The 51,343-nt window shown below is 59.2% G+C and carries 44 protein-coding genes and 1 tRNA gene; 28 read left to right on the top strand and 17 right to left on the bottom strand.

The features are described from left to right. On the top strand, positions 1-633 hold a 633-nt coding region (locus HMPREF9237_RS00220), incomplete at its 5' end, for a Na+/H+ antiporter NhaC family protein (protein ID WP_016441693.1). Positions 634-764: 131 nt separating this feature from the next. On the opposite strand, the gene HMPREF9237_RS00215 is transcribed toward HMPREF9237_RS00220, so the two are convergent. Further along, positions 765-838 (bottom strand) — tRNA-Met (locus HMPREF9237_RS00215). A 186-nt stretch (positions 839-1,024) separates the two neighbouring features. On the opposite strand from HMPREF9237_RS00215, the gene HMPREF9237_RS00210 reads away from it, so the two are divergent. From HMPREF9237_RS00210 to HMPREF9237_RS00200, 3 genes are all read left to right on the top strand, one after another. Continuing rightward, a complete protein-coding gene (locus HMPREF9237_RS00210) occupies positions 1,025-1,909 on the top strand; it encodes a LysR family transcriptional regulator (RefSeq protein WP_016441692.1) in 885 nt (294 codons plus the stop codon). A 538-nt stretch (positions 1,910-2,447) separates the two neighbouring features. Beyond that, positions 2,448-5,435: an Ig-like domain-containing protein gene (locus tag HMPREF9237_RS00205; protein ID WP_016441691.1), complete on the top strand. Its 2,988-nt coding sequence runs from the start codon at positions 2,448-2,450 to the stop codon at positions 5,433-5,435. Between the two features lie 211 nt (positions 5,436-5,646). Beyond that, complete coding sequence (locus tag HMPREF9237_RS00200) at positions 5,647-6,363, top strand: YczE/YyaS/YitT family protein (protein ID WP_016441690.1); 717 nt, start codon at positions 5,647-5,649, stop codon at positions 6,361-6,363. Between the two features lie 83 nt (positions 6,364-6,446). Here HMPREF9237_RS00200 and HMPREF9237_RS00195 read toward each other — a convergent pair whose 3' ends face one another. Beyond that, positions 6,447-7,496: a glycosyltransferase family 1 protein gene (locus HMPREF9237_RS00195; RefSeq protein ID WP_016441689.1), complete on the bottom strand. Its 1,050-nt coding sequence runs from the start codon at positions 7,494-7,496 to the stop codon at positions 6,447-6,449. Then, positions 7,493-10,096 (bottom strand): sodium-translocating pyrophosphatase, encoded by a 2,604-nt coding sequence (locus HMPREF9237_RS00190; RefSeq protein WP_016441688.1) that lies wholly within the window; start codon positions 10,094-10,096, stop codon positions 7,493-7,495. The genes HMPREF9237_RS00195 and HMPREF9237_RS00190 overlap by 4 nt, the downstream gene beginning before the upstream one ends. A 437-nt stretch (positions 10,097-10,533) precedes the next feature. Between HMPREF9237_RS00190 and HMPREF9237_RS09650 the strand changes: the two genes are divergently transcribed. After that, positions 10,534-10,902 (top strand): hypothetical protein, encoded by a 369-nt coding sequence (locus HMPREF9237_RS09650; RefSeq protein WP_231366633.1) that lies wholly within the window; start codon positions 10,534-10,536, stop codon positions 10,900-10,902. Positions 10,903-11,100: 198 nt separating this feature from the next. Here the strand turns inward: HMPREF9237_RS09650 and HMPREF9237_RS00180 are convergent, their stop codons facing one another. Both HMPREF9237_RS00180 and HMPREF9237_RS00175 read right to left on the bottom strand, forming a co-directional pair. Next, positions 11,101-11,298, bottom strand: coding sequence for a YbdD/YjiX family protein (locus HMPREF9237_RS00180; RefSeq protein WP_016441686.1), 198 nt, complete (start codon positions 11,296-11,298; stop codon positions 11,101-11,103). A 12-nt stretch (positions 11,299-11,310) separates the two neighbouring features. Further along, the gene (locus HMPREF9237_RS00175) at positions 11,311-13,809 is read right to left on the bottom strand and encodes a carbon starvation CstA family protein (RefSeq protein ID WP_016441685.1); all 2,499 of its coding nucleotides are present in this window, start codon (positions 13,807-13,809) and stop codon (positions 11,311-11,313) included. Positions 13,810-14,350: 541 nt separating this feature from the next. Here HMPREF9237_RS00175 and nrdD point away from each other — a divergent pair. The 5 genes from nrdD to tal all read left to right on the top strand — a co-directional run bounded on the left by nrdD (position 14,351) and on the right by tal (position 20,096). Beyond that, on the top strand, positions 14,351-16,510 hold the full coding sequence (gene nrdD, locus HMPREF9237_RS00170) for an anaerobic ribonucleoside-triphosphate reductase (protein ID WP_016441684.1): 2,160 nt from the start codon (positions 14,351-14,353) through the stop codon (positions 16,508-16,510). 99 nt (positions 16,511-16,609) lie between these two features. Then, the gene (gene nrdG / locus HMPREF9237_RS00165; RefSeq protein WP_016441683.1) at positions 16,610-17,239 is read left to right on the top strand and encodes an anaerobic ribonucleoside-triphosphate reductase activating protein; all 630 of its coding nucleotides are present in this window, start codon (positions 16,610-16,612) and stop codon (positions 17,237-17,239) included. After that, the gene (locus HMPREF9237_RS00160; RefSeq protein ID WP_016441682.1) at positions 17,223-18,512 is read left to right on the top strand and encodes an OFA family MFS transporter; all 1,290 of its coding nucleotides are present in this window, start codon (positions 17,223-17,225) and stop codon (positions 18,510-18,512) included. Before nrdG ends, HMPREF9237_RS00160 begins: the two co-directional genes overlap by 17 nt. A 36-nt stretch (positions 18,513-18,548) precedes the next feature. Next, positions 18,549-18,959 carry an OsmC family protein gene (locus tag HMPREF9237_RS00155; protein ID WP_016441681.1) on the top strand — a complete coding sequence of 137 codons (411 nt, stop codon included), beginning with the start codon at positions 18,549-18,551 and terminating at the stop codon, positions 18,957-18,959. Positions 18,960-18,995: 36 nt separating this feature from the next. Beyond that, positions 18,996-20,096, top strand: coding sequence for a transaldolase (gene tal / locus HMPREF9237_RS00150; protein ID WP_016441680.1), 1,101 nt, complete (start codon positions 18,996-18,998; stop codon positions 20,094-20,096). A gap of 11 nt (positions 20,097-20,107) precedes the next feature. On the opposite strand, the gene HMPREF9237_RS00145 is transcribed toward tal, so the two are convergent. The 3 genes from HMPREF9237_RS00145 to HMPREF9237_RS00135 are packed head-to-tail and all read right to left on the bottom strand — an operon-like array spanning position 20,108 to position 22,471. Next, the gene (locus tag HMPREF9237_RS00145) at positions 20,108-21,166 is read right to left on the bottom strand and encodes a hypothetical protein (RefSeq protein WP_039898110.1); all 1,059 of its coding nucleotides are present in this window, start codon (positions 21,164-21,166) and stop codon (positions 20,108-20,110) included. 15 nt (positions 21,167-21,181) lie between these two features. Further along, on the bottom strand, positions 21,182-22,138 hold the full coding sequence (locus tag HMPREF9237_RS00140; RefSeq protein WP_016441678.1) for a nucleoside hydrolase: 957 nt from the start codon (positions 22,136-22,138) through the stop codon (positions 21,182-21,184). Between the two features lie 39 nt (positions 22,139-22,177). Beyond that, a complete protein-coding gene (locus tag HMPREF9237_RS00135) occupies positions 22,178-22,471 on the bottom strand; it encodes a YgjV family protein (RefSeq protein WP_016441677.1) in 294 nt (97 codons plus the stop codon). Positions 22,472-22,593: 122 nt separating this feature from the next. Here HMPREF9237_RS00135 and mtnA point away from each other — a divergent pair, with 122 nt between their 5' ends. The 11 genes from mtnA (at position 22,594) to HMPREF9237_RS00085 (ending at position 32,581) form a co-directional block, all read left to right on the top strand. Next, positions 22,594-23,616 (top strand): S-methyl-5-thioribose-1-phosphate isomerase, encoded by a 1,023-nt coding sequence (gene mtnA / locus HMPREF9237_RS00130; RefSeq protein WP_016441676.1) that lies wholly within the window; start codon positions 22,594-22,596, stop codon positions 23,614-23,616. A gap of 21 nt (positions 23,617-23,637) precedes the next feature. Further along, on the top strand, positions 23,638-24,699 hold the full coding sequence (locus HMPREF9237_RS00125) for a BMP family ABC transporter substrate-binding protein (RefSeq protein ID WP_016441675.1): 1,062 nt from the start codon (positions 23,638-23,640) through the stop codon (positions 24,697-24,699). Between the two features lie 66 nt (positions 24,700-24,765). Further along, positions 24,766-26,286, top strand: coding sequence for an ABC transporter ATP-binding protein (locus tag HMPREF9237_RS00120; RefSeq protein WP_016441674.1), 1,521 nt, complete (start codon positions 24,766-24,768; stop codon positions 26,284-26,286). Continuing rightward, on the top strand, positions 26,276-27,475 hold the full coding sequence (locus HMPREF9237_RS00115) for an ABC transporter permease (RefSeq protein WP_016441673.1): 1,200 nt from the start codon (positions 26,276-26,278) through the stop codon (positions 27,473-27,475). Before HMPREF9237_RS00120 ends, HMPREF9237_RS00115 begins: the two co-directional genes overlap by 11 nt. Further along, complete coding sequence (locus HMPREF9237_RS00110) at positions 27,475-28,395, top strand: ABC transporter permease (RefSeq protein WP_016441672.1); 921 nt, start codon at positions 27,475-27,477, stop codon at positions 28,393-28,395. The genes HMPREF9237_RS00115 and HMPREF9237_RS00110 overlap by 1 nt, the downstream gene beginning before the upstream one ends. After that, positions 28,376-28,825 carry a cupin domain-containing protein gene (locus HMPREF9237_RS00105; protein ID WP_016441671.1) on the top strand — a complete coding sequence of 150 codons (450 nt, stop codon included), beginning with the start codon at positions 28,376-28,378 and terminating at the stop codon, positions 28,823-28,825. The genes HMPREF9237_RS00110 and HMPREF9237_RS00105 overlap by 20 nt, the downstream gene beginning before the upstream one ends. Before the next feature lies 1 nt (position 28,826). Beyond that, on the top strand, positions 28,827-29,600 hold the full coding sequence (locus HMPREF9237_RS09100; RefSeq protein WP_016441670.1) for a GntR family transcriptional regulator: 774 nt from the start codon (positions 28,827-28,829) through the stop codon (positions 29,598-29,600). 18 nt (positions 29,601-29,618) lie between these two features. Further along, the gene (locus HMPREF9237_RS00095) at positions 29,619-30,239 is read left to right on the top strand and encodes a class II aldolase/adducin family protein (protein ID WP_016441669.1); all 621 of its coding nucleotides are present in this window, start codon (positions 29,619-29,621) and stop codon (positions 30,237-30,239) included. Further along, positions 30,236-31,000: an SDR family NAD(P)-dependent oxidoreductase gene (locus tag HMPREF9237_RS00090; RefSeq protein WP_016441668.1), complete on the top strand. Its 765-nt coding sequence runs from the start codon at positions 30,236-30,238 to the stop codon at positions 30,998-31,000. Before HMPREF9237_RS00095 ends, HMPREF9237_RS00090 begins: the two co-directional genes overlap by 4 nt. A gap of 5 nt (positions 31,001-31,005) precedes the next feature. Continuing rightward, the gene (locus HMPREF9237_RS09095) at positions 31,006-31,788 is read left to right on the top strand and encodes an MTAP family purine nucleoside phosphorylase (RefSeq protein ID WP_016441667.1); all 783 of its coding nucleotides are present in this window, start codon (positions 31,006-31,008) and stop codon (positions 31,786-31,788) included. A gap of 19 nt (positions 31,789-31,807) precedes the next feature. Next, entirely contained in the window at positions 31,808-32,581 is a 774-nt protein-coding gene (locus HMPREF9237_RS00085) for a nucleoside phosphorylase (RefSeq protein ID WP_016441666.1), read from the top strand. Between the two features lie 35 nt (positions 32,582-32,616). On the opposite strand, the gene HMPREF9237_RS00080 is transcribed toward HMPREF9237_RS00085, so the two are convergent. Further along, positions 32,617-33,405: a hypothetical protein gene (locus tag HMPREF9237_RS00080; protein ID WP_016441665.1), complete on the bottom strand. Its 789-nt coding sequence runs from the start codon at positions 33,403-33,405 to the stop codon at positions 32,617-32,619. 296 nt (positions 33,406-33,701) lie between these two features. Here HMPREF9237_RS00080 and HMPREF9237_RS00075 point away from each other — a divergent pair, with 296 nt between their 5' ends. After that, a complete protein-coding gene (locus tag HMPREF9237_RS00075; RefSeq protein WP_039898362.1) occupies positions 33,702-35,075 on the top strand; it encodes a class II fumarate hydratase in 1,374 nt (457 codons plus the stop codon). Positions 35,076-35,097: 22 nt separating this feature from the next. Here the strand turns inward: HMPREF9237_RS00075 and HMPREF9237_RS08695 are convergent, their stop codons facing one another. The 6 genes from HMPREF9237_RS08695 to HMPREF9237_RS00045 form a co-directional block, all read right to left on the bottom strand. Next, the gene (locus HMPREF9237_RS08695; RefSeq protein ID WP_196800210.1) at positions 35,098-35,958 is read right to left on the bottom strand and encodes an SGNH/GDSL hydrolase family protein; all 861 of its coding nucleotides are present in this window, start codon (positions 35,956-35,958) and stop codon (positions 35,098-35,100) included. A 75-nt stretch (positions 35,959-36,033) separates the two neighbouring features. Further along, a complete protein-coding gene (locus HMPREF9237_RS00065) occupies positions 36,034-36,591 on the bottom strand; it encodes a dihydrofolate reductase (protein WP_016441662.1) in 558 nt (185 codons plus the stop codon). 8 nt (positions 36,592-36,599) lie between these two features. Beyond that, positions 36,600-37,400, bottom strand: a complete 801-nt coding sequence (locus HMPREF9237_RS00060; RefSeq protein ID WP_016441661.1) for a thymidylate synthase — start codon at positions 37,398-37,400, stop codon at positions 36,600-36,602. Between the two features lie 96 nt (positions 37,401-37,496). Next, positions 37,497-37,955, bottom strand: a complete 459-nt coding sequence (locus tag HMPREF9237_RS00055) for a DUF2505 domain-containing protein (protein WP_016441660.1) — start codon at positions 37,953-37,955, stop codon at positions 37,497-37,499. Between the two features lie 234 nt (positions 37,956-38,189). Continuing rightward, complete coding sequence (locus tag HMPREF9237_RS00050) at positions 38,190-38,576, bottom strand: hypothetical protein (RefSeq protein ID WP_155875742.1); 387 nt, start codon at positions 38,574-38,576, stop codon at positions 38,190-38,192. A 206-nt stretch (positions 38,577-38,782) separates the two neighbouring features. Next, the gene (locus HMPREF9237_RS00045) at positions 38,783-40,288 is read right to left on the bottom strand and encodes an amino acid permease (RefSeq protein ID WP_016441658.1); all 1,506 of its coding nucleotides are present in this window, start codon (positions 40,286-40,288) and stop codon (positions 38,783-38,785) included. Between the two features lie 150 nt (positions 40,289-40,438). On the opposite strand from HMPREF9237_RS00045, the gene HMPREF9237_RS00040 reads away from it, so the two are divergent. Next, a complete protein-coding gene (locus HMPREF9237_RS00040; protein ID WP_016441657.1) occupies positions 40,439-41,896 on the top strand; it encodes a sensor histidine kinase in 1,458 nt (485 codons plus the stop codon). Between the two features lie 111 nt (positions 41,897-42,007). Here the strand turns inward: HMPREF9237_RS00040 and HMPREF9237_RS00035 are convergent, their stop codons facing one another. Then, on the bottom strand, positions 42,008-42,268 hold the full coding sequence (locus HMPREF9237_RS00035; protein ID WP_016441656.1) for a WhiB family transcriptional regulator: 261 nt from the start codon (positions 42,266-42,268) through the stop codon (positions 42,008-42,010). Between the two features lie 236 nt (positions 42,269-42,504). On the opposite strand from HMPREF9237_RS00035, the gene ligA reads away from it, so the two are divergent. After that, entirely contained in the window at positions 42,505-45,087 is a 2,583-nt protein-coding gene (gene ligA, locus HMPREF9237_RS00030; RefSeq protein WP_016441655.1) for an NAD-dependent DNA ligase LigA, read from the top strand. A 113-nt stretch (positions 45,088-45,200) separates the two neighbouring features. On the opposite strand, the gene HMPREF9237_RS00025 is transcribed toward ligA, so the two are convergent. After that, positions 45,201-46,442 (bottom strand): phospholipase D-like domain-containing protein, encoded by a 1,242-nt coding sequence (locus HMPREF9237_RS00025; protein ID WP_016441654.1) that lies wholly within the window; start codon positions 46,440-46,442, stop codon positions 45,201-45,203. Between the two features lie 55 nt (positions 46,443-46,497). On the opposite strand from HMPREF9237_RS00025, the gene gatC reads away from it, so the two are divergent. From gatC to HMPREF9237_RS00005, 4 genes are all read left to right on the top strand, one after another. Further along, entirely contained in the window at positions 46,498-46,794 is a 297-nt protein-coding gene (gene gatC / locus HMPREF9237_RS00020; RefSeq protein ID WP_016441653.1) for an Asp-tRNA(Asn)/Glu-tRNA(Gln) amidotransferase subunit GatC, read from the top strand. Continuing rightward, a complete protein-coding gene (gene gatA, locus HMPREF9237_RS00015; protein WP_016441652.1) occupies positions 46,795-48,324 on the top strand; it encodes an Asp-tRNA(Asn)/Glu-tRNA(Gln) amidotransferase subunit GatA in 1,530 nt (509 codons plus the stop codon). A gap of 3 nt (positions 48,325-48,327) precedes the next feature. Continuing rightward, a complete protein-coding gene (gene gatB / locus HMPREF9237_RS00010) occupies positions 48,328-49,827 on the top strand; it encodes an Asp-tRNA(Asn)/Glu-tRNA(Gln) amidotransferase subunit GatB (RefSeq protein ID WP_016441651.1) in 1,500 nt (499 codons plus the stop codon). A gap of 104 nt (positions 49,828-49,931) precedes the next feature. Beyond that, positions 49,932-51,104: an NAD(P)-dependent malic enzyme gene (locus HMPREF9237_RS00005; RefSeq protein ID WP_419456735.1), complete on the top strand. Its 1,173-nt coding sequence runs from the start codon at positions 49,932-49,934 to the stop codon at positions 51,102-51,104. Positions 51,105-51,343 lie beyond the last annotated feature (239 nt).

The raw sequence follows: 51,343 nt of genomic DNA, 5'->3' as shown, positions 1-51,343 counted from the left end.
TACCGCATCGCGGTCTCACTCGTGGCAATTCTGGTGTGCTTCGGGATCCAGCTGCTCCTCAACGCGGTGGATTCGGACGCTGATGCGCTGCTGGTTGGCGCGCTGGTAGGGCTGTGCGTTTTCATTTTCTCGCGCGCCATCAAGCTCCACGAGGCCGACGACGTCTTCACCGGCGGCATGAAAATGATGGCCCTCATTGGCTTCATCATGATCAGCGCCCAGGGCTTCGCGAATGTGATGAGTGAGAGCGGGCAGATTGAACCACTTGTGAACGCCACCGCGGCGATGTTCGGGAGTAATAAGGCGATGGCCTCGCTCGCCATGCTGCTTGTGGGGCTGCTGGTGACGATGGGGATCGGATCGTCTTTCTCCACGCTGCCGATTATCGCGGCGATATACGTGCCCCTGTGCGTCACGCTAGGATTCTCCCCGCTGGCCACCGTATCGATTATTGGCACGGCGGGCGCGCTGGGCGATGCCGGTTCACCCGCTTCGGACTCTACTTTAGGGCCGACGGCGGGGCTCAACGCCGATGGCCAACATGACCATATCCGCGACTCGGTCATCCCCACCTTCATCCATTTCAATATCCCGTTGCTCATCGCGGGTTGGATTGCTTCGCTGGTGCTGTAGCGCAGCGGGGTTGGCTAGCAGGTATTGGTTCTCACATGGTTTGAGTGGGAATTCCGGGGCTGGCGTAGGCCCGACGCGGATATGGCAAGAGTGCCTGACCGGTATTTCACCTGGTCAGGCACTCTATTTCGTGGCGGGGAGAGGATTTGAACCTCTGACCTCCGGGTTATGAGCCCGGCGAGCTACCGAACTGCTCCACCCCGCGGCGACTTTTCTACTATACGGGCTTCCTGGGGCAAATGCAAGTGTGGTCTTGATCTCCTTGGTATGGGTATGTTGTGGGGGTGAAAATTTATTCGAGACGAGAGGCTTTATAGTGTGAATTTCGCGAAATTGAGTGGTATAAGTAAACTAAGAAAAGTCAAGATATGCACATAGCTATGGGGGCGCGGTGAAGCTGCAGCATCTAGAAGCCTTTGTTGTGGTGGCAAGGGTTGGGTCGATTAAAGAAGCGGCAGTTGAACTGAACTGCAGTCAACCATCGGTCACGAAGCAAATTCGCGAATTGGAAAAGACGTTGGGTCAAGAACTTCTTGACCGGTCTGGGCGCGGAATTCGGCTTACTCCTGTAGGTGTACTGTTCGCCGGAAGAGCCCGAGAGATTCTCAGCTTGTCGCGGCGCACGGTCGAAGAGTTCAGTATGTTGCACGGTGATATTGGCGGGCATGTGGTTATAGGCACTGTTGAGAGCGCCGCTGTCGTCGATGTTGCTCGGGCAATTAAATGTGTGCGGGATAAGCATCCTGGAGTCGGTGTTACGCTGCGTCGGATACGCAGGGAAACCATTCTAGAAAGGCTCGCGAGCAATGCACTTTCTTTCGCTATCGTTCCGGATTCCTGGGATCTAGCGGGATATGAGAGGCTTCCCTTGTCAACGCGGGACCGGTGGGGGATTTTGGTTCCCGCTGCGTCTTCTCTTGCGGCTAAGAAAGGTGTGAATGTGGAGGACCTTGAAGGCCTTCCGCTCATTTGCCCGGATGATAGCGTGGGTCATCGCCAGTTGGCTCGGTGGCTGGATGAGCACAGCGATCAGTGCCGGGTTATTTATGACGTGGTCTACCACGCGCCACAATTGGTTGATGCCGGGGTTGGCTATGCGATTATCAATGATTGTTCTGCGGGTAGGTGCTCACCTCTCGGTCTGGTGTTCGTTCCGTTAGTGCCAACCACGGACTCCTCCACGAGTCTCGTGTGGGATCCGAGCCGTGCACTCACGCGAGTGGAGCTAGCATTCCTGGAAGAGGTTCGAGGTGTCTGCGCACAGGCAATCCGGTGACTTGGTGGGCGTCATTACTGCCGCGAGCTTCATTCATGGCAGTTCCATTGTGCAGCGCGTGGCGTAAATATGGTTCTAGCGTCCTGAAACGGTGGGGCGTCCTGGAAATTAAGAATCATTCCAGCTTTTAATGGAATAAATATTAATAGTACAAATAGTTCTAGCGTTTTTATCGAATGGACGAAGTCTGGTGCAATGGTGCGCTAACTCGGCGAAGTGCAGCCGATCACTAGTTATTTACTTCACAGTTTGCCGGGAAATTTCTTAGAAAACCATGCTAAATGGGTAGAAAGTCCCCCTCTTTGGATGGTGTGGGTGTGTGAAGTTCCAGGTCAGAGTTGTAATCGTCCGATTAATAAAATGTCATTAATCGCGAAATTGCAATTTATAGTTATGTTACGATTCTGAATGATTTAGCTGGTGTGGCGCGTTACTTATTGTGTTTTGGTGATGCTCAGGCGCATCTCCTTCACAAAATTCACCTAAGTGGCGATATGCGCACCCGCAAGTCATCCGATTATCTACCAAAGGAGAAAAGATGTCTCACTACACGGGGGCGCCTAAATCGGCACCCGGCATTTTCACTCCGGCTGGCACGCGAACGCGGGGGGGGGGGGGTACTCTCCGCAAGAAACTGTGGGCCGGTCTCACAGCCGCAGCGTTGTGTTTGAGTCTCACCCCCACATATAGTGCGCCTTCTGCACAGGCGTATGAGTTACAACGTTCGGACGGCAAGCTTGGTGAAATTAAAGGTTCGGTTTACGGCCGAGTTTTCGTAGACCGAGTGGACAATATTGCCACGTTCGATAAAGGGGATGAAGGTCTGCCTGGCGTAAAGGTTTACGCGCAGTGGGTTGACTTTAACAATAAAAAGCTGAAGGGTGCTGTCTCGCCGGTTTATTGGACCGAAACTAAAGCTGATGGCAAGTACTCAATTAAACTTCCAAACTGGACTGACGCTCTAGGTGTCGAACATGAATGGAGGGCGCAAGCCGGTCAGGGTTTGCGGATCTGGGCTGATAATCCCGATAAAGCTAAGTACGTTAATTCGTTTGTCGAATCCGACGGTGTATTTGTTAACAACGGGATGACTCAGCGTTATGTGGGCACGTGGAATGCATGGCCGCAGTCCGCCGCTGAAAACATGAATATCTCTTATCAGGAGCGTCCGAAGATTCAGGAAATGTTCCCGGATGAGAGTACCTGGAGGGAAACGACTAACCAGGAAAATGGCGGCTACGTTAACGGAAGCGTTTTTTATGATCAAAGAAACTACTTTGGTGCTCCGAAGGCTGTCCGCAATTTCCAAGACGGTTTCGGAGATGTAGCGGTTCCTGGGGTTAAGGTTGTTGGTACCTACGTCCAAGACGAGGTTGCGCGCCGTTTCGACACGTGGAAGAGCGAGCACAGAGGTTATACCCGCGAGCAATTCAAGGTCGCTCAGCGCGAGATTATGGCGAAATATAAGGAAGAAACAGGGAAAAGCCCGTGGGCTGAAACCGCTTACGCCATAACGGACGCTCAGGGCTCGTATCATATCCAGTTCCGAGGCCTTTGGGGTGACAGTTACACCTTTAAAGGCATCATGAAGAACGGGACACACGGTGACCTTGTTCCGGAAAATGCGACGAATGCCTCGTGGCTGAAGGGGGACTTTGGCTCACGGCATGTTAATGTCGCGTATATGTATGTTGCCCCCGTGTTGCCGGAGGGCGTGGGTGGAGCGCTTGATAACTTCCCTGACAACATGTTCGGTCCTGGGGATAAAGTTCCGGACTATGCAACTCTTGGTGGAATGAGTGATCTCCACAACCAAGATTTTGCGCTCCGTATGGAAGATCGCGATTTCCAGGTTCTTGAGTACAACCAGACAGATAAACCAGCCGCGCCGGGTGCTACTGTGCAGACAAAGGCCACTGGTTTCGTGCCGTCGAGTGGTCACGAAATCGTGTGGACTGATTCTGAAGGTAACGAGGTTCATAAGTGCATCTCGACCTCCTCGAATCTGGGAGTTGTGAATTCCTGCCCCTTGACCGTTCCGGCTGATCTTGACCATGACGAAATCTATACGGCCACGATCTACCCCGAAGGTTCGCGTGATACTGCGCTAGCAAAGGACGCATTCGCTGCAAAGCCAACTCCTGAGTACAAGCACACCTTGGTCGACCTCGATACGACCGAAACTGTTGCTTCCCCACTCCACAAGGAAAATGGTACGAAGCCTCGGGATGCGAAGTATTCGCCTCTGGATGACAATGCAAAGATCCCCGCGGATCTTTTGGCTGATGTTGACCAGTCCAAGGTAAAGGTTGGCCAGCAACCTTGGGCGACGGTTAACGAGGATGGGACCATCTCGCTCGCTCCGACCAGGGGGCAAGCTGAACCGGGTGAATATCTTGTACCCGTCAAGATGACGACACCCACCGGGGAGAAGATTCTCCTTGCGCCGATTACTGTGCGCGATCCGAACGCTGATGCCGATAATGATGGCACTCCAGATCTGAAGGATCAGTGCCCGTCTGTTGCTGGGCCGGCTTCTAATAATGGTTGCCCGGCTTGGGGTGATGGTGATGGTAAGCCTGGCTCGGATGTGACGCTTGCGAAGGATCCGGCTAATGGTCCGATTCCGGATACTGCTACGTGTGAAGCTTCCAATGGTGCTACTTGTTCCTTTGATGGGGACGGCAATGTTGTTGTGAAGGTTCCTGGTGACGCTACTCCGGGTACTGAAATCACCGTGACCGTCAAGGACGGCGACAAGGCCTTCGATACTTCTAAGGTAACGGTTACCGAGCCGGACAAGCCCATCTGGAATGACGGAAGCAGTAAGCCGGGTGTCCCGGTTGATATTCCTAATACCGGCGGGCCGGTACCTGACGGTACAACGGTGGAAGTGAACGGTCCGGGTACTGCGACACTCAATCCTGATGGTTCGATCACGGTTACTCCGGATCCCGATGCGAAGGATAAGGACGAGGTCGTCGTTACTATCAAGGATCGGGATGGTAAGGAACTGGATACCGTGACTGTGACGGTGACCGATCCGGATACCGATGGTGACGGACTCACCGATGGTGAAGAGAAGAAGATCGGTACTGATCCGAAGAACCCGGATACCGACGGTGACGGCATCAATGACGGTGATGAGGTCAATGGCACCAAGAATCCGTTCAAGGATGACAAGTCTGACCCGAACGGTAAGCCTGGTAATACCGATCCGCTCAACCCGGATACTGACGGTGATGGACTCACCGATGGTGACGAGGTGACCGGTGCCAAGAATGGTGGCAAGGCGACCAACCCGAACAAGGCCGATACCGATGGTGACGGTATCAACGACGGTGACGAAATCAAGAACGGCACCGACCCGTTGAACCCGAACGATCCCGGTAAGCCTGCGCCGAAGCCCAAGAAGGTCAAGAAGACTCTTCAGGTGACAGGTGCAACGAGCGTCGGTCTTGCCGGCACGGCAGCACTCCTGCTGCTCGCCGGTGGACTCGTGGTGACGCGGCGCCGCAAGGCATAAGCTGCTGAACTAATCGCATAACACAAGCGAGGGGCTGGTAGAGAATCCTCTAGAGGATGATCTACCAGCCCCTCCTTGCAGATGAAGCCGCTCGCACGAATGACGAAAGCGACCTCCGCCACGGCCCAGGAAATGCCCGCCTGCATGCACTACGCTGGTGATGCCGCGGTGTGGCACGGCGGCTTCCCTGAGATTGAAAAGGTGGCTCGTCATGTTTGAGACACTGCGCTGCGCCCGCGAATGGACGTTACGCCCGGGCAGCCTGCTGCGTCGCTCGCTGGTATGCCTCATCGGCGTGATCCTCACCGCCATCGGCATCACCATGGCCCTCAAAGGTCACGCCGGCGTGGATCCTTTCACGGCCCTCCTCCAGGGCGTCAGCCACGTGACGGGCCTGTCTTTTTCCTGGGTGGTCCCGGCGGTCAATATCGCCCTCATCGCCCTCATTTTCCCCTTCGATCACAAAGTCTTCGGGCTGGGCACCGTCCTCAACTTCACCCTGGTCGGGGTACTCGTCACCAGCTTCACCGGCATTCTCGATTCCATCTACGTTTTCACGTATTCCATCCCCGGGATGCTCGCCCACCTCGCGGTAGGGCTAGTTATTTTCGCGCTCGGGCTCTCGCTCTACATCACCCCGGATATCGGGCAGGGCGCCGCCGACTGCATCGTCCCCGTCCTCCTGCGCCGTTTCCCGGGCCACTCCTACCGCACCTTCCGCGTGGCCCAGGACTTCATCGTGGTCCTCATCGCCCTCGCACTCTTCCGCTTCGACCTCAGCAGCGGCGTGATCGGCATTGGCACCGCGATTATGGCGCTGGGAATTGGCGTCGTCGTCGATTTCTTCAACCGCACCGTCGCGTACCGCCTGGTAGGTACGACGACGCCCTACACGGCCCGCCCCGCCCCCGCTATCACCGAGGAATAAAACGCGAGGTCAAAGCGAGGCCGCAGGCGCTGGCGCCGTCGTCGTTATGTTTGCGCCTAACCCTACGCACACCGCACCGACTCCTACGCGAACCACCTCCGCACCGCGGCTGTGATTTCCCGGTCGAAGGCATCATCGGAGTGATGCGCCGCGATCCACTCGCGGAAACTCCCGCCGCAAGCCGCATCCAGATCCGCCCGGCACTGCGCGGTGCGGGTAAGAACCCTGGTGAGCATGGCCGCGGCGGCCGCGGTATCGCCATCCGGATAGAAGAAGGGATAGTGCTCGGGCAGCAGGGCGCGGGCCCAGGCTACGTCCGGGAATACCCCGAGCGCCCCGGCGCCCAGCGCCTCCACGTAGGACAGCCCGTAGGATTCCTCCGCGGCCGTGGCCAGGAACGCCGTGGTATGCGCGAGAGCCTCGTAATACGAAGTGCGGGTATCGGTGAGCGGCCCCACGTGCATCCACGGCAGGCGCGAATACGTCATGGCTTTCTCGGAAACCAGATGCGCTTCGTGCAGGCGCATCTCCACCGTGAGCGGGATAAGCTCACGCACCCGGGTCAGCACATCCATAAAGAACTCGGGGCGTTTGCGCGGGGAAAGGTAGATCGCGGGGTAGAGCACCACCGGGACGTCCGGCTCGTGCCGCTCCTGCACGTGATCGAGGCGGAAACCGAGATTCACCCACCCCAGCTTCAGGCGCCCGGCCAGCGGCGGCACCGTCCACTTATTGACCATCTCGCGGATCTCCCCGGCGGTGCGCTCCGAATTCGCGAACGTGGGGAAGAGTGCGCAGGAAAGCGCCACCGGGGCGATCTCTTCCGCGCTTTCCAGGGTGGACACCGGCAGCCACACAAAATTCATAAGGCGCGGGGCGGCGTGGCCAGCCTTGCGTAGGCGCTCCCACAGGGCTGGAGTGTCATGCACGTCCATGGTGATAACCACCGTATCCGGGGCAAGATCTTGCGCGGATGCTGCCGCCGGGTCAAGAACCGCGGCGCCCGGGTCAAGAACCGCGGCGCCCGGGAAAATACGCAAGAGACGCCGCAGCAGGGTGGCGCCGGCATCCTGGCCGACTATATTTCCTTCCGGGCTGAGCTGCGCGCCGGACCAGTGCACGGCGATATTCATGCCAGGACTCCCTTCTCGGGTTCAGAGGTGGGTTCAGAGGTGAATCCGGATCCGGGTTCGGATTCTGATGCGGATGCAGATTCTGATGCGGATGCGGGCTCGTCCAGCAGCGGATCCTCCGTGGAGGCCTGGATTCGCATGCTGTAGAAGGAGCGGTAAATAAAGACGAGCGCGAGGGCCCCGAAGCACACCGCCAGGCCGGTGACCACCGCGGTGAGATTCTGGGCATTGAGGCTCACGGCCAGCTCCACGGCGAGCAGGCCGAAGAGGGTGGTGAACTTAATAATCGGGTTGAGGGCCACCGAGGAGGTGTCCTTGAACGGATCGCCCACGGTATCACCCACGATGGTGGCATCGTGGAGCGCGGTGCCCTTCGCGTGCAAATCCACCTCCACGATCTTCTTCGCGTTATCCCAGGCCCCGCCCGCATTCGCCATGTAAATAGCCTGGTAGAGGCCGAAAATAGCGATGGAAATGAGGTAGCCGATGAAGAAGTACGGCTCGATAAAGGCGAAGGACAGCGTGGCGAAGAAAACCGCCAGGAAAATCGTGAGCATTCCCTGCTGCGCGTACTGGGTACAGATTTCGACGACGCGCCGCGAGTCATCATGGGAAGCCCGCTCCGCATTCTTATCCAGGTGGATGGAATCCTTGATGAACTCCACCGCCCGGTAGGCCCCCGTGGTCACCGCCTGCATCGACGCCCCGGAGAACCAGAAGATCACCGCACCCCCGCTGATAATCCCCAGCAGGAACGGGGCGTGCATGAGCGACAGCATCTCGATCCCGGCGGTCAGCCCGCCGGTCAGCCCGATAATAATGGAGAAAATCATCGTGGTGGCACCCACCACCGCGGTACCGATGAGCACCGGCTTGGCGGTTGCCTTGAAAGTATTGCCGGCGCCGTCGTTCTCCTCCAACATGAGCTTGGCGCGATCCCACTGCGGCGCGAAACCGAAACCGGAGCGAATGTCGGCGTCGATATCAGGAAGGGCCTCAATGCGGGAGAGCTCGTAAACCGACTGGGCGTTATCGGTCACCGGCCCGTAGGAATCCACCGCGATCGTCACCGGTCCCATGCCCAGGAAACCGAAAGCCACCAGACCGAAAGCGAAAACCGCCGGCGCTAGCATGAACTCGCGCAGGGTGGCATCCGCGATCACGAATGCCCCGGCCATGAGCCCCACAATGGTGATACCCAGCCAGAAAGCGGAGAAATTCCCGGCCACCACGCCGGAGAGAATATTGAGGGAAGCCCCGCCCTGGCGCGAACTTTTCACCACTTCACGCACGTGCCGCGAGGTCGTGGAGGTGAAGACCTTGACCAGCTCCGGGATGAGCGCCCCCGCGAGAGTCCCGCAGGTGACGATCGTGGCGAGCGCGAGCCACAGTGCGCCGTCGTGCCCACCCAAAACGAGCCAGGAGATCCCGTACACGCAAGCAATGCAGAAAATCGAGGTGAGCCACACGAGTGAACTCAGCGGTTTTTCGAAATTGAGGGTGGTGGCCTGCGCGTAGCGGGTCGCGGCCAGGCGCGCATTGAGCCCGTAGGCCAAGGCCGAGGCGATAATCATCGCCACCCGCACCGTGAACACCCACACCAGCAGGGTGGCTTGCAGCGCCGGATCATGAACGGCCAGCACAATAAAGGTCACCAGCGCCACCCCGGTCACCCCGTACGTTTCGAAGCCGTCCGCGGAGGGGCCCACCGAATCCCCGGCATTATCACCCACGCAATCGGCGATAACACCCGGGTTCCGCGGGTCGTCCTCATCAATTTTGAACACGATTTTCATGAGGTCGGAGCCAATATCGGCAATCTTCGTGAAAATACCACCGGCGATGCGCAGGGCCGACGCCCCCAGGGATTCCCCGATGGCGAAGCCAATAAAGCACGCCCCGGCCACATCCGCGGGCAGGAACAGCAAAATGACGAGCATCATCAGCAGTTCCAGGGAAATGAGCACCATCCCGATGGACATCCCCGAACGCAGCGGCACCTGGTGCAGCGGCAGCGGGCGCCCGCGCAGCGAAGCGAAAGCCGTGCGCGCATTGGCCAGGGTGTTCACGCGAATCCCGAACCACGCCACCGCGTAGGACCCGCCCATACCCAGCAGCGAGAACGCCACCACAATCGCGAGCTTGCCCCACGTGAAGCCCACGAGGAACTTGTAGTAGACCACGATCACCGCGGTGATGAAGGCCCAGAGCACCAGCAGGAATCGCCCCTGCTTGACCAGGTAGGCCTTGCAGGTTTCGTAAATCAGGTCCGCGACCTCGGCCATGGCCCGATGCACCGGAAGCTTACGCAGATTCATATACGTGATGAGCCCGAAGCACAGTCCCAGCACGCATACCCCCACCCCGATGAGGAGGAGCAGCCGGCCGGAAACCCCGCCCACCGCGCTCACGCCCGACAGGTCAGGCAGTACGATATTTGCTTCACCTCCGTGCACAGTTGCCGCACCGGCGGGCGCGCTCGCGGATGCGGCGCACGAACCTAGGGCAACGGGAGCCAGCGCGAGCGCCCCGAGCAGGGGGAGCAGCCGGCGTGGACGCGAGGTGTTCTTGTGTGTGGATACAGAAAAACAACGTCCCATAATTACCTCGACATAAAATGATGAGGCTCCTTTGCCTCTCTTTCATCCTAGGTCGGCCGGGCGATCAGTAATAGGGACCAGGTACGACGACGCCACACAAGTGTGCGCCACTTTCGCCGCGAGAGGCCGGTCGTCGCCGCGTCTAGGCCCGAGGTCCCACGGTGGGTGGGTCTTTCGGTGCGGGGGCTTTCGGTGCGGGGTCTTTCGGGGTGTCCGGACAGGCACTCTGAGCCGGGCGGGCCAGACCGAGCGCTCTGAACCGGGCGGACTAGATCGCGCTTTCTGAACCGGCGAGGCACTACGTGTTTTCAGAGCTGTACTTCATTTGTCGTACGTTTGAAGTACACCTCAGGAAAAACACCCCGCCCCGCCGCTGCGGAGCTCCGGCTCTGCGGGCGCGCGAGGCGGACTGCGTATGTGGATTGGCTGGGGATGGGGTGAGTCATATCGGTATACCGGTGTTGCAGATGGGTTTGGTTGGCGTAGTGGTACTGGAGAACGTCGGGCCTGACAGAGTGGTACTGCACGACAGAAAATCGGGTATTGGTTGTAGCTCCAGTACCACTTTGTTCGTGATCGCCGCGGGTGCCCTCTCGGAGACCGGAAAATGCATCCTCTCGACCGTAGGTCTTGTGGAAAGCAACGCTATGACGGCGGGGCCCACAGAAAGCAACGCTATGGCGGTAGGTGCCGCAGAAAGCAACGTCATGACGGCGGGGCCCACAGAAAGCAACGCTATGGCGGTAGGTGCCGCAGAAAGCAACGCTATGGCGGTAGGTGCCGCAGAAAGCAACCCCAGTGCATGATTTGGAAAACTTAATGTATTTGCTGTTGCATTTTGTGCGGAGCGGGAAGTGGGGCACATGGAAGTGGGACAAAGCACCGCTCCCCGAACGGCGGACCGAAGTCCGAGGTTCGGGGAGCGGTGTTATTGGCCAGTTTCCAGCCCGGCGCCTCATGCCAGCTCAGCGCCCGGCACCTGTTCAGCGCCCAGCGCCCAGCGCTTAGCAGCAGCCGGTGGAGACATTCTCCTCGTCGAAGGCTGCGCGCTGACGCCAGAAATCACGTTCGGCAAGCGGCGGATGATCGGGGTGTTCACGGGCATGCCGGGCTACGTATTTGTCGTAGGCCGATTCGCCGGTGAAGTCCCGCCACAGGCTGCGAGCATGTGCCGCGAAGGCGCGAAGCTGGGTAATAAACATGGACCTGATCTCCTAGTGCTGGGCGGACTCGGAAGAATCCGCGTCGCTGGCAGAGCCCGCCTTGGCTGCGGGCGCCGTCGTACCAGAACCATCGCCAGAACCATCGCCAGAACCAGCACCCGCACCGTGCGGTGCCGCGCCCTTACGGTGATCGAAACCGGGAATCAACGCCGGGTCGCCCACGACGGCGTATTCCGCCACCACCTTCTTCTCCAACTTGGTCGGGAAGAGCTGGGTAGGCGCGTAGAAGTTGGATTCCTGGTAAGGATCTTCGGAATTCACGTACTTCTTCGCGGTGATAACCCGGATGATCTTGATAATCGCGCAGACCAGCACGAAGGCCACCGTGGCCAGGAAGATGACGGAGAGCCAGCCCTGGATGAAGGTGTTGCGCACAATCGCGGACTGGATACCGATGGCCTCGGTGTCGCCGGCGGCCTGCGCCTTCGCGAGCGCTGCCTTAGCGTTGGTGTTCTGGGTGAAGTACCCGATGGCGGCGTCGGAGGAGAAGATCTTCTGCCAGGACGCCGCGAAGGTGACCACCAGGTCGAAGGCCGCGGCGATGCCCGGGATCCAGGCCCACTTCGCCCAGCCCTTATTGACCACTACCACGGTGCACAAAATAAGCGCCATCGCGGCAATGAGCTGGTTAGCCACCCCGAAGAGCGGGTAGAGGGTTTGGATACCGCCGCGCGGGTCGGTCACGCCCATGAGCAGCAGCGAGCCCCAGGCCGCCACCACGATGGCCGTGGTAATCCACGCGCCCACCCGCCAGGAGGGATCCTTGAACTTGGGCAGCACATTGCCTAGCGCGTCGCCCAGCTGGAAGCGGGCCACGCGGGTCACGGCGTCCACGGCGGAGAGGATGAAGAGCGCCTCGAACATAATCGCGAAGTGGTACCAGAAGCCCATCATGGCCTGGCCGCCACCCACCTGGTGCAGAATATGCGCGATGGCCACCGCGAGGGTGGGCGCACCACCGGTACGTGAGGTGACGGAGGTTTCCCCAACGTCTTCGGCGACCTTATCGAAGGCCTCCGCTCCCACGTAGGTTTTCTCGTTGCCGTTCTCATCCCAGGATTCCCACCGGGCTTCCACCGAATTGCCGTGCGTATCGGTGACCGCGAGGTTTTGCACCGCGGCGGCCGAAAGCTCGGCGCGGTTATCGGTCATCTGCACGATGGCCGTGCCCGCCAGCTTATCGGTGGTGTGCTCGGAGGTATTCATACCGAAGTAGATACCCATGTTGAGGGACGACGCCGCAGCCAGCGCCATAATTGCCACGAAGGATTCCATGAGCATCCCGCCGTAGCCGATCATGCGAACCTGGGATTCCTTCTGGATCATCTTCGGGGAGGTACCGGAGGAAACCGTTGCGTGCATCCCGGACAGTGCCCCGCAGGCGATGGTAATAAAGAGGAAGGGGAAGAGTTCCCCGGCGAAAACCGGTCCGTCTGTATTCGAGGCGAATTCGGTGACGGCCGGCATTTCCACCAGCGGGCGCACAATAAGAATGCCCAGGGCCAGTACCACGATGGTGCCGACCTTCATGAAGGTGGACAGGTAGTCACGCGGGGTGAGGAGCAGCCACACGGGCAGCACGGCCGCGAAGAAACCGTACACAATCATGCACCACACGAGGGTGGTGGGGGACAGGTGCAGGAACGCCTGGCCGAAATCGGATTCCGCCACGTAGCGGCCTCCGATAATCGCACCGAGCAGCGCAATGAATCCAACGATGGAGACCATTGTGATGTTGCCGGGCTGGACGAAGCGCAGCCACAGGCCCATACATACCGCGATGGGGATGGTCATACCGACGGCGAAAACGCCCCAGGGCGAATCGGCCAGCGCGTTCACGCAGATCATGGCGAGCACGGCCAGCACGATCATGAGCATCACGAGGATCATGACGGCGGCCACGGCCCCGCCGATCTTCCCGATTTCATCTACGGCCATCTGGCCGAGGCTGCGTCCGCCGCGACGCATGGAGAAGAAGAGGACGAGCATGTCCTGGACGGCGCCGGCCACGCACACCCCGAAGATAATCCACAGGGTGCCGGGCAGGTAGCCCATCTGGGCGGCCAGCACCGGGCCCACCAGCGGGCCGGCACCGGCGATAGCGGCGAAGTGATGCCCGTAGAGCACCACGCGGTTCGTCGGGTCGAAATCGCGTCCGTTATTGATGCGTTCGGCCGGCGTCGCGTTGGAATCGTCGGGCTTCATAATGGTTTTTTGAATAAAGAGCGCGTAGAAGCGGTAGGCGATCATGTAGGTACAGACCGATGTCACCACGAACCACGCCGTATTGACTTGTTCACCGCGATAGAAGGCGAGCATGTACCAGCCCGCAACGCCGAGGGCTGTTACGAGGACCCACACCGCGATGCGCGGCAGCGTCCACTTCGTATGCGGTTTTGTTCCGACCGGAACACCGTGGCGGTTCCGGATAATATATTTTTCCTCTTCCTCAGAATACTGAGGAAGAGCAGTGTCAGCTGGTGCACTCATAGCTGAAACTCCATTTATAGGGCCGGCGTGGTCCGCGTGGACGGCAGCGCTGGCATCTTGTGCGGATCCTCGGTTGAGTACCCGGGTGGCGTACGCCACCACATCCGATAATAAACGCGTGCAACAGTCTTGCGTTAACTTACGTTGGCGTTACCGGCCCGTTTGTGAGCTAGACCACCTAAATTGTGGCTTGCCGCGATGAAGTGCGACGACGCCGCCAGCTGCCCGCGGGTTGGTTTGCGGCGTAAATGGCTCCCTCGAGCCGTTTTCTCCCCAATCGCAAGATGTAGGGGTGGCGGGCGGCCGATGCCCCTAGGGGTAGTGGTGAGAGTGTATGTATGCCGCGAAACGCGGCCCTGTGAAAATGTGTCACACATCATAAAATGGGCGGGGTGGAGCTGAGAGTGGCGCGACGTCGCCCTTTACGGGGGTGGTGGGGATGCCCGCGGCGCAAAAAACGCGCCCGTGTGGCCTACAAAGCACACCGGTGTCATTCCGGACGACTACTATATGTAGTGTTCGATTTTTACGGAGGCACAAGATGTTGATTGATACCTCAACGACCACGGGGGTAGCTGTTACCAAGCGTGACGGTCGGTCGGTTAGCTTTGACGCCGGTAAGATCTACCGCGCAATCGCGCTGGCAATGAACAGCCAGGGCATTGACGATTACGCATTCGTTGAAGAAGCCACCCGTACGGTGATCGATCATCTTGATGCTGAGAAGCTTGACGTTCCCACCATTCAAACGGAAGTGGAAAACGTGCTCATGGCCTCCCGCTACCCGCAGGTGGCGCGTGCCTATATCGAATACCGCCACGATCGCGATACCGCGCGCGAACAGGCCATGGATATTTCGCGTTCCCTGGATAAGCTCATGCAGCGCGATAAGACCGTGGTCAATGAGAACGCGAACAAGGACTCCACTGTATTTAACACCCAGCGTGATTTGACCGCGGGTGCGGTGGCCAAGGCATACGCTCTCAAGTACCTGCTGCCCCCGGCGGTGGCCAATGCTCATATTAAGGGCGATATCCACTTCCACGATCTGGATTACAACCCCTTCCAGCCCATGACCAATTGCTGCCTCATCGATATTGAAGGCATGCTGCGCGATGGTTTCCAGATCGGCAACGCCCGGGTGGAATCCCCGCGTTCCATTAACACCGCAACCGCGCAGATCGCCCAAATCATCGCGAATGTGGCCTCCAGCCAGTACGGTGGCTGCTCGGTGGATCGCTGCGATGAGGTGCTTGCCCCCTACGCGGAACTCAATTACGCCAAGCACCTCAAGGATGCGCAGCGCTGGGTCGCTGAAGATAAGCGCGATGAGTACTGCTGGGAAAAGACGAAGAAAGACATCTACGATGCCATGCAGTCCCTGGAGTATGAGATCAATACTCTCTACTCCTCGAACGGGCAGACTCCTTTCGTCACCCTTGGTTTCGGCTTGGGTACCAACCGTTTCGAACGCGAAATCCAGAAGGCAATCCTCACCATTCGCATTAAGGGCATCGGGGCCGATGGCCACACCGCGATCTTCCCGAAGCTGGTTTTCGGGCTGCGCCGCGGAGTTAACCTCAATCCCGAGGATCCTAATTACGACGTCAAGCAGCTCGCGCTGGAATGCTCCACGAAGCGCATGTATCCGGATGTCCTCTCTTATGATCGCCTCACCGAACTGGAAGGTGATTACAAGGCTCCGATGGGCTGCCGTTCCTTCCTGCCCAAGTGGGTGGATCCGGAAACCGGTGAGGCCGTGAACGCCGGGCGTAATAACCTGGGCGTGGTCACTCTCAACGTGCCGCGTATTGCACTGCAGGCGCGCGGGGATAAGCAGCGTTTCTGGAAGATCTTTGATGAGCGCATGCAGGTGGTTAAGGAAGCTCTGGTCTACCGCGCCCAGCGCTGCGAGGATGCCACTCCGGAAAACGCCCCCATTCTCTACCGCTACGGTGCCCTGGGTATCCGCGCGGAAGAGGGCGATGAGGATGTGACCAAGTTCTTCCACAACCAGCGTTCCACGCTGTCCATTGGCTACATCGGCCTGTACGAAGCGGCTACCGCGTTCTACGGCCCCGAGTGGGAGCACAATGCCGAAGCAAAGGAATTCACGCTGGATATCGTGCGCCGCCTGAGCGCGTACGCTGACCAGTGGAAGAAGGAGTACCCCTACTGGTTCTCCGTTTACTCCACCCCGGCCGAGTCCCTGACCAACCGTTTCTGCTCCATGGACCGCGAGCGTTTCGGTGCGGTTCCGGATATCACCGCGAAGGATTACTACACAAATTCCTTCCATTACGATGTGCGCAAGAAGATCACTCCCTTCGAGAAGATCGACTTCGAAGCGCCCTACGCGGAGTACACCAAGGGTGGCTTCATCCACTATTGCGAGTACCCCAAGCTGACCCACAACACCGCGGCTCTGGAAGCGGTATGGGATTACGCTTACGATAAGGTGGCCTACCTGGGTACCAATACCCCGATTGATAAGTGCTACGAATGTGGCTTCAGCGGGGAATTCGATCCCACGGCGGAAGGCTTCAAGTGCCCGAACTGCGGCAATGATGATCCCGACCGTTGCGACGTCGTCAAGCGGACCTGCGGGTACCTCGGCAACCCGGTCAAGCGCCCCATGGTGCACGGCCGGCACGAGGAAATCATTTCCCGTGTCAAGCACATGGACGGTCCCTGCGCCTAAGCTCCTCGCGGGCGCACTATCGCAAGGCTCCCCGCACTCGGCGAATGTGCCGGGCGCGGGGAGTATTGCGACTCAGGGACTGTGAAAAGGTAAGGAAGAATGCGAGAATTGCGCCTGCTCACCACCCCGCCGGATGCTCCGGGGGTGCACCAGCCCAAGCGCCCGGGCGCCTGGGATGGGCGGCGCCTGTCCCGCAGCTACGTTGCCGATTACAAGCCCTTTGTCATGGTGGACGGGGAAGGGGTACGCTGCGCAATTTACGTATCCGGGTGCCCCTTCAAATGCCCGGGCTGCTATAACGTGGCGGCCCAGAGTTTCCGCTACGGCACCCCCTATACCGAAGAACTCGAAGAACGCATCCTCGCGGACTGCGCGAAAAGCTACGTGGCCGGGGTGTCCTTCGTGGGCGGGGAACCTTTCCTCAATACCCCGGTTCTCCTGCCTTTGGCGCGGCGTTTCCGCGAGCGCTTCGGGAATACCAAAACAATTTGGAGCTGGAGTGGATACACCTTCGAGCAGCTCCTGGAAGAAACCGAAGATAAACGCGAACTTCTTTCTCACGTGGACGTGCTGGTGGACGGGCCCTTTATCCAATCCCAGTTCATTCGGGACCTGACCTTCCGCGGCTCGAAGAATCAGCGCATTATCGACGTACCCGAAACATTTGCCGCTATGCAAGCCGGGTGCGAAGCCCCGGTGCGGCTCTGGAAAAATGGAGATTACGACTAACGTGACCAGTACTCACCCCGCCGCTCAGGAACCTGCCGTTCAGCCGCCGGCAACGATGCCGCGCCGCAGCCGCGTTCTTATCGGAACACTTCTCGCCATTATGACCACCGGGGCGCTCACCGCCTTCTCTATTTTTGTGCGCCCGCTCGCCGCCAGCCGCGGCTGGGCACCCCCGGATATCATGCTGGCTTTCGGGCTCGCCTCCCTGGTGGTGCCCTTCATTATGATCGCTTCGGGTACGCTGCTGCGGCGCGGCTACGCGGCCCAGATGATGGCGGTGGGCGGTATCTGCTTCGGGCTGGGGCATATCCTGGCCGGCCTGGCACCCTCCCTCCCGCTTTTCGTGCTCAGCTACGGACTGGTCACCGGCGGCGGCCAGGGTCTCTTCTACTCGGCCGCGCTCACGAATACCATGCGTTTCTTCCCCGACCGGCGCGGCATGGTGGCCGGCCTGATCACCGCGGGGATGGGAATCGGCCCCATGATCATCGCCCCGGCCGGCCAGCACCTCATCGCCGGATACGGCGTGCGGAGCGCCCTCGTGATTCTCGGAATCGCTTTCACGGTCATTAACGCAGCTGCGGTTATCTTCCTGGTGCGTCCCTTCCGGGAAGAATACGGGGCCTATTTGCCCCGCCCGGCGGGCACCGCCGCAGCCGCCGGGCCGCGCGCGAGCCTCAGCCCGCGCCAGATGCTCGCCACTCCCACGTTCTGGCTTATCCTCGCTATTTTCGTTATGGCCGCGTTCGGTGGCATCATGGTGAACGCCAATATGGCGCCGCTTGCCACCAGTATTGGGTTCGACGCCGCAACCGCGGCTCTCACCGTCTCGCTTTTCGCGGTTGCGAACGCGGCCGGGCGGCTGGCCTGGGGCTGGCTTTCCGACCGTATCGGCATCCCGCTGTGCCTGGTGGCGGTGCTCGGTTGCGCGGCCGGTGGGCTCGCGCTTCTTGCGCTATCCGGGCGCGGGGCGACGGCGCTCTTCCTCACCGGAGCCATCCTCGTGGCCCTGGCTTTCGGGGGCACCATGAGTCTCTTCGCGCCGCTGACCATGCAAAGCTTCGGGCCGCGCCATAACGGAACCAACTACGGCCTCATGTTCCTCGGTTTCTCACTGGCCGCCGTCGTCGCCCCACGCTGGGCCGCGGCAAGTGCCGGTGCCCACGGGGGCTCCTTCACGCCCGCGCTCTGGGGAGCTTGCGTACTGGCAGCGGTCGGTCTTTTCTTGGCCGGACTTTTCCGCTGGTGGAAAGCGCGCTCACCACGGCGCTGAGCTTTCCCGTAAAGTGAAAGAAACAAGGAGGTAGCTATGGCTCAGCTCTCTGCCCGGCGTATCGGGCATCTTCATTTCACCGCCGTTAATGATCGCGGTGCCAGCGTGGAAATCGGGAAAGGCCCCGAACAATTTACCCCCGGGGAACTCATGCAGCTGGCGGTGGCCGGGTGCCAGGCCCTCAGCGCGGATTCCCGTTTTGAGCAGGCGCTCGGGGAGGATTATCACGCCACGTTCACGGTGAGTGCGGATGCGAACCGCGAGGAAAACCGCTTCACCGCTTTCCATACCGCCCTCGAGGTGGAGTTTGCCGATATGCCAGAAGAGGCACGCGCTGCGCTACTGGGGCGGGTGGACCGCGCCATTGAGCGGGCGTGCACGGTGGGTCGCACTCTCGACCACCCCGCCCCGCACAACCTGGAGATCCGCGACGCTGCGGGTAACTAGGATGCCTTCGGGTACCACTGAGAAAGGACAGCAAGCATGAGTACCGCTAGCTTGAGCGCCGCCGGAGTGAGTATCTGGCTGGATGATCTATCCCGCGAGCGTATTGCCTCCGGGAATCTCGCTTCCCTCATCGATACGCATACGGTGCGGGGCGTGACCACGAATCCCACAATTTTCGCCGCGGCCCTGCGCAACGGGGAAAGCTATACCGAGCAGGTGGCCGCCACCGCGGCGGCCGGCAAGGATGGCGACGAGGCCATTTTCGACATCATTATCAAGGACGTGCAGGACGCCTGCGATATATTCCGCCCGATCTTTGAGGAAACAGGCGGGGAAGACGGGCGTGTTTCCATCGAAGTCTCCCCGGAATTAGCACACGATACCTCGGCTACCGTGGCCCAGGCCCGCCAGCTGTGGGACCGGGTGAACCGCCCGAATGCCATGATCAAAATCCCGGCCACGAAGGAAGGCCTGCCCGCTATTACCGAAGTGATCGGGCACGGGATCTCCGTGAACGTCACCCTGATTTTCTCCCTGGCGCGCTACGGCGAGGTCGTGGATGCCTACCTCGCCGGCCTGGAAAAGGCCCAGCGTTCCGGGCATGCCCTCAGCGATATTCACTCGGTGGCTTCGCTTTTCGTTTCCCGCGTGGATACTGAAGTGGATGCCCGCCTGGAGAAGATCGGTACCGAGGAAGCCCTGGCACTACGCGGCAAGGCCGGGGTGGCCAATGCCCGCCTGGTCTACGAAATCTTCGAAAAGAAATTCGCGTCCGAACGTTTCACCGTGCTGGCCGCGGACCACGCGCATGCCCAGCGCCCGCTGTGGGCATCCACCGGGGTGAAGAACCCGAATTACCCGGATACCCTCTACGTCACCGAGCTGGTGGCTCCCGCAACCGTGAACACCATGCCGGAGAAAACCCTGGAGGCCACCGCGGATCACGCGGACATCACCGGGGATACCGTGCGTGAAAACTACGGGCAGGCACACCGGGTCTTCGAGGAACTCGCCGCGGTGGGCGTGGATATGGGCGATGTGGCCGCCCAGCTCGAACGCGAAGGCGTGGAGAAGTTCATCGTCTCCTGGAAAGAACTGAGCGAAACGGTCAGCGCAGCGCTCGCGGCTGCCCGCTAAGTCTGCCTGTTCTACCCTGCCCAGTGCTGCACCACCCGCAGCGCCAGCTCCGGCATCTGCGCGGGTGTGTAGCGCTGGTCGATGGGTAGGGCGAGGACATGTGGCCAGTCGATCATATGGGTCAGGCGCGGCCAGAAAGCGGGGGTGAAAACTCCGTGGGCGGCGAGGCGCTCGGCCCAATGGTGCGGGGCGGGCCAGTGCGGCGGTAGGGCGTCCAGGTGGAGCGCGAGCGCGTAGGGAGCATGGCTAGCGGGCGCGTTGCTCGCGGTCGCGGTGCTAGTAGCCGCGCAGCTTTCTTCCCCGCCGCGGAATAGCGCAGCCTCCGGCACCCCCTCGTTCAGCAATGCCGCGCGCAGGACCCGGGCATTTGCACGCCGCCGTTCCAGCGCCGCCGCAATATCCAGGTGGCTGAGAATATCCCGGGCGGGCCCGCTCATTGAGCTCGGGTTGAGAGCGGCATCGATGGCGGCCTCAGCTGCGCCGTCGTTCTCCTCCCCGCGCAATTGCAGCAGGCCGCGCCGGGTCGCTTCGCGCGCCGCCGCATTACCCGCAGCCGCGGCGGGAAGCGAGGGGCCGAGCGCCCAGGCGCCGTCGGGAATCGGAAACCACTTCCGCAACGATGCCGCGGCATAACGTGCCGGGACGTCCTGGGTAGCGGCACCGAAGGGTGCGTGCGTGAGATCGGCGACGACGACGCCACCGCGGCCCTCCCACTCCGCAAGCACGGCGCGCAACTCGGGCGCGGGCCAAGCTCCGAAGGTGGTGGAGATGAGGACCGCGCAGCGCAGCGGGTCGGTGAGGAGCGGGGCGAGCCGGGCCGGGGCGGGCAGGAGATCCGGGCCGACCTGCACCCAGTGGACCCGGATGCCTTCGAGCTGGAAAGGCTCGACCGCGGTCGCGCACAGAAAGCCCGGCGCGATGATGCGGCGGATACCGCGGGCGGCGAGAGCCTGGGCGATAAGGCCGAGGGCCTGGCGCCCCGATTGCACCAGCATCGCACCGGGCGGAACCGGAAGAGCACGCGGGGCGCAGCGGTGCGGGAGAGAAGTGAATTCGCCGCCGAAGATCACGCTTGGGTGCCGTTTCTAGAACGTGCGGCTGCGTAGGAGAGTAGATACGCGGTGCATAAACTCCTTTAAAAAGCGTTCAGCATCGACCGTGAGTGCTACCTTGACGGTCTTATGCGGATTGTTAAGGCGCTGCTCGTCTCCGATTGTCCTGCCGCGGAAAGGTTCTGACAAATCGACCTTCAGATTAGTTGTGAAGAAAGAGGCGAGCGATGGATCTATTGCTATAGCTACCGCGAGCGGATCGTGAAGTCCACAGCCTCCTAAATACGGGGCGATTGTGCCGTATGCCTGGATGTATGAATCCGTTATCTCAGCCACGTAGTTCGCTGCGGGTGTTCCAATTTGCCGCCAGGCTGCGGTTTCTTTGTACGTAAGGAGTGTTTGTAGTGTCACGTCTAAACCGACCATGGTGATCGCCGTTCCAGAACGGAACAGTATATCGGCAGCTTCTGGATCCTGGGAGATATTTGCCTCTTGTACTGGATTACAGTTGCCCGGAACTGTTAAGGCACCGCCCATGATGGTGATCTGGCATCCATTGTGGAATTCTGGGTCTTTTTCCAAAGCCTGGGCAAGGTTAGTCATCGGTCCAGTTGCCACTAGTGTTAGATTCTCGCCATGTTCCTTTGCGGATTCGATAAGGAAGTCACAAGCAGGTGCATGTTCAGGCTGACGGTTGGATTTCGGGATCTGTACGTTACCGAGGCCGTTTCTACCGTGAATGAGTGCCGATGCTTCTTGGACATCGAAGGTAGAACGTTGGAGTGCGTGGGAAGCTCCGGCAAATACGGGAATGTCTTGACGACCGAACAGGTCAAGAAGGGCGAGACTGTTCTGAACGCCCGTATCCCGTTGAACGTTCCCGAACGTTCCGGTGATACCAATAATTTCCACTTCCGGGGAACCTAAAGCGTAGGCAAGCGCCAGGCAATCGTCGATTCCAGTATCAAGATCTAGGATTAGCTTCTTCATTGAAAACTCCTGTGGGTGTTGAAATTTCTTTGCAGGTCCTTATGTATTGGAAGTGGGTGTTGACGCCGGGGAATGCGCGTCAGAATCTGCATCTTTCCGGGGGTTACGCTCCTCTCGCATGAGTCGTTGGAGCCAGTAAAGATCAATGACGACGATTGCTGTATTCATGATAACCATAGGCCAAATGCCCAGTATGAGGTTGTAAATAGCGGCGATACCGCTGCCGACAAAGTTCCAAAAGCGAAACTTTCTTTGGTTAGGCAGGATTAGCGAAAGAACGACAAGGAGTGATCCTAGCCATCCGAAAGCCTCAAGTAACGTTTTCTGATCCATACGTACTTACCCCCTTGTGAGTACATGTCCAACAATAGATGTAGATGTAGAGCAACTTATTGACAAGATAGCACAGCTGTGACAGGCTTGTAGAACAACTTACAAGATGAAGGAGGTAGTCAATGAGGACTATTGATTGGATCGATGGGCATATTGAACTCATTGACCAGACGAAACTGCCGGGTGAACTGGTGGTACGAAAAGTGTCAGATCTTGACGAGCTTATTGACGACATCAAGCGACTGGCTGTACGCGGTGCACCCGCTCTCGGAGTGTCTGGAGGGCTCGGTGTCGCACTAGTCGCTCAACAGGGCTTGAGCGGAAGTGACTTAGAAGATGCTGCAGATCGCCTCGCAAATGCTCGTCCGACGGCCGTCAACCTTTCCTGGGGCGTTAAACGCGTTATGCAGTACGCGAGTAAAGGTAAAGACAGGATTCTGGAAGAAGCTCTCAAGATTCGCGATGAGGACATTGCTTCGTGTTACTCCATGGGGCAATATGGCGCGGATCTTATGGAAGAACTGCTTGGTGAAGGGCAGCATTCGGTTATGACTGTCTGCAACACCGGTGGTTTGGCGTGCGTGGAGCGGGGAACCGCCCTCGGTGTTATCCAGACCATGTTTGAGCGAGGAACTCTCAAGGAAGCGCTTCCCGTTGAAACTCGTCCCCTTCTGCAGGGCTCGCGGCTTACCGCGTGGGAACTCCAGCAAATGGGAGCACCTTACCGACTCATTGTTGATTCCGCGGGGCCTTTCCTACTTCGTCGGGGCTTTGCCCAGGCGTTCTTCGCCGGCGCAGATCGCATTGCAGCTAATGGTGATACTGCTAATAAAATTGGTACTTACTCGCTGTCGCTCGGCGCTAAGGCGATGAATCTTCCGGTCATTATCGTGGCTCCGGAATCTACGATCGACATGGCGACGAAGACGGGTGCTGATATCAAGATCGAAGATCGTGGTAGCGAGGAAGTTGCAAACTTCCACGGAGTCCGGACAGCTCCTGAAGGCACAGAAGCTATTAATCCCGCTTTTGACGTGACGCCGCACGAGAATATCACCGCTATTGTCACGGATCGGAGAGTCATTCGTATTGATCGTGGTGAAACACTCGCAACGGTACCTCTCGGACCAATTCGCACAAAATAGAAATTAGCTAAGGAGAACAGCGTGGCTACTTCAAAGGCGAAGTCAAAGCTTGCGGCTATCTTAGGTGTCGCTGCCCTGTCACTCACTGGGTGCGGTGGAAGTGACAACGCCGATAACGGAACTGCTAATGGCGGTTCTGATGGCCCTACTTATATTTACCTGACAAATGATCCCATCGGTGTAAACAAGTTCCTGGAATCAGGAAAGATTGGTGTTGAAAAAGCCGCCGAAAAGCACGGTGGAACCGCCAAGGTTTATGAGGGAAATTCAGACCAGACCTCGATCCGGCAAAATATGGATCAAGCGATTGCCGAAAACCCTGACTATATCGTAACGATTACGTATTCCTACACTGATGTGGCGTTCGAATATGCGGAACGTTATCCGGACCAGAAGTTCATTCACATTGACGACTGCCCGCCGGGCCCCTACCCGTCAAATATGTACTGTGCAGTCTTCCGCGAGCACGAAGCTGCCTATCTACTTGGATATGAGGCGGGGTTGCTCACAAAGAGCAATCGCGTAGGCTCGGTCGGAGCGGTGGACATTCCGTTCATTCACCGGTACACCGATGCGTACGCAGCGGGAGCCAAGGCTGCCAATCCTGCGGTCTCCGACCAACAGCTGTTCATCGGCGGTGACAGTCCCTTCTCCGATCCTGCACGAGCCAAGGAGCAGGCATCTGCTTTAGTTGCTCAGGGAGTGGACCATATCTTCGCGGTAGCTTCCGGATCCAACGGTGGCATTTTTGAGGCGACTGGAAGTGGCGGTGTAACCGGGTACGGCGTAGATGTGAATCAGTGCCCGCTGACTCCTGGCGGAGTTGGTGACGGCACTCTGAAACTCATGGATTCGCTGATTCCACAACTTATCGACAAGATTGATGCTGGACAGGCTGAATCATTCTCATCCTTCGGCTTGGCAGAAGGCGGAATGGATCTTGTTTCGCTCGCTCCGGGTGCGGCCGAATCGCAATGCACGGTCATGGATCATCCTGATGTGGTTGCGAAGCTTGCGGAAATCAAGCAAAAAATTATCGACGGCGAAATCACGCCACCTGACGCAACCGGCAAGTTTAACTAATCCCAATGGAGTGGGGCTGGAAACCTACACGGCCCCACTCCAGTTTTGTAAGAAGGGAGGATGCCAATGCTTGATATCGAAATGAGAGGCATCACAAAATCCTTCCCCGGTGTCCAGGCGAATAAGAACGTCACTTTTTCGGTGAATAAGGGTGAGATTCATGCGCTCATGGGCGAGAACGGCGCGGGGAAATCAGTCCTGATGTCTATCCTGTCTGGACTTTACACTCCGGATGAAGGTTCGATCTTCCTCGATGGGAAGGAAGTCCACTTCGCAAGCCCTCTGGATGCCATCAGGGCAGGAATTGGAATGGTATTCCAAGAGTTCCAGATGTTCCCGTCCATGACGGTTGCTGAGAATGTTGTGTTCCGAAAGGAACCAACAACCGGAGGATTGATTAATCGGTCTGAAGCTGTCGAAATTGTTGAAAGTTACGCGCAACGTTTTGGTTTGGATGTTGATCCACTTATGCGCGTAGCAGATGCGCCGGTAGGTCTTCTGCAACGCGCCGAGATCATTAAGGTTCTCTATCGAGGTGCGAAGGTATTGATCCTGGATGAACCAACGGCCGTGTTGACGCCGCAAGAAACAGACCAATTATTTGATGTTTTGCGGCAGCTCAAGAAGCAGGGTCAGACGATCATTCTTATTACCCACAAACTCCGTGAGGTTATGGAAATCTCTGATCGGGTTACTGTTTTGCGAGATGGGCAAGTGGTAGCTCGAATGAATACTGCTGAAGCAACTCCGGAATCAGTCACGCACGCGATGACGGGGCGTGATGTTGACCTTACGCAGGCGCCCTCCCAACTCGCTCCGGGACGCACGGTGCTTGAGGTGAAGAACCTCTGCGTTCAAGACTCCCAAAAGCAAGCGAAAGTTCGTAATCTCTCGCTCGAAGTTCGCGAGGGAGAAATTCTTGGAATAGCTGGAGTAGCCGGAAATGGACAAAGCGAATTAGCGAGTGCCATCGCGGGTCTGATTCCAATCACGAGCGGTTCAGTAGCCATATCGGGATCTGATGTTACTAGAGCAACTGTGCGGAAACGGCGCGAAAAGGGACTTTCGTATATCCCGGAAGATAGGCAAGGCGTGGGCGCGGCGCCCGATGCATCTGCTGAAGAGAATCTAGCAATGGGGCACCATCGCAGCAAAGAATTGACTAAACGGAAAGGAATCATTGATCGCACTGCCCGTGCATCTTTCGCACGACGGCTTATTGAGAAATTCTCAGTCAAGATCGCGAATGAGAGTATTGCGGTTGGCACCCTTTCTGGTGGAAATCTGCAAAAGATACTCATTGCGCGCGAATTGGAATACAACTCACCACTATTAGTAGCGGAGCAGCCAACCCGTGGTGTTGACATTGGAGCTATTGAGTTTATCCATTCGACGTTGACCCACTATCGAGATGCTGGTGGTGGAATTCTCCTGATTAGCGCGGAACTCAGTGAGATTCTCTCGCTATCCACTCGCGTTGCCGTCATGTATGAAGGCGAGATAGTAGCCGAGATGCCAGTTGGCGAAGCCACTGAAAGCAAGCTGGGCCTACTCATGGCAGGAGGTGTACTAAACAATGAAGACTAAAATGAACGCGACTTTGCGTTGGTTGGCGGGGCCGATTCCTCTGTCAATTCTTGCTGCGTTTATAATCGGAGCGATATTTATCGCTGCTGCGGGGTATTCACCCACAGATGCCTATAAAACGATGGCAGAGGGCTCATTCCTTACCTCTGCCGGAGTGACGAATGCAATTCAGCGAGCGATTCCTCTTACTGGAATGGCAATGGCGACAGCGGTTGCTTTCCGATCCGGGATTCTAAACATCGGCACTGAAGGTCAAATGATCATGGGCGGGCTAGTGGGCGGCATGGTGGCTCTCTATATGCCTGGTCCCGGCATGCTTGTCATGCTATGTGCCATTCTCGGTGGCATTATCGGCGGAATGCTCTGGGCGTTGCTCTCTGGTGTTTTGCAGTTCTGGCCCGGGGTACCAATCCTCATCACGTCGCTTCTACTCTCATATCCGGCTCGCTTCTTCGCGTCGTGGATGATTCGATACCCGTTGAAAGACCAGTCATCGCAGATGGTTGCCTCGGAACAGATATCTCTTGACGTTCAGATCCCCATGCTTCTCCCCTTGAAATCCGGGCTCGGCAAGTCGATATCGGAAAGCCTTGGACGAGGTAACTTCATTTCCACTATCGGTAATTCTGTGAATTGGTCATTCGTTATCATTCTCCTAGTCGTGATCGGAATGGCGTACGTGAACCGGAATACCATTTTTGGATATGAATCCGGCCTCAACGGCAAGAATCCAATGTTCATTCGGTACGGCGGTGGGAGTGAGCGGAAGCTCAGCCTCCAAGTTATGGCTCTGTCCGGTGGGATAGCCGGGCTTGTTGGCGTGATGCTAACGATCGGAGCTCCCGAAACACGTCTTATTGACGGAGCTCTGCTATCGTCCGGGTACGCATGGACCGGCTTGATGGTTGCACTTCTAGCCCTGTACCGTCCTTACGCAGTTCTTATTGCGGGGTTGTTCTTCGGTGCCATTATGGCAGGCGCTGGTTCAATGAGCCGAGGTTTGGGAATGTCTCCCCAGATTGCTGCCGTAATTCAGGGCGTCGTTATCGTTTTGATCGTATTCAGGGTTGCGCTTCCGTCCTTCAAGAAGAAGCAGAAGATAGACCCTGATGATGAAACGACAGGTAATACATCGCCATCACAATCTCAGGCCGAAAAATACGCCTTTGCTGAAGGAGGCGAGAAGTAATGTTTGATGCTGCACTCATCGATTCTATTGTTCGAGCTCTTATTCCAATTTTGTTTGCTGCGCTCGGCGGTTTGATCTGCGATAAAGCAGGCATATTCAATATTGCGCTTGAGGGGCAACTCTTGATCGGGTGCTTCTTTGCGGTGGCAACTTCGTATTACACCGGCAGTGCTTTCCCGGGTGCGCTGGGAGGCATGTTTGCTGCGGGAGTCTTTACATTGATCTTGGCCTATGGGAGCGTCAACCGCGGGGCGGAACCAATCGTTATTGGCGTCGCTATGAATATTCTGGCGACGGGCGTCACCTCCTTCCTTTTGGTGGGGCTTTTCCACACATCGGGTACCTTCGTGGATCCGCGGATCGTAGGATTGAAAACCTATTCGATCCCCTTGCTCAGTGACATTCCGTGGATTGGAAATGCGCTATTCAGTCAAACGGTGCTGGGCTACCTCGCATTCGTACTTGTTTTCGTCGCATGGATCGTTATCTTCCGTACGCCACTTGGGTTGCGGCTTCGTGGGGTTGGAGAAAAGCCACTCGCGGCACAAACCCTTGGCGTGAATCCCGTTTCGTACAAGTACGCTGCGGTCATCATTTCGGGCCTCCTGTGCGGACTAGGTGGTGCTCAGCTGGCATTGGGGAACGTTGTGCAATTCTCTGAAGAGATGTCCGCTGGGCGTGGGTGGATTGCGGTTGTGGCAGTCATGCTCGCACGTTCTCATCCTATTGGGGTTCTCGGTGCCGCGGCCCTCTTTGGTACGGCTGAAGCGCTTGGTTTCCGAGCGCAGGGAATTGGGATTCCGACGCAGGTAACCGATGCCGCACCGTATGTCGTTACTTTGCTAGCGCTATTGCTTACGACAGTGAATTTTGTCAAGAAAAAGAAGGAGGAGACGAAACGTGAATCCATTGACACGTGAGGAAATTGCACAGCTGCTAGATCTTTCTGAGCTTGACCAGGAAGGAGGACTGCATCGGCAAACCTATGCGGATGAGTATTCCACGGCGATCTACTACCTCGTGGGTGGAGATCAGTGGTCTGAACTCCACAGATTGAGCGGTCCCGAGGTATATCACTGGTATGCCGGGGCACCGTTGCTTCTAGTCGAAATAGATGAAAGCGGTGAACGCAGGGAAACGATACTCGGGAACGATTTGAGGGCAGGACAGCGACCTCAGCACGTGGTGAAAGCTGGCGTGTGGCAAGGATCGATGTCTCTAGGAGAGTGGACTCTCCTGGGTACAACTATGGCCCCAGGCTTTTCTTGGGAAGGGTTCGAAATCGCAAGTAAGGAGATGCAGGATGCCTATGGGATAAAGTCATTGCAAAAGCACGACGAAGGGAAATGATATGACTCTGAGCCCTATTTATCCGCATTCTGATAACCCGGTAACTCCAGTGGTCACACGCGCCCCCAATGTCGGTGCGGCCGCGGAAGTGGCATCGGTTCTAAGAAAGAGAATCCATTCGGGTGAGTGGGAACCGGGCGAAGCGCTGGACTCTGAACCGGTGCTTGCAGCGGAACTTGGGGTATCTCGAAATACCTTGCGGTCGGCATTACAAGAGTTGGCCGCTCAGGGTTTAGTTATTCGTCGCCGGGGCTCAGGAACCTTTGTTACTGACGTGCAAGCGGTGATGGCTTCTAACCTCTCAGAGTTAACATCGATGACTCAGACAATTGCGTCAGCGGGGATGGATCCAACGATTCGATATACCGAAAAACGTCTCCGTGCGGCAACCGAAACAGAAATAAAGCTACTGCGTCTCGAGGATGATGAACCAGTTATCGAAACTCGTCGTGAAGTAGAAGCGAATAAAGCGATGGTTTCGGTATCGTTCGAAGTCATACGCGCCGGAATCTTCCCTCCTGGATTCGATGTGCAGTCGATACACGGCTCGATTTTTGCACTATGCGATCTTGTGGGGCACTCGATCAAATACGCCTCGACCGATCTACATGCGGTTGTAGGGAGCGATTTTGGGATGCAACACGAAGCTCGTGACGAGTCATTCTTAGGGTTGTACCAGTTGCATTTTGATAGAGATCATTTGCCGATTCTGTTCGCCAAGACGTATTTCCGCGAGGGACGTTTTCAGTTCTCGATGATGCGAGTAAGAAGTTGACAAACACATGGAGGAAAATTGTACAAGACGACAGAGGAGTTGGTGGATAGCCTGATTCGGCACGCACATACTGCAGTATCCTCGGGACTAGTCCTGGGATCTGGCGGTAATATTTCGGTGCGTATCCCTGACTCCGATGAGTATTTTATTACCAAGTCGGGTACCTGGCTTGATGAACTAACCCCGGCATCTTTCGCGAGAATGAAAATTGGGCAAACCGGTCCTTTCGATTCTCGGCCCTCAAGTGAGTGGAAACTCCATGACAGAATCTATCGGACCCGTTCGGATGTCAATTCGGTTTTCCATTTACATCCCCAAACGGCAGTGCTACTCAATGCTCTGGGTTACGAGATTCGGTTCTTTACGCTTGATGATGCTTTGTACGTGAAGTCTGTTGGTGTTGTTCCCTATTATCCCAATGGGTCGGACGAACTTGCCGATGAGACTGCGCGTGAGATGGAAAAACATAACTGTGCAATACTTGCGCACCACGGTTGCTGCACGGTTGGCGAAGACCCTGAGATGGCTTTCAGGCGTGCATCCCTATTAGAACAGGCTGCTCAGAACACGTACCGAGCAATGTTGCTCGGGGATAAAGAGACCGCATTCCCCGAAGGAGTGGAGCTGATTCACGCATGAGCGAACTAAAAGATAAAGTCGTTTTGATTACGGGAGCCGATGGGAATCTCGGTTCTGGAATTGCTCATGTCTTTGCGCAGGCGGGTGCTTCGGTCATCGTGCACTCTTTGCGTGAAAGCACCAGAGCAAATGAACTTGCAAAAGAACTGCGTGATATAGGCGTATCTGCATTCCAGGTGGTTGGAGATATTTGCTCCGAAGCCGACGTTGACGAAATGATCGAAGCAGCGTTCCAACAGTGTGGAAATGTTGATGTGCTCGTCAACAATGCTGGCGTTCAACCTGTGATCTCGCTCGAAGAGATGACGGTCGGGCAATGGAAGCAAGTAGTAAATGTCAATCTCAACGGGACGTTTATTGTCTCGAAAAAGATGGCATCTCGGATGGTGCACGCGAATGTAGCTGGCTCTATCATCAACATCGCCTCGGTCGAGGCATCGATTCCGGCAATGAATCACGCGCATTACGATGCCTCCAAAGCCGGGGTAAAAATGATGACGCGCAATTTTGCTTTGGAATTTGGAAAATACGGGATCCGAGTTAACTCGGTTTCACCTGGCCTCATCGATAGTGACGGTAGGTTGGCTGAAAGTTGGCCGGCAGGTTACCAAAGTTGGATGGCGGGGGTTCCGCTCCGAAGAACAGCAAATACACAAGACATTGGCCGTGCGTGCGTCTTCCTCGCATCGGAGTCGGCCAGCTTTATTAGTGGGCATGACCTTGTTGTCGACGGTGGCATGTCCGCAGTAGCAGGATGGTGATAGAAATGCCAAAGGTGGGAATCATTGGTGGGTCCGGACTATATGAACTTCTAGAGGACCCAGAACATGTTGTTGTAGATACTGAATATGGAAGGCCTTCGTCTGCAGTATCTATTGGAGAAATCGGAGGAAAAGAAGTCGCTTTCATGACACGGCACGGTAAGGATCATGGCGTTCCACCCCATATGATTAATTACCGGGCAAATATCAAAGCGCTTCATAATCTTGGTGTTTCTACGCTGGTTACCTCGTCTGTGGTGGGGTCTCTGCGTGCTGACTACGCACCGGGAGACTTCGTCATAACGGACCAGTATTTTGACCGCACCTGGGGCCGGGATCAAACCTTTTACGAAGGACCCAAGGTTATCCATGTGTCGGTAGCGGATCCATACTGTCCTCGTTTGCACGATGCTGCGGTAGCAGCGTTGGACAGCTTGCAAGAGAAATACCATGACGGTGGAACTGCAGTGGTTATCCAAGGGCCACGCTTTTCCACTCGTGCAGAGTCACAGGTGTTCCAAAAACTAGGGTTCTCCGTCATCTCAATGACACAACACCCGGAAACGACTTTGGCTCGTGAACTGGGGATGTGTGTCTGCAATCTCTCGTTTGTTTCAGATCTGGATGCGGGAGTTGAAGGCGTTCAGGATGATCCGGTTACCGCGGGCTTGGTGTGGCGAACCGTGGCCGATGGACAGCCTCGAATTAAAAAAGCACTTGCGGAAACTGTAGCTCGCTTGGAGGTGGACCCTTCTTGCCCATGCCACGATGCACTTTCAGATATTTAGAATTTCAAAGGAGAAATAGATGAGTAAGAATGAATATGTTCCGCTTCGGCAGGGGCAGGATGAAACGTTGGCTCTCACGAAAATCCCGGTAGCGGAACTTGCGGATCGAGTTTTGGTCGTTGGTGACCCAGATCGAGCGGCAAAAGCTGCTGGTCTTCTTACCAACGCAAAGCCCATTGCAAAAAATCGCGAATACCATTCCTACGTTGGGGAATATGGAGGAAAACTCATTACGGTTGCCTCGCATGGCGTCGGTGCTGCGGGGGCCGCGTGCTGCTTTGAAGAGCTGTGTCGAGGCGGCGCAAAATACATCATCCGTGCTGGTACAGCGGGTGGCGTACAGCGCGATGTGGTCGACGGAGATCTTCTTGTTGTCACTGGTGCTGTGCGCTGTGACGGCTACACAGAACTTGTCGTTCCTATGAATTATCCTGCGGTTCCTGATCTTCAGGTTACAAGTAGTCTTGTGCACACCGCGGAAGAATCCGACTTGAATACGCATTCGGGAGTAGTTATTACCAGCGCTAACTTCTATCCGAGTCCGATTCTTGGCAATGACCAACCAAAATGGCGCGATGCCGGGGCAATCGGAGTTGAGATGGAGGTAGCTGCGCTATTCATTACGGCTTCAATCCACCGAGTCAAATCGGGCGCGATCTTGGCCATCGACGGCAATCCCCTCAAGGATGAGGACGAGGACATGACCTCCTACGAACCTGATCGTGAAATTGTTACAAAAGCTATTGATGCCACATTGGAAACTTCGCTGAAGGTGTTAGCTTCATTGGAATAAGCACAATACATTGAGGCACTGAACGTGCCGTCTTACTAGAGAAGCACAATGAGTAGAGCAATACCCAGCGCTGCCGCGAGTCCTCCCAGCCCGAGGCTCAGGTAGCGCTGGGTTTGCGCTTGGGAGCGGGCCTCGCCTAGCTCCGTACGGGCTTCGGCCAGCTCATCTTCGCCGGTGTCCAGCTGGACGCGGGCGGCGGCCAGCTGCGCTTGAGCCTCGCGCAGCTGCACCTCAAGAGTGCGGATCTGGCTGGTGTAACGTTCCTCATGCGCGGCGGAGGTGCGCGCCGAATCCACGGTCAGGCGTGCTTCCCGAGCCCGACCCGCCGCCTCGAGGGCCGCGTAGCGCCGTCGTTCTTCTTCTAGCTGCTGCTCTAAACTACGCACGCGCGCAACCAGGCGGGCCGCGCGTCGCATCGCGTCCTCGCTGCGGGCCTGCGCAGTCACGGCACTTTGTTCCACGCCCGAGGCGTACACCACGCCCGCTTCCAACTCTTTTTCACGACGGCGCAAATCCGCCACCAGGCCCTCTAGCTCGGTCACGCGGGTCTGGAAAGTGGCGACCTCCGCCCGCGCACCCTCGCGCTCGCCGCGCAGCTGCGAATTTTCCGTGCGCAACAGTTCCGCTTCGTGGCGGAGCGCGGTGCCTTCATCGCGAAGCTTCTTGTGCTCTGCGCGCAACTTCTCGCACTCCGCGCGCAGCTGGTCACGCTCGTCCCGGAGCGAGGCTTTTTCCGTGGTGGAAGAAGGCGCGGGCTTGGAGGCGCGTTTGCCGCGCGTGGGGGTATCAAGTGCCCGCGAACCGCGCCGCCGCTCCGTAGCCATGCCCCTCCTTTGTCCGCGCCTGACTTTACCTAATAAACACGGCGCGCGCAGATGTTTATGACCGGCCCACGGCGGTCTTTCCTGGCTAAATACCGTGAGCGTGAGCGATGCCACTCTGGCTTCGCAAAGGCGACGGTCGGCACGGTGGTGACAACCCAGATGGCCTGGCCGTTCCCGCCCGGATAGGCGCTACCCTTGGAATCATGACGAAAGATCAGCTCACCGGCACGAATCGCCGCACTCGCGTGGATCAGCTCACGGGCGCGGATCAGCTCACCCGCACGGAAACGGATTCGATGGGCCCGGTTGCGGTGCCCGCCGCGCACTATTGGGGCGCGCAGACGGCTCGCTCGCTCCAGCATTTCCCCATCGGTGGGGAACGTTACATCTGGGGTGGTCCCCTGATCCACGCGTTCGGGTTGCTCAAAGGTGCGGCCGCCCGCGCCAACGGTGAGCTCGGGGTGCTGGACGAGCAGCTTGTTTCCCTTATCACAGCGGCCGCCAGCGAGGTTGCCGAGGGGGTTCTTGACGCGGAATTCCCCCTCAAGGTGTTCCAGACCGGTTCGGGCACCCAAACAAATATGAACGCCAATGAGGTGATTGCCGCCCGCGCGAATGAAATTGCCACCGGCCAGCGCGGCGGCAAAAGCCCGGTTCACCCCAATGACCACGTCAATAAGGGCCAGTCGTCCAACGATGTGTTCCCGACCGCGATGTACGTGGCGGTGGCTCGGGAGACGCACCGTCACCTCATCCCGGCGGTGGAGAGCCTGGCGGCTACACTACATGCCCGCGCTCGCCAGTTTTCTGATGTAGTGATGGTGGGGCGGACCCATCTTCAGGATGCCACCCCGATCCGCTGGGATCAGGTGGTGGGCAGCTGGGCGGCGCAGCTGGAGGGCGCGCTCGCGGGGGTGCGGGCCAGCGTTGCGGGTCTGTACCAGGTGGCGCTCGGCGGGACCGCGGTGGGCACCGGTCTGAATTCCCATCCGTGTTTCGCGGCGCGGGTGTGCGAGCTGTTCGAGGAAGCTACCGGTTTGCCTTTCCGCCCGGCGGAGAATCTTCCCGCGGCTCTGGCCGCGCACGATGACCTCGTGGCTTTTTCCGCGAGCCTGCGCACGTTGGCTGGGGCAGCCATGAAGATCGCGAACGATATCCGCTGGTATGCTTCTGGCCCGCGAACCGGTATCGGTGAGATCGCGATTCCGGATAACGAGCCGGGTTCTTCGATTATGCCGGGCAAGGTGAATCCGACGCAGGCGGAGGCCCTTACGCAGGTGTGCGTCGCGGTTTTTGGTTACGACGCCGCGGTGGCTTTCGCCGGCTCGCAAGGGAATTTCCAGCTCAATGTGTACAAGCCGGTCATGGTGTTTTCGGTGCTGGAGGCCGTGCGTTTGCTCGGTGACGCCCTGCGCACTTTCGAACGTTTCTGCGCGGCCGGCATCGCCCCGCGCACCGATGTCATCTCCGCGCACCTGGATCGCAACCTCATGCTGGTCACGGCACTCGCCCCTCATATCGGGTACGACGCCGCAGCCAAGCTGGCTCGCGCCGCCCAGGCCACCGGGAGTTCGCTGCGCGACGTCGCCTTAGCTTCGGGAGAGGTGAGTGCGGCGGATTTCGATGCCTGGGTGAATCCCGCAGCGATGACCAAGCCGGAAGCTCGCTAGGTGTCCGGCGCTAGGTGTACCTCTAGGGGAGCGGCGTACTTTCGGGGCTAGCGGGGCTAGCGGGGATGGCGAAGCCGGCACGGGCGAGGAGTTCGCGCAGGTAGGTAGCTTCGACGTGGTAGCCGTGCGCGGTGGGATGCATCCACGCTCGAACATCGGAGGATGAGAAGGGGGAGACCAGCCAGGCTTCTTCATTATCGTGGAAAGCTTGCGCACGCGGTTCGTGCCCGGCGAATAGCTCCTGGGTGGAGGCAAAGAGGAAACGCGCGGAGCTGGTTTCTTCCCGCAATTGGGCGGCCGCGCGTTCTTGCAGGGCATCCGCAGCATCCTGGAGCCGGGCGAGTGTAGCCCCCGCACCGTAACTTTCCGCCACCGGCGGGATGAGGTAGGAGTGTTCAGCGAAGAGCCGCGGGTAGCCGACCAGGATAGCGGTGGCCTGGCCCTGGGAGGCGGTATCGATGGCCCGCAGGATCTCTACGGTGGCTTCTTCGATAGCCGGAAGTGCCGCGGTGGCCTTGTTCATGGCATCTTCGCAGCTATTCGGGGTACGGAGCACGAAACATGAGCTGATAATCCGGGCGAAGTTGGCGTTGTTGCCGCCGGCGGTGAGGAAAACGACCGAGGTATCGGGAGTGACGGCGCTGACTTGTTCGGCAATATCGGATGTGCGCGCCCCGGAACACGAGGCGTTGGTGTAGCTGGCACCGAGTTCGCGGGCGAGCGGGGCCGAGTAGTTATCCGGGGAACGCCGGCAGGTATCTTCTTCGTAGTTGCCTGCCCCGTTACCGGAGGAAAAAGAATCACCTAGCTGCACGATGGCGGTGATGGGCCGCGGGGTGGGAGAGGGTGGGCCACCGGCATCGCTGGCGGGTGTGCACGCCACACAGCTGAGTGCCACGGCAGCACGCGCTGTACGTGCACTCTGCAGACCGCGGTAGAAGGCACCCGCGCGCGGCATTTAGGCCACCTGCCAGGCCGCATCCGGGGTAGCGGGAAGCAGATTCTGCGGGATAGCAACACCGGGGCGAGCCCAGGCTTCGTATCGATAGCGCAGCCCAGCGCGCGAGGTATGCCAATCGTTTCCGGGTGAGCGCAGCCGGAGTTCCCAGCCCGGGCCGATGGCGGGCGCGAAAATATCGGCATCCACATCGGCATCGATAACGGTACGGATGAGTATGTGCGAGCATTCCCGGGTTTCGGCATAGATCCCGGCGCCCCCGCATACCCAAGCCGCATCCGCTCCGGTAGCGCGGGCCAGCGCGAAAGCTTCATCGAGATGTGTGGCTAGTTGCGCACCGGGAACCTCGAAATCTTGCTGGGTGCTCACCACGATGGTGGGGGAGTGGGGCATGGGCCGCCGCCCCGCCGAGATCCAGGTTTTCCGCCCCATCATGACGGGCCGCCCGCGGACCGCTGCCCGGAAGAAGGCCGAATCTTCCGGAACATTCCAGGGCAGGCGCAAGCCCTTTGCGAGGGCGTGATCATGCGCTTCCGCCCAGATTTGTGCAATGAGCATTCTGCCTCCTAAACCGAGACTGCGCCGGTGAGTTTGGGGTGGTGCTGGTAGCCTTCCGCCGCGGAAATATCATCCATCTCATAAGAGAAGAGCGAATCCGCTTTGCGCAGTTCCAGGGTGGGGAAGGGATAAGGTTCGCGGCTGATCTGTTCACGCACCTGATCGAGGTGGTTGAGATAGATATGGCAATCCCCGCCCGTCCACACGAAATCACCAACATCCAGGCCAACCTGCTGGGCGATCATATGGGTGAGGAGAGAATAGGAGGCGATATTGAAAGGCACCCCGAGGAACATATCCGCACTGCGCTGGTAGAGCTGGCAGGAAAGCTTGCCATCTGCCACATAGAACTGGAAGAACGCATGGCAGGGCTGGAGAGCCATCTTATCCAGATCCGCCACATTCCAAGCGGAAACGATCATGCGCCGCGAATCCGGATTGGTTCGCAGGGTTTCCAAAAGCTGGGCGATCTGATCGATATGCCGGCCATCTGGTGCGGGCCAGCTACGCCACTGGTAGCCGTAAACCGGGCCGAGCTCACCATTTTCATCAGCCCATTCATCCCAGATGGTGATGCCATTGCGTTGCAACCAGTCAATATTGGTAGAGCCGCGTAAGAACCACAGCAGCTCCCCCTTGATGGGCTTCATCGCCACAAACTTCGTGGTGATACGCGGGAAACCATCCGCCAGGTGATAGCGCAGCTGGCGCCCGAAGACAGAGAGGGTACCCGTGCCGGTGCGGTCCCCCTTGCGAGTTCCGTTGGCGAGGATATCGGCAAGCAGATCTTCATATTGGCGATTAATCATGAACCCATCCTACGTGGTGACTCCGACAGAAAAATTGGCTGCGAAAAGTTACCCGGCAAGGCAGTTCCAGGAAAGGTGGTATGCCGGGCGAACTCCCTAGTTTTGCGCGATGATCTCGCGGATAAGCGCGGCGTCGCGCTCCACCACTTTCGCGGCGTACTGGGCCACCTTCTCTTCGATTTTCTTGCCGACGAAAGGAATGGAGACCTGCACGTCCCCGGTCACCGTGACCGTGGCAGGCCCCTCCCCGGCAACCTGGAAATCAGCGCTGGCGCGGACGGGAAGTTTGGCTTCCAGCTGCGCTGCGACGTCGTTCCCGGAACGGGTAAAGACGATGCTGGCAGCTAAACCGGAAGAAAGAAAACGCCGCGCCTGCGCGGGAAGCTGCTCAGCATCCACCTGCACCGTAAGGATCGCGCGTTCCGCGCCGGGCGTGAAAGAGGACGGTTTCGTGCGGAGCGCGGCGAGGCGACGGTCGGCGAGTTCTTCGGACATGAGGACAGCGGCGACGGCGCTCGCGGGGGCGTCGATCTCATAAGAATGTGAAAATTGCATGGCTATATTTTCCCGCATGAGTGTGACAGGAGGGAAGCACGGCCGCTTTTTTCAGCGCAGAACCGGAGCGATGCTTGGGCGTAGCACACGTGGAATTTTTGTGTAACCAAATAATCGGGGTATCTACATCGATAAAATACGCGAGGTGTAGGTAAGGCTCGTGGAATTTGGTAACCGGAGGGCAATCTTGCCTCTGCCTAGAATCTTGGACATGTACGGCTCAAAGATAGCCTCCTACTCTTCCGTTTCCTCGACCTGAACGTAACGATTTGCGATCGGAATCCACGTCAGCATGACGATGAAAAGAACGATTGCTATTCCGAACACTGTCACCACTGGACTCCGATCTGCGCCCCAGCCAATGATCGGGTTGATGAGGATTCCAATGAGACTTCCCAGTGTGCTTGCAACGTTTAAAACCGTCGCACGGCGCTCGCTCGGAATTTCCTTGTTGGCAACTGCCCGAGTGATGGGTCCACGCGCAAACATGCTGACAATCACCAATGTGAAACCGCTGATCACACATATGGTGTGGGGAATGGTCATCAAGATGAATCCGACGACGCCGTATCCGAAAGCCAGGAGAAGACCTGCTCGCCGACCGACTCGCTCAACGATCACCCCGGAGAAATGATCGTAAACTGCCGCAGCTAATTGTGCGCCACCAACAATTGGGCGCCAAGGAACGATTACGCCACACCAAGGTGAGTGGTCTGGTAGCTGTTATCGGATCACCCAATATCTACATCCTTATTCGTGTATCAGCGTCTATGCCGTTTTCGGCCCGTTCTCGCTCTCGCTCTCGCACCAGCAACCGGTAGGCAATTTCAACGCAGCCAATCACCGCCGGGCGCGCCGCCCGCGGTTTGCCCACCGCCCGCGCCTTTCCGCTCCCGTGCCGCTTCCTCCCCGGCCAGGTCTCGCGGGGCGGGCAGACCGCGCATCCGGTCCAGGAAAACGTAGATAAGAAGAAGGATACCCAGGTAGGGCAGCCCGGCATACCAGGCTACCGGCATGAGCCAGAACAGCGCCACGAAAATCGCCAGGCAACCGGCCATGACCGCCAGGTTCGTTACCGGGGCGCCCCAGAGGCGAGCCGGAGGGAGCTCGAGTCCCAGTTGCTGGCGGCGTCGTCGAAAAGCAATATGGGTGGCCATTACTAAAGCCCAGGTGAGCAGGGTCCCCACCGTGGCGCAGCCGTACAAATACGAGAAGCCGGCCTGCGGGGACGTGAGCGCCAAAATACAGGCGACCACCATCCCCACCATCGCGAGCATGACCGCGCCGCGCGGGGTGCCTTTCGGGGTGGTGCGCGCCGCGAAAGCGGGGGCCATGCGGTCGGTGGCCAGCGCGTGAATCATCCGCGAGGAGGTGTAGAGGCACCCGTTCGCCGCGCTCAGCGCCGCCACCAGCAGCACCGCGTTCATAATATGCCCGGCCGCCGGAATTGCCGCGGCGTCCAGCGCGTGCACGAAAGGCGATTGCGAAATATCGTGGAGCGGCTCGGCGGTCACCGTCCACGGCTGCATCGCCACTACCACCGCAATCGCGCCCACGTAGAAGAGCAGCAGGCGCCAAATCATGGTGTGGGCCGCGCGCGGAATATCGTAACGGGGATTCCCGGACTCCGCGGCCGTGACGGATACCGTTTCGATACCGCCGAAAGAAAAAACGGCCATGCACGCGGCGATAAAGACCGAGCCGGCACCCAGCGGCATAAACCCGCCGTGCTCGGTGAGATTGACCAGTCCCACCGGCTCGCTCGCCGGCAGCCCCACAAAAATAATAATGAGGCCAAGAAGAATAAAGACCGAAATAGCCGCCACTTTAATCATGGAGAACCAGTATTCGGCCGTGCCGTAGAGCCGCACGGTGGCCATATTCAGCCCCACAATAAAGAGGGAACAGGCCACCGTCCCCACCGCGCTATTAAGCTGGGGCAGCCAATGCTGCAAATATTTCGCCCCCGCGGTCACCTCCGCGCCCACCGCCACGATATAGGTGACCGCCAGATTCCAGCGCGTCACAAAGGCCCCCAGATTCCCCAGGTATGCCCCCGCAATGGTGCCGTGCCCGCCGGGAACGGGATGCGCGCTGACCATCTCCGCCAGCGCCCACACCACCGAGAGCGCCAGCAACCCGGCCAGCGCGTAGGAAATAATCGTGGCCGGCCCCGCCAGCGAAATCGTGGCGCCCGCGCCGAGGAACAGCCCGGTTCCCAGCGCCCCGGACAGGGCAATCATGGCGATTTGCGGGGAGGTGAGACTGCGCGCCAGCGCGGTGTGGTGATCGGTGGCGCGAGCGCGAGACGAAGCATGGTGGCGTGCGGCCATGCGGGCTTCCCTTCGTGGATAGAACGACGACGCAGCGCGGCACCGCCCCACCCGGCCTCCACCGCCGGCGCAGCCCGGCCCTCGCACTGCCGTGAATATAACTAACGCGGAACTACTAGTGTACTCGCGTGAGCGACTACTCTTAGGGGTATGCCATCTCTCGGTCATATCTTGGAACGGTCCCAAACGCTCTCCGCTTCGCAACGCGAATGGTTGCATCAGCTGGTGGGGGACTGGCAGTTAATCTCCGATTTCTCCTTCGCTGATCTCGTGCTCGTCACCCCGCTCCAGGATGAACGCTTTATTATCGCGGCGGCCTGCCGCCCGGCCACCAATGCCACCGCGCTGGATAACGACGTGGTCAATATGACGTTCGATCCGGCCGATTCGGAGAAATTCCGGGAGATTATTGCCACCGGGCAGCGCGGCACCGTCTATATTCACGGCCTGCGTTACGAAGGTTATCCGGTGCGCCGGGCGGGGGAGGATCCTTTCGCGGTCCTCGCCCTGGTGTATTCCCAGCGCTCGCGCAAAGAAACGGTGCTGCGCCATTCTTCCTATGAGGAAATTGAAGAGCAGCTTCTCGATATGGTCACCCAGGGTCTGTTCCCGATGGAGGGTACCCCGAGCGGTTTCCGCCACGGTGCTCCGCGCGTCACGGACGGTTTCACCCATATCGATGCTGATGGTGCGGTGATTTTCAATAGCCCGAATGCGGTATCTAATCTGCATCGGCTTGGGATCCGGTCCACGTTTGAAGGCCAGCTGCTGGCCGAGCAAATCACCTCAAGTATTGACGCGGAAACCCGCCTGGATGATGCGCTGCCGGTGGTGCTGCTCGGGCGCGCCCCGTGGATGACGGAACTGGAATTACGCGGGGCGGTGCTTTCCCTGCGGGCGGTGCCGTTGTGGAAGGACGGCAAGCACGTGGGCGCCGTCGTGCTGTCGCGCGATATTAGCGAGCTGCGCCGGCGCGAATTGGAACTGGTCAGCAAAGACACCACGATCCGCGAAATTAACCATCGCGTGAAAAACAATCTGCAGACAGTTTCCGCGCTGTTGCGGATGCAGGCGCGCCGCGCGGACGACAAAAAAGTCATCGAGGTGCTTTCCGAGGCGCAGCGCCGCGTGGAAACCATTGCTCTCGTCCACCAAATTCTTTCTCAAACCGTGGACGAGATCGTGGACTTTTCCGAGGTCCTCACCCCGCTTATCACCATGGCTACCGATATTGCCTCCACGGATGTGCGTGTTTCTTCCGAGGTGCGCGGCGAATTCGGGATGGTGGACGCGAATACCGCTACCCGCCTGGCAGTTGTTCTCAATGAACTGGTCTCCAATGCGGTGGAGCACGGTCTGCCGCACGGCGGGCATATTGTGGTGAGCGCGGACCGTGAGGGCGATGTCCTCACGGTGCAGGTGAGTGACGACGGCGTGGGCGTGCCCACCACCGGTGTCAAGCAAGGCTTGGGCACCCGGATTGTGCGCACCATGGTGGAAGGCGAATTGCACGGCACCATTAAATGGGAAGCGCGGGACGGCGGTGGCACCACCGTTACCCTCACGATTAATGTGACGGCCGGGCTGCCGCCCACGGATGAAAAATAGTTTCCGCTCCCGGCGCGCGTAAGAATTAAGTACGAGGACACAGAGCGCTAAGTACGACGACGCAGCCCACGCGCAAAGCGCGTGGGCTGGTAGGGTTTGGGCCGCTTCGCCTTAGGAGGCAAGTTCGCGTACTCGCCGCGCGCGGGCGGTGCGGCGGCGCAGCCGGCGGCGTTCATCTTCGGAGGTGCCACCCCATACGCCCGAATCCTGGTTGTGTTCGAGGGCGTAGTTCAAGCAGTCGTCACGGACGGTACATTCCTGGCATACCCGCTTGGCCCGATCCGTTTGGGCCAGGGCCGAGGCCGAACTACCAATCGGGAAGAAAAGCTCCGGGTCTTCCGTCAGGCACGCGGCACGCGAACGCCAATCCATGAATCCTCCTTTTCCCCGCCACTCGCGGGGTATTCCCGCTCCTGCGGGATAGCTGCATATGAGACCCATATATCTTGGCAAAGAGCAGCGCCGCGGTAAAGAGCCTGCCGGTGTGATATTTCAAGGCCCGGGCTTTTCGAGATCCTCTCTTGTTATTCCAGGCTTAAACAACTATGGGTGCGGCCCGCCGTACCTTGGGGGTTTGAGGTAACCGGGCGGTGAGGGACAATAGGAGCATGAGCATTGACGAGGCCCGCCACCGCTGGAATGAGATTGCCCCCACGCTGACCCGCGCGCAGATCGCCTACCATTCCTGGGCCGATCCGCTCATGACGGATGACCACTACGACCGCCTCATTCACGAGCTGCGCGATCTGGAAGCACGCTACCCGGAGCTCGCGGCACCGGATTCCCCCAGCCGCGCCGTCGGGGCACCTGTGAAGAACGACGACGCAGCCACGCTCGCAGCGGGTGCTCTGGCGGATGAAGGCGCGGAACCGGAGCAGGGTACCGGACCGGAGCTCGGCGCCGGATCTTCGCTCAGCGCCGTGCCCCTGCCCGGTGCCCAGCCCTTCGCGCCGGTGCTCCACCGCGAACGCCTCTACTCCCTCCAGGATGTCTTTTCCCTCGAGGATCTGCGTTCCTGGTACGCCGCGCTCCCGGGAGTATCCGGGGAATCCGGCGCCCCCGTCACCGCAGAAGCAAAAATCGACGGCCTCGCCATCAACCTGCGCTATAACAACGGCGCGCTCACGGTAGCCGCCACCCGCGGGGACGGCGTGACCGGAGAAGATGTCACCCGCAATATCGCCACCATCGCTACCATTCCACAGCACCTGCGCGGCAGCGATATTCCGGATGTCATGGAAGTGCGCGGGGAAGTTTTCTTCCCCCTCGCCGAGTTCGCCCAGTTTAACGCCGATCAGCGTGAGCGCCGCGAAGCAGCCGAACGCGAGCGGGCTGCCGCGGAACAAGCCGGGGATACCGCAGCGGTGCGCGAAGCTAATCGCATCATCCGCTCCTGCCGCGAATTCGCCAACCCGCGCAATGCCGCGGCCGGCTCCCTGCGCCAAAAAGACCCGGCCGTCACCGCCTCCCGCCCGCTCTCCTTCATTGCCCACGGCATCGGGGCGCTCGCGGGCGTGCCAGCCTCCCTGGCGGAAACGCTGTCCACCCAGGCCGGCGTATACGAAGCATTTGCGCGCTGGGGCCTGCCCATTTCTCCCTACACCAAACTGGTCTCAACCTGGGATGATATTGAGGCTTTCGTGGCGGACCTGGCCACCCACCGCTACGATCTCATCCACGGGATTGACGGTGCCGTCCTCAAAGTTAATGACCGGGCGAGCCAGGCCGGGCTCGGCTACACCTCCCGCGTCCCGCGCTGGGCCATCGCCTATAAATACCCGCCCGAAGAAGTGGAAACCACCCTCCTGGATATCCAGGTCAATGTGGGGCGCACCGGGCGCGCCACCCCCTACGCCATTATGGAACCCGTACTCGTGGACGGCTCGGTTGTTACCCAGGCAACCCTCCACAACCGCGAAGAAGTGGCTCGTAAAGGCGTGCGTATCGGCGACGTCGTGATCGTGCGCAAAGCCGGGGATGTCATCCCCGAAGTGGTCGGCCCGGTCCTCCTCGAGCGCGACGGCACCGAACGCGAATGGGTCATGCCCCGCGCCTGCCCCTCCTGCGGGGCTACCCTCGCCCCCGCCCAGGAGGGCGATGTCGATATGCGCTGCCCCAATGCGCAATCCTGCCCAGCACAACTGGCCGAACGCGTGGTTCATATCGGTTCGCGCGGAGCGCTGGACGTGGAGGCCCTCGGTGAAGAAACCGCACTCTGGCTCACCAACCCCGACGCCCGGCGCCGCGAAGCACTTATCGCGCTCGCCAGCGGCCACCGCCTCGAAATCGAAGGCCCGGACGGGCGCAAAAAAACCCTGCGCCTCGCGCGCGAAGCGGCACGCGAACTGGGAATTGTGGACGACGACGGCGCTATCCTCGACTCCGAGGTGATTATCCCGCCCGCCGTGGTCCGCAGCCTGGGTGTTCCCGAACCCCAAGAACCGGTGCTCCACAGCGAAGCCGGACTCTTCGCGGTGCAGGCCGCGGATGTGGCAGACACCTGGGTGTGGAAAGAAATCCGCAGCGCCGGCCAACCCACCGGTGACTACCGCTACGTGCGCGCCGCCTGGACCAAACCCACCTGGGGAAGCAGCGCCGGCCAGCGCGTCATCACCAAAGAAAGCGAACCGGGCAAAGCCCTCCTCACCATGCTCACCGAGCTCGAAAAAGCCCGCGGCAAAGAACTGTGGCGCAAACTTGTGGCCCTCTCCATCCGGCACGTCGGGCCCACCGCGGCCCGCGCGCTCGCGGCCTCTTTCCCGGATCTTTCGCAGCTGCGCGAGGCTTCCGTGGAGGAACTCTCCGCCGTGGACGGCGTGGGAGAGATTATCGCCCGCTCCTTTAAAGAATGGTTCGAGGTGCCCTGGCACCTGGAGATTATTGAGCAATGGGAAGCCGCCGGGGTAGTTTTCGCCGATGATACCGCGGTCGCGGAGCAGGTTCCCCAAACCCTCGCGGGGATGACGATTGTGGCCACCGGCTCCCTGGAAGGCTATACCCGCGATTCGGTCAAGGAAGCGATCCTCAAGCATGGCGGGAAGGCCGCCGGCTCGGTTTCCAAGAAAACCACCGCGGTGGTGGTGGGTGAGAATGCCGGGTCGAAAGCCGCTAAGGCTGAAGAACTGGGCATCCCGCGCCTGAGCGAAGCGGAATTCACCGCGCTGCTGCGCACCGGCCAGTTGCCCGCATAAAACTAAACAACGCAAAAACCGAGCGGCGTGCAGCGGCGGCGCGGCGGGACGGCGCTGCGGCGTCGTGCCCCTTGCGACCGGGCGCGGCTACAGCAGCACGGACCGCAACGCGGTTACAGCAGCGGCGCCAGCGGAGCCATGATTTTTTCTGTCACCCGTGCCAGCGCGCCGCGCTGACTCCATTCCTCCAGGGTTAGTTCGTGGGTATTACGCAGGTCAAATTCGAAAATCTTCTCCATGACAGCCGCGAAACCGGCATCGTGAATCGACATATTGATTTCGAAATTCCCCCGCAGGGACAGCCGGTCAATATTTGCGGTTCCCACGGTGGACCAGGTGGAATCCATCGTCATGGTTTTCGCGTGAATCATGGCGTCCTGGTAGAGGAAAATGCGCACCCCGGCGCGCAGCAGCCGCTCGTAATGCGGGCGCCCCACCCAGTCCGTGTAAATATGATTGGAGTACTGCGGGATGAGAATCCGCACGTCCACCCCGCGTTCGGCCGCATCGGTCAGCGCATCGAGCATGGGCGCATCCGGAATGAAATACCCCATGGTGATCCAAGCCCGCTGCGAGGAGCGTGCCAACGCATCCAAATACAGCGAAGAAATGGGATAAGTATTATGAGCGGGGGAATTCGTGACCGCCCGCATGCGTGAATCCCAATGGTGGGTGAGAGCACGGCGCAAGGTGGGATGATCGCGTTTGCGGTAAGCATTCCACATATCCACAAAAGCCACGTCCAGTTCCCATACCGAGGGGCCCTCCACGCGCAGGTGAGTATCGCGCCATTCCGTCACGTACAGGCCGCCGATATTGTAGCCACCCACGTAGCCAACGCGCCCGTCCACGGTTAGGATCTTGCGGTGATCGCGCCCCTTATCACGCGAACGCCCGGTAAGAATACCGGTGCGCACCAGCGGGAAATTCATCCAGTGCAGGTTCGCGATGCGCGGCGGGTGCCGGAAGGAAGGCGGCTGGTTGAGATTCCCCCAGGTGTCCAGCAGTACATGCACCTGCACCCCGCGGTGGGCCGCAGCGATAAGCGCATCGCGGAAACGGTGCCCCACATGATCCGCTTTGACAATAAACCACTCGAAATAAATATGATCCCGTGCGTTATTAATATCGGCGAGCATAGCGCGGTACACGTCCGCGGCGCCGGTATACAAGATTGCGTGGTCGCGCCCGACCTGCACCGCTTGCGGGGGTAGGTGCGGATATGAATTGACCGGTGGGGTGCGGCGTTTGCGCATTTCATCCACAACGACGACGGCGCCCGCGGCGGTCAGCGGCGCCGCGGCCGCGAGCATACCCGCCGTGCGCAGCACCCGGCGCGAAGTCCACTCAGTCATAGCGCCAATTGTAGACGGTGCGCCATCGCGCGGTGCAACCGCGTAGACTTGAGCCATGTCGTCATTTTCTAAGGAAGAGGTAGCGCGCCTAGCGGACCTGTCCCGCATCGCCCTGACGGATACCGAGGCCGAAAAAATGGCCGGTGAACTTTCCGTCATCGAGGATGCAGTAAAGGCGGTATCCGAAGTTGTTACGCCGGATATTCCCTTTACGTACAATCCGCTTCCGCTGGCCAATGTCAAACGCCCCGATATTCCGGGGGAAACCCTTGATCGTGAGGAAGTCCTCGCCGCGGCTCCTGCCGCCGAAGAAGGTAAGTTCCTCGTCCCGCGCATTATGGGGGAGGAATAAATGAATAGCTTGTTGCTCAAATCCGCCGCGGAGCTCTCCGCGCTGCTGCGCGCCGGGGAGATTACCTCCGTGGAGCTCACCACCGCCTGCCTGGATCGCATTGAGGCGCTCAATCCCAAGGTCAACGCTTTCCTGTACGTGGATCGGGAAGGCGCGCTGGAGGTGGCCCGCGGGGTGGATGCTGCCCGCGCGGAAGGCCAGGAACTCCACCCGCTGGCCGGTATTCCTATCGCGGTGAAAGACAATATTTGCACCCGCGGGATTCCCACCACCGCGGCGTCGAAAATCTTGGAGGGGTGGCGCCCGCCGTACGATGCGAGCGTCGTCGTAAAAATTAAAGAAGCCCGGCTCCCCATCGTGGGCAAAACCAATATGGACGAATTCGCGATGGGCTCCTCCACGGAGCATTCCGCTTTCGGGCCCTCGCGCAACCCCTGGGATCTGAACCGGATTCCGGGCGGTTCGGGTGGCGGTAGTGCCGCGGCCGTCGGTGCTTTTATGGTGCCGCTCGCCCTCGGTTCTGATACCGGCGGGTCGATTCGCCAGCCCGCCGCGGTCACCGGAACGGTAGGAACAAAACCCACCTACGGCGCGGTTTCTCGCTTCGGTTTGATCGCCATGGCATCCTCGCTGGACCAGATCGGGCCGGTGACCCGCACCGTGGAAGATGCCGCGCTGCTCCAGGAATTGCTCAGCGGGCACGATCCTCACGATTCCACCTCGCTTCCCGACACTCCTTCTGGGCTCGTGGCGGCCTGCCACGGCGAAGCCGGGAGCTGGGAAGGTGCCGGAAGCGATCCGGAGCGCCCGCTCGAGGGTCTCAAGGTGGGCCTTGTGGAAGAAATGCACGGAGAAGGCTACGCGCCCGGCGTGCTTGAGGCTTTCGAAAACGCGGTGGCGCGCATGCGCGAACTCGGCGCGGAAACGGTGGAGCTTTCCTGCCCCAGTTTCCACTATTCGCTGGCCGCCTACTACCTCATTATGCCCGCCGAAGTTTCCTCCAACCTGGCCCGTTTTGACGGGATGCGTTACGGCCTGCGGGTGGAACCCGAAGAAGGGCCGGTCACCGCGGAAACCGTGATGCGGGCTACCCGCGCAGCCGGTTTCGGTGAGGAAGTCAAGCGGCGCATTATTTTGGGAACCCACGTGCTCTCCGCCGGAAACTTCGATGCTTTCTACGGTGCGGCGCTGCGGGTCCGCACTCTGGTCCAGCGTGATCTGGAGCAGGCCTTCTCCCGGTGCCACGTGATCGTTTCGCCCACCTCGCCCACGGTGGCCTTCCCCTTCGGCTCAAAAACAAACGACCCGCTGGCTATGTACCTCAACGACATCGCCACCATTCCTGCCAACCTGGCTGGAATCCCGGGTATTTCGCTGCCGGCCGGACTTTCGGAAGGGCTACCGGTGGGCTTGCAGATTCTCAGCCCGGCCCGGGCCGATGCCCTCATGTACCGGGTGGCCGCGGCCATCGATGCCGCGCTTGGACACAACGTCCCCGCTGCCTGCCCCGCGCGGGATTGGGAGGAATAAAGCATGGATGAACTCATGAATTACGAGGACGCCGTCGCGCGTTTCGATCCGGTGATCGGGTTGGAAGTGCACGTCGAACTGTCCACAAAGACCAAGATTTTCGACGCCGCACCGGTGGCTTTCGGTGCCGAACCCAATACCGATGTGCAGCCGGTTTCCCTCGGGCTTCCCGGTTCTCTCCCGGTGGTTAATGAGGCAGCGGTGGAATACGCGGTGAGGCTGGGCCTGGCCCTCAACTCCCGCATTAACGAGCTCTCGCGTTTCGAACGCAAGAACTATTTCTACCCGGATCTGCCCAAGGCCTACCAGATCACCCAGAACGCCCAGCCGATTATTCTGGGCGGCTACCTGGATATCGAACTGGCCGACGGCACGCCCTACCGTTTCCCCATTGAACACGCGCATCTGGAAGAAGACGCCGGGAAGAATACCCACGTGGGTGGGGCGGATGGGCGCCTCCAGGGGGCGCGCTACTCCCTGGTGGATTACAACCGTTCCGGGGTGCCGCTTATTGAGATCGTTTCCGATCCGGCTACCGGGGTGGGAAAGAACGCCCCGGAGATCGCCGGTGCCTACGTGCGCGGGATCCGCGAACTGGTGCGGGCGCTCGGAATTTCCGAGGGTCGGATGGAGCGCGGAAATATCCGCGCGGACGTCAACGTGTCCCTGCGGGAAAGCCCGGATGCTCCTTTCGGTACCCGAACCGAAACGAAGAATGTCAACTCTTTCCGCGGCATCGAAAACACCATTCGCTACGAGATTTCCCGCCAGGCGGCGATTTTGGCCGCCGGTGGCACGATTCTTCAGGAAACACGCCATTACAAGGAAGAAATTCAGGGAACTATCGCCGGGCGCGTGAAGTCCGACGCGGATGACTACCGTTACTTCCCCGAACCGGATCTTGTCCCGGTGATGTGCACTCCCGCGTATGTGGAGGAGGTGCGTGCGGGGCTGCCCGAACTACCGGCCGCGAAGCGCGCCCGTATCACCGAGGAATGGGAGCTTTCCCCGGAGGAATTGCGCGATCTCATCAACGCCGGCGCGGTGGATCTGGTAGATGCCACCGTTCGGGCCGGGGCAACGCCCGCCGGAGCCCGCAAGTGGTGGATGGGTGATATCGCCCGCTACGCCAAGGATAACGACGTCGAACTCGAGGATGCCCCGATTACTCCGGAGGCGGTTGCCGAGCTGGACGGCCTCATCCAGAGCGGACGCCTCAATGACAAACTGGGGCGCCAAGCGCTCGCGGGAGTCCTCGCCGGGGAAGGTAGTCCGGAGGAGGTTGTTGCCGCGCGCAATCTGGAGATTGTGTCCGATAGTGGAGCCCTGGAGAAGGCCGTGGATGAGGCCCTGGCTGCCAATCCCGACGTCGTCGAAAAAATCCGCGGTGGAAAAGTGCAGGCCGCCGGTGCAATTATCGGTGCTGTCATGAAGGCGACCCACGGTAAGGCCGATGCCGGTGCCGTGCGCGCCCTCATTATGGAGCGCGCCGCGGCTGAATAAAACCGCGGTAGTCAACCGGACGAAACCGGGCATATTTCGTGAAGGAGGCGCAGGTGGCGCGAACACAAGCAGGTACAGAGCGACAATCTGACGTGGCATCACCTTTGGGTGAGGCCCAGCAGTTCGCGCCACCGCCCTCCCAACGCGAGATTTTTGCGGCCCACGAAGGCGGCAAATTAGAAACTCAGGCGACCGCTGCTATCGAGAACCGTGAGGATCTGGCCCGGGTGTATACGCCCGGGGTGGCGCGAGTTTGCGAAGCGATTCACGCCGAGCCGGAACTGGCCCGCCGTTATACGGTGAAATCCAATACCGTGGCGGTGGTGACAGATGGAACCGCGGTGCTCGGCCTGGGGGATATCGGGCCGCTCGCGTCTCTTCCCGTGATGGAAGGCAAGGCTGCGCTTTTCAAGCGTTTCGCCGGGGTGGACGCCTGGCCGGTGCCTCTGGCCACCACCGATACCGAGGAAATCATCGCCGCGGTGCGAGCCATCGCCCCCGCGTATGCCGGTATCAATCTGGAAGACATCTCCGCCCCGCGTTGCTTCGACATCGAAAAACGCCTGCGTGCGGAACTTGATATCCCGGTCTTCCACGACGATCAGCACGGCACCGCCGTTGTGGTGCTGGCCGCCCTCATGACAGCGCTGCGCGTGGTCGGGAAGAAACCGGCCGACGCACGTGTGGTGGTATGTGGAATCGGTGCCGCCGGCACCGCGATTATCCGTTTACTGTTGGAATACGGGATACGAGATATCGTTGCCGTGGACCGCGCTGGCACGCTCGGTCCCTTCCGCAGCGAGAACAACCCGGGGCACGCCTGGGTTGCAGCCCGCACCAATCCTCGACAGATCGACGGCGATGTGCGTGCGGCCCTGCGCGGTGCGGATGTTTTTATTGGCGTTTCCGGCCCGAATATTCTCGACGGCGCAGCTCTGGACACCATGGCTGATAACGCCATCGTTTTCGCCCTGGCCAATCCCACCCCTGAAATTGCCCCCGAAATTGCGCGGGAGCACGCTGCGGTGGTGGCAACTGGCCGTTCGGACTACCCCAACCAGATCAATAATGTGCTGGCTTTCCCGGGGATCTTCCGCGGTTTACTCGACGCTCATGCCACAGAGGTTAATGACGCGATGCTGCTGGCCGCAGCGCAGGCCCTCGCCGATCTCGTGGGGGATGAGGCTTGTCCTGATTACATCATTGCTTCCGCCTTCGATGAGCGCGCGGCAGCGGCCGTGGCGCAGGCGGTTCGCGAGAGTGTGGCGGTGGCCTAGCGGCGGCCTTGAGGTGAACGGGATGCGATCAAGGAGCCTCTGCTTGGGTCTATTCGTCGACTTCGTTTAGAGATTTCGAGTGCTTTTGGGTCTGTTTGGCCGGGTTTTTGGGTGTTTTCCAAGTGTTTTCCGCTTATTTAGCCAGGTGTGGTGGGTGTCTCGTTGGTTTGGTTTGCGTTCGTGGGGTTGGGCTTGTAAGCTTGTTATCCGTCGCCGAGAGCCGGAAACGCCTCGAGGTG

Source organism: Actinotignum schaalii FB123-CNA-2 (assembly GCF_000411135.1).
Lineage (GTDB): Bacteria > Actinomycetota > Actinomycetes > Actinomycetales > Actinomycetaceae > Actinotignum > Actinotignum schaalii_A.
This window is presented reverse-complemented; position numbering and strand designations above follow the sequence as displayed.

Coding starts and splice junctions, on each gene's coding strand:
- HMPREF9237_RS00205 (WP_016441691.1), top strand. CDS start 2,448: ATGTCTCACTACACGGGGGCGCCTAAATCGGCACCCGGCATTTTCACT.
- HMPREF9237_RS00200 (WP_016441690.1), top strand. CDS start 5,647: ATGTTTGAGACACTGCGCTGCGCCCGCGAATGGACGTTACGCCCGGGC.
- HMPREF9237_RS00195 (WP_016441689.1), bottom strand. CDS start 7,496: ATGAATATCGCCGTGCACTGGTCCGGCGCGCAGCTCAGCCCGGAAGGA.
- HMPREF9237_RS00190 (WP_016441688.1), bottom strand. CDS start 10,096: ATGGGACGTTGTTTTTCTGTATCCACACACAAGAACACCTCGCGTCCA.
- HMPREF9237_RS00180 (WP_016441686.1), bottom strand. CDS start 11,298: ATGTTTATTACCCAGCTTCGCGCCTTCGCGGCACATGCTCGCAGCCTG.
- HMPREF9237_RS00175 (WP_016441685.1), bottom strand. CDS start 13,809: ATGAGTGCACCAGCTGACACTGCTCTTCCTCAGTATTCTGAGGAAGAG.
- nrdD (WP_016441684.1), top strand. CDS start 14,351: ATGTTGATTGATACCTCAACGACCACGGGGGTAGCTGTTACCAAGCGT.
- nrdG (WP_016441683.1), top strand. CDS start 16,610: ATGCGAGAATTGCGCCTGCTCACCACCCCGCCGGATGCTCCGGGGGTG.
- HMPREF9237_RS00160 (WP_016441682.1), top strand. CDS start 17,223: ATGGAGATTACGACTAACGTGACCAGTACTCACCCCGCCGCTCAGGAA.
- HMPREF9237_RS00155 (WP_016441681.1), top strand. CDS start 18,549: ATGGCTCAGCTCTCTGCCCGGCGTATCGGGCATCTTCATTTCACCGCC.
- tal (WP_016441680.1), top strand. CDS start 18,996: ATGAGTACCGCTAGCTTGAGCGCCGCCGGAGTGAGTATCTGGCTGGAT.
- HMPREF9237_RS00140 (WP_016441678.1), bottom strand. CDS start 22,138: ATGAAGAAGCTAATCCTAGATCTTGATACTGGAATCGACGATTGCCTG.
- HMPREF9237_RS00135 (WP_016441677.1), bottom strand. CDS start 22,471: ATGGATCAGAAAACGTTACTTGAGGCTTTCGGATGGCTAGGATCACTC.
- mtnA (WP_016441676.1), top strand. CDS start 22,594: ATGAGGACTATTGATTGGATCGATGGGCATATTGAACTCATTGACCAG.
- HMPREF9237_RS00120 (WP_016441674.1), top strand. CDS start 24,766: ATGCTTGATATCGAAATGAGAGGCATCACAAAATCCTTCCCCGGTGTC.
- HMPREF9237_RS00115 (WP_016441673.1), top strand. CDS start 26,276: ATGAAGACTAAAATGAACGCGACTTTGCGTTGGTTGGCGGGGCCGATT.
- HMPREF9237_RS00110 (WP_016441672.1), top strand. CDS start 27,475: ATGTTTGATGCTGCACTCATCGATTCTATTGTTCGAGCTCTTATTCCA.
- HMPREF9237_RS09100 (WP_016441670.1), top strand. CDS start 28,827: ATGACTCTGAGCCCTATTTATCCGCATTCTGATAACCCGGTAACTCCA.
- HMPREF9237_RS00090 (WP_016441668.1), top strand. CDS start 30,236: ATGAGCGAACTAAAAGATAAAGTCGTTTTGATTACGGGAGCCGATGGG.
- HMPREF9237_RS09095 (WP_016441667.1), top strand. CDS start 31,006: ATGCCAAAGGTGGGAATCATTGGTGGGTCCGGACTATATGAACTTCTA.
- HMPREF9237_RS00085 (WP_016441666.1), top strand. CDS start 31,808: ATGAGTAAGAATGAATATGTTCCGCTTCGGCAGGGGCAGGATGAAACG.
- HMPREF9237_RS00080 (WP_016441665.1), bottom strand. CDS start 33,405: ATGGCTACGGAGCGGCGGCGCGGTTCGCGGGCACTTGATACCCCCACG.
- HMPREF9237_RS00075 (WP_039898362.1), top strand. CDS start 33,702: ATGGGCCCGGTTGCGGTGCCCGCCGCGCACTATTGGGGCGCGCAGACG.
- HMPREF9237_RS00065 (WP_016441662.1), bottom strand. CDS start 36,591: ATGCTCATTGCACAAATCTGGGCGGAAGCGCATGATCACGCCCTCGCA.
- HMPREF9237_RS00060 (WP_016441661.1), bottom strand. CDS start 37,400: ATGATTAATCGCCAATATGAAGATCTGCTTGCCGATATCCTCGCCAAC.
- HMPREF9237_RS00055 (WP_016441660.1), bottom strand. CDS start 37,955: ATGCAATTTTCACATTCTTATGAGATCGACGCCCCCGCGAGCGCCGTC.
- HMPREF9237_RS00045 (WP_016441658.1), bottom strand. CDS start 40,288: ATGGCCGCACGCCACCATGCTTCGTCTCGCGCTCGCGCCACCGATCAC.
- HMPREF9237_RS00040 (WP_016441657.1), top strand. CDS start 40,439: ATGCCATCTCTCGGTCATATCTTGGAACGGTCCCAAACGCTCTCCGCT.
- HMPREF9237_RS00035 (WP_016441656.1), bottom strand. CDS start 42,268: ATGGATTGGCGTTCGCGTGCCGCGTGCCTGACGGAAGACCCGGAGCTT.
- ligA (WP_016441655.1), top strand. CDS start 42,505: ATGAGCATTGACGAGGCCCGCCACCGCTGGAATGAGATTGCCCCCACG.
- HMPREF9237_RS00025 (WP_016441654.1), bottom strand. CDS start 46,442: ATGACTGAGTGGACTTCGCGCCGGGTGCTGCGCACGGCGGGTATGCTC.
- gatC (WP_016441653.1), top strand. CDS start 46,498: ATGTCGTCATTTTCTAAGGAAGAGGTAGCGCGCCTAGCGGACCTGTCC.
- gatA (WP_016441652.1), top strand. CDS start 46,795: ATGAATAGCTTGTTGCTCAAATCCGCCGCGGAGCTCTCCGCGCTGCTG.
- gatB (WP_016441651.1), top strand. CDS start 48,328: ATGGATGAACTCATGAATTACGAGGACGCCGTCGCGCGTTTCGATCCG.